General features: G+C 39.6%; 44 protein-coding genes and 2 tRNA genes. 25 read left to right on the top strand and 21 right to left on the bottom strand.

Annotation, left to right across the window (positions count from 1 at the left end):
- Positions 1-31: 31 nt before the first annotated feature.
- The 16 genes from NT175_08110 (at position 32) to NT175_08035 (ending at position 28,308) form a co-directional block, all read left to right on the top strand.
- Positions 32-5,125: a carboxypeptidase regulatory-like domain-containing protein gene (locus NT175_08110; protein MCX6234671.1), complete on the top strand. Its 5,094-nt coding sequence runs from the start codon at positions 32-34 to the stop codon at positions 5,123-5,125.
- Positions 5,126-5,169: 44 nt separating this feature from the next.
- A complete protein-coding gene (locus NT175_08105) occupies positions 5,170-9,480 on the top strand; it encodes a carboxypeptidase regulatory-like domain-containing protein (protein MCX6234670.1) in 4,311 nt (1,436 codons plus the stop codon).
- A gap of 242 nt (positions 9,481-9,722) precedes the next feature.
- A complete protein-coding gene (locus NT175_08100; GenBank protein ID MCX6234669.1) occupies positions 9,723-10,865 on the top strand; it encodes a hypothetical protein in 1,143 nt (380 codons plus the stop codon).
- A 47-nt stretch (positions 10,866-10,912) separates the two neighbouring features.
- A complete protein-coding gene (gene ricT, locus NT175_08095; protein MCX6234668.1) occupies positions 10,913-12,049 on the top strand; it encodes a regulatory iron-sulfur-containing complex subunit RicT in 1,137 nt (378 codons plus the stop codon).
- Between the two features lie 75 nt (positions 12,050-12,124).
- On the top strand, positions 12,125-12,562 hold the full coding sequence (locus NT175_08090; GenBank protein ID MCX6234667.1) for a gliding motility lipoprotein GldH: 438 nt from the start codon (positions 12,125-12,127) through the stop codon (positions 12,560-12,562).
- Positions 12,563-12,593: 31 nt separating this feature from the next.
- Complete coding sequence (locus NT175_08085) at positions 12,594-14,852, top strand: transglycosylase domain-containing protein (protein ID MCX6234666.1); 2,259 nt, start codon at positions 12,594-12,596, stop codon at positions 14,850-14,852.
- A gap of 18 nt (positions 14,853-14,870) precedes the next feature.
- Positions 14,871-15,626 (top strand): glycosyltransferase family 2 protein, encoded by a 756-nt coding sequence (locus NT175_08080; GenBank protein MCX6234665.1) that lies wholly within the window; start codon positions 14,871-14,873, stop codon positions 15,624-15,626.
- 2 nt (positions 15,627-15,628) lie between these two features.
- Positions 15,629-17,473, top strand: a complete 1,845-nt coding sequence (locus tag NT175_08075) for a hypothetical protein (GenBank protein MCX6234664.1) — start codon at positions 15,629-15,631, stop codon at positions 17,471-17,473.
- A 34-nt stretch (positions 17,474-17,507) separates the two neighbouring features.
- Positions 17,508-18,920, top strand: a complete 1,413-nt coding sequence (locus NT175_08070) for a hypothetical protein (GenBank protein ID MCX6234663.1) — start codon at positions 17,508-17,510, stop codon at positions 18,918-18,920.
- 213 nt (positions 18,921-19,133) lie between these two features.
- Positions 19,134-20,402, top strand: a complete 1,269-nt coding sequence (locus tag NT175_08065; GenBank protein ID MCX6234662.1) for an MBOAT family protein — start codon at positions 19,134-19,136, stop codon at positions 20,400-20,402.
- A gap of 7 nt (positions 20,403-20,409) precedes the next feature.
- Positions 20,410-21,726 (top strand): hypothetical protein, encoded by a 1,317-nt coding sequence (locus NT175_08060; GenBank protein MCX6234661.1) that lies wholly within the window; start codon positions 20,410-20,412, stop codon positions 21,724-21,726.
- Between the two features lie 787 nt (positions 21,727-22,513).
- Positions 22,514-23,293, top strand: coding sequence for a hypothetical protein (locus tag NT175_08055; protein MCX6234660.1), 780 nt, complete (start codon positions 22,514-22,516; stop codon positions 23,291-23,293).
- On the top strand, positions 23,290-24,273 hold the full coding sequence (locus NT175_08050; GenBank protein ID MCX6234659.1) for a glycosyltransferase family 2 protein: 984 nt from the start codon (positions 23,290-23,292) through the stop codon (positions 24,271-24,273). The genes NT175_08055 and NT175_08050 overlap by 4 nt, the downstream gene beginning before the upstream one ends.
- A 24-nt stretch (positions 24,274-24,297) precedes the next feature.
- Positions 24,298-25,248, top strand: coding sequence for a lysylphosphatidylglycerol synthase transmembrane domain-containing protein (locus NT175_08045; GenBank protein ID MCX6234658.1), 951 nt, complete (start codon positions 24,298-24,300; stop codon positions 25,246-25,248).
- Positions 25,249-26,853 (top strand): hypothetical protein, encoded by a 1,605-nt coding sequence (locus NT175_08040; protein ID MCX6234657.1) that lies wholly within the window; start codon positions 25,249-25,251, stop codon positions 26,851-26,853. It abuts the gene before it with no gap.
- Positions 26,854-27,087: 234 nt separating this feature from the next.
- Entirely contained in the window at positions 27,088-28,308 is a 1,221-nt protein-coding gene (locus NT175_08035; protein ID MCX6234656.1) for a Coenzyme F420 hydrogenase/dehydrogenase, beta subunit C-terminal domain, read from the top strand.
- 85 nt (positions 28,309-28,393) lie between these two features.
- Here NT175_08035 and NT175_08030 read toward each other — a convergent pair whose 3' ends face one another.
- Entirely contained in the window at positions 28,394-29,128 is a 735-nt protein-coding gene (locus NT175_08030; protein MCX6234655.1) for a class I SAM-dependent methyltransferase, read from the bottom strand.
- Positions 29,129-29,299: 171 nt separating this feature from the next.
- A complete protein-coding gene (locus tag NT175_08025; GenBank protein MCX6234654.1) occupies positions 29,300-30,034 on the bottom strand; it encodes a glycosyltransferase family 2 protein in 735 nt (244 codons plus the stop codon).
- Positions 30,035-30,080: 46 nt separating this feature from the next.
- On the opposite strand from NT175_08025, the gene NT175_08020 reads away from it, so the two are divergent.
- Complete coding sequence (locus tag NT175_08020) at positions 30,081-31,583, top strand: hypothetical protein (GenBank protein MCX6234653.1); 1,503 nt, start codon at positions 30,081-30,083, stop codon at positions 31,581-31,583.
- An 83-nt stretch (positions 31,584-31,666) separates the two neighbouring features.
- Here NT175_08020 and NT175_08015 read toward each other — a convergent pair whose 3' ends face one another.
- Positions 31,667-32,881, bottom strand: coding sequence for an aminopeptidase (locus NT175_08015; protein ID MCX6234652.1), 1,215 nt, complete (start codon positions 32,879-32,881; stop codon positions 31,667-31,669).
- Positions 32,882-33,032: 151 nt separating this feature from the next.
- Here NT175_08015 and aspS point away from each other — a divergent pair, with 151 nt between their 5' ends.
- Positions 33,033-34,778, top strand: coding sequence for an aspartate--tRNA ligase (aspS, locus tag NT175_08010; protein MCX6234651.1), 1,746 nt, complete (start codon positions 33,033-33,035; stop codon positions 34,776-34,778).
- Positions 34,779-34,807: 29 nt separating this feature from the next.
- Positions 34,808-36,091, top strand: coding sequence for a U32 family peptidase (locus NT175_08005; GenBank protein ID MCX6234650.1), 1,284 nt, complete (start codon positions 34,808-34,810; stop codon positions 36,089-36,091).
- Here NT175_08005 and NT175_08000 read toward each other — a convergent pair.
- Positions 36,036-36,743, bottom strand: a complete 708-nt coding sequence (locus NT175_08000) for a response regulator transcription factor (protein ID MCX6234649.1) — start codon at positions 36,741-36,743, stop codon at positions 36,036-36,038. The two genes, NT175_08005 and NT175_08000, sit on opposite strands and share 56 nt — an antisense overlap.
- On the bottom strand, positions 36,712-38,019 hold the full coding sequence (locus tag NT175_07995) for a HAMP domain-containing sensor histidine kinase (GenBank protein ID MCX6234648.1): 1,308 nt from the start codon (positions 38,017-38,019) through the stop codon (positions 36,712-36,714). The genes NT175_08000 and NT175_07995 overlap by 32 nt, the downstream gene beginning before the upstream one ends.
- A gap of 217 nt (positions 38,020-38,236) precedes the next feature.
- Here NT175_07995 and NT175_07990 point away from each other — a divergent pair, with 217 nt between their 5' ends.
- Entirely contained in the window at positions 38,237-38,602 is a 366-nt protein-coding gene (locus NT175_07990) for a DUF1573 domain-containing protein (protein ID MCX6234647.1), read from the top strand.
- A gap of 664 nt (positions 38,603-39,266) precedes the next feature.
- On the opposite strand, the gene NT175_07985 is transcribed toward NT175_07990, so the two are convergent.
- A tRNA-Ala gene (locus NT175_07985) sits at positions 39,267-39,340 on the bottom strand.
- 136 nt (positions 39,341-39,476) lie between these two features.
- Between NT175_07985 and thpR the strand changes: the two genes are divergently transcribed.
- Positions 39,477-40,034 (top strand): RNA 2',3'-cyclic phosphodiesterase, encoded by a 558-nt coding sequence (gene thpR, locus NT175_07980; protein MCX6234646.1) that lies wholly within the window; start codon positions 39,477-39,479, stop codon positions 40,032-40,034.
- 81 nt (positions 40,035-40,115) lie between these two features.
- Here the strand turns inward: thpR and NT175_07975 are convergent, their stop codons facing one another.
- The 4 genes from NT175_07975 to NT175_07960 form a co-directional block, all read right to left on the bottom strand.
- Positions 40,116-40,445, bottom strand: a complete 330-nt coding sequence (locus NT175_07975; protein ID MCX6234645.1) for a DUF6249 domain-containing protein — start codon at positions 40,443-40,445, stop codon at positions 40,116-40,118.
- A gap of 362 nt (positions 40,446-40,807) precedes the next feature.
- Positions 40,808-41,260 (bottom strand): hypothetical protein, encoded by a 453-nt coding sequence (locus NT175_07970; protein MCX6234644.1) that lies wholly within the window; start codon positions 41,258-41,260, stop codon positions 40,808-40,810.
- A gap of 8 nt (positions 41,261-41,268) precedes the next feature.
- Positions 41,269-41,835 (bottom strand): RNA polymerase sigma factor, encoded by a 567-nt coding sequence (locus NT175_07965; GenBank protein ID MCX6234643.1) that lies wholly within the window; start codon positions 41,833-41,835, stop codon positions 41,269-41,271.
- 158 nt (positions 41,836-41,993) lie between these two features.
- Complete coding sequence (locus tag NT175_07960; GenBank protein MCX6234642.1) at positions 41,994-42,521, bottom strand: hypothetical protein; 528 nt, start codon at positions 42,519-42,521, stop codon at positions 41,994-41,996.
- Between the two features lie 78 nt (positions 42,522-42,599).
- Here NT175_07960 and NT175_07955 point away from each other — a divergent pair, with 78 nt between their 5' ends.
- Positions 42,600-43,592, top strand: a complete 993-nt coding sequence (locus NT175_07955) for an acyl transferase (protein ID MCX6234641.1) — start codon at positions 42,600-42,602, stop codon at positions 43,590-43,592.
- A gap of 33 nt (positions 43,593-43,625) precedes the next feature.
- On the opposite strand, the gene NT175_07950 is transcribed toward NT175_07955, so the two are convergent.
- Both NT175_07950 and NT175_07945 read right to left on the bottom strand, forming a co-directional pair.
- Entirely contained in the window at positions 43,626-44,282 is a 657-nt protein-coding gene (locus NT175_07950; GenBank protein MCX6234640.1) for an SOS response-associated peptidase, read from the bottom strand.
- Positions 44,283-44,315: 33 nt separating this feature from the next.
- A complete protein-coding gene (locus NT175_07945) occupies positions 44,316-45,596 on the bottom strand; it encodes a Y-family DNA polymerase (protein MCX6234639.1) in 1,281 nt (426 codons plus the stop codon).
- A 168-nt stretch (positions 45,597-45,764) separates the two neighbouring features.
- Here NT175_07945 and elbB point away from each other — a divergent pair, with 168 nt between their 5' ends.
- Positions 45,765-46,412: an isoprenoid biosynthesis glyoxalase ElbB gene (gene elbB / locus NT175_07940; GenBank protein MCX6234638.1), complete on the top strand. Its 648-nt coding sequence runs from the start codon at positions 45,765-45,767 to the stop codon at positions 46,410-46,412.
- Positions 46,413-46,482: 70 nt separating this feature from the next.
- Here elbB and NT175_07935 read toward each other — a convergent pair whose 3' ends face one another.
- The 6 genes from NT175_07935 to NT175_07910 are packed head-to-tail and all read right to left on the bottom strand — an operon-like array spanning position 46,483 to position 53,191.
- Entirely contained in the window at positions 46,483-47,748 is a 1,266-nt protein-coding gene (locus NT175_07935; protein ID MCX6234637.1) for a hemolysin family protein, read from the bottom strand.
- Positions 47,749-47,792: 44 nt separating this feature from the next.
- Positions 47,793-48,383: an LPS export ABC transporter periplasmic protein LptC gene (gene lptC / locus NT175_07930; GenBank protein MCX6234636.1), complete on the bottom strand. Its 591-nt coding sequence runs from the start codon at positions 48,381-48,383 to the stop codon at positions 47,793-47,795.
- A gap of 11 nt (positions 48,384-48,394) precedes the next feature.
- Positions 48,395-49,747: a hypothetical protein gene (locus NT175_07925; GenBank protein MCX6234635.1), complete on the bottom strand. Its 1,353-nt coding sequence runs from the start codon at positions 49,745-49,747 to the stop codon at positions 48,395-48,397.
- 38 nt (positions 49,748-49,785) lie between these two features.
- On the bottom strand, positions 49,786-51,168 hold the full coding sequence (locus tag NT175_07920) for a tetratricopeptide repeat protein (protein MCX6234634.1): 1,383 nt from the start codon (positions 51,166-51,168) through the stop codon (positions 49,786-49,788).
- 18 nt (positions 51,169-51,186) lie between these two features.
- Positions 51,187-52,434 carry a hypothetical protein gene (locus NT175_07915; GenBank protein ID MCX6234633.1) on the bottom strand — a complete coding sequence of 416 codons (1,248 nt, stop codon included), beginning with the start codon at positions 52,432-52,434 and terminating at the stop codon, positions 51,187-51,189.
- Between the two features lie 28 nt (positions 52,435-52,462).
- Entirely contained in the window at positions 52,463-53,191 is a 729-nt protein-coding gene (locus NT175_07910; GenBank protein MCX6234632.1) for a type III pantothenate kinase, read from the bottom strand.
- 117 nt (positions 53,192-53,308) lie between these two features.
- Here NT175_07910 and NT175_07905 point away from each other — a divergent pair.
- Together NT175_07905 and NT175_07900 are read left to right on the top strand one after the other, a co-directional pair.
- Positions 53,309-53,381: transfer RNA gene (locus NT175_07905), tRNA-Phe, on the top strand.
- 145 nt (positions 53,382-53,526) lie between these two features.
- A complete protein-coding gene (locus NT175_07900) occupies positions 53,527-54,672 on the top strand; it encodes a site-specific integrase (protein ID MCX6234631.1) in 1,146 nt (381 codons plus the stop codon).
- 24 nt (positions 54,673-54,696) lie between these two features.
- Here NT175_07900 and NT175_07895 read toward each other — a convergent pair whose 3' ends face one another.
- The 3 genes from NT175_07895 to NT175_07885 all read right to left on the bottom strand — a co-directional run bounded on the left by NT175_07895 (position 54,697) and on the right by NT175_07885 (position 57,499).
- Positions 54,697-55,308, bottom strand: coding sequence for a hypothetical protein (locus NT175_07895; protein MCX6234630.1), 612 nt, complete (start codon positions 55,306-55,308; stop codon positions 54,697-54,699).
- 344 nt (positions 55,309-55,652) lie between these two features.
- Entirely contained in the window at positions 55,653-56,819 is a 1,167-nt protein-coding gene (locus NT175_07890) for a site-specific integrase (GenBank protein ID MCX6234629.1), read from the bottom strand.
- A gap of 62 nt (positions 56,820-56,881) precedes the next feature.
- Entirely contained in the window at positions 56,882-57,499 is a 618-nt protein-coding gene (locus NT175_07885; GenBank protein MCX6234628.1) for a hypothetical protein, read from the bottom strand.
- Between the last annotated feature and the right edge of the window lie 172 nt (positions 57,500-57,671).

The raw sequence follows: 57,671 nt of genomic DNA, 5'->3' as shown, positions 1-57,671 counted from the left end.
ATCAGTTTGATTTGTGAATTAATCTCCTCTTATGAAATCTCTCTACGCATCAGGTGTTTTAATCATCATTTTTTTTGTATCACTTTTCTCAGCGGGAAAAGTTAATCAAAGACGTCTTTTAATCAGTTATCCTGATACTCCTGCTTTATCTGACACATTATTTCCTCCTGCTTCTCTGAATGTTGATCCTTTAACTCTGATTTCCACCTGGCAAGCTCCGGTTGGTATGTTCATGAATAAAACCAGAAACTCAGGTGATCTGGAAACCAATGAATACGTCTTACTTGGATACAATGTTTATCTCGATGATTCACTCGCCGGTTTTACTACTGATACTCTTTTTCAGTATGATCCTGCATATATTGCCTGGGGGCAGGCATATATTTCTGCTGTGAGTGCTGTTTATGATTCGGGCATTTCGGATAAAATTTATTATTCCTGGGTTTCGGTTTATTTACCACCACCTGTCAATTTACAGATTCCTGCTATGGCAACTATTCCACAACTGAGATGGGACCCACCGGTGTATACTTATAATAAATATGGAGTAAATTATGGAACTATAATAGCCTATAATATTTATCGCTTTGGGAATATGATTGGGAGTACGTATAGTGATGTTTTTGAATATTATGACTATGACTGTGTTCCGGGATATAATTCCTATCATGTGACTGCTGTATATGGCCAGCCGACACCCGGTGAATCAATGAAAGAGGGTCCGGTAGTATGTGAAACGCCTTTAATAGTTAGTTTTTATGGTGTTGTCAGGCAGGGAGGGACGCTATTACCTCTTGCAGGAGTCTGGGTAGAAGCTGATAATTACACAACCTACACCAATGACTTGGGAGGATATCATATAGACTTACCTTCAGGAATCTATAATGTAAGCTATGAAAAACCGGGTTATTCAGGTCAAGGCTTTCCGCTCGTGATAACAGGTGAGGTTGTTATTAATATTACACTTTATGAATTTTTATTACCACCGCAAAATCTTATTTGTAATTCCATGATTGGTACAATAAGATGGCTCCCGCCTCTGTTGCTTGATACATCGGTTTATTTTAATTGTATTGAAGGTGGAGAAATCCCATTAGGTTGGTTGCAGGATTATTTGCAGGGATCAACGGGATGGGAAGTCTATGGCGGAAGTCCTTCAGGCATCCCTGATGCGGCCTATTCAGGTCAGTATAATCTTTCCTTTTTTGGTGAGCCCGGTACAACAAAGTTAATCACATCCGGAATTCATCTTGGCAATGCCATGCTTCCGAGGCTTCATTTCTGGTATACAAAACTATCCGGCAGTGCTTCAAGCGAACTCATTATGTACTATAAGCGGTCTCCCAATGGTCCATGGCATCACTTGGAAACGATCACCGATAGTGTACACGAATGGACTGAATGTGTTATCGACCTGCCGGATCCAACAGATAATTATTACATAGGATTTACTGGTAAAATAACTCAATATGGCAATCCGGGAATATGTATTGATGATGTGGGAATAACATCCGGTTATGTTCCCGATAATGACAATAATGAAAGATCATTCGAATGCTATAATGTATATCTTGATAGTGTATGGATTGCTTCTACAACAGAAACATATTATTATTATCATGACTTACTCGGTATCGGGCAAACCCATATTGTCGGTGTTGATGCACAATATTCAACAGGTCACTCAAGTGTAATACAGGATTCAATAACATATTATACCTGTGATTACTTTAATCCACCTGGGTGTTTTGAGGGATTTGTATATCAAGGCTCAGCATTACTTACTTGGGGATGTCCTACTGAAGTAGATCGTTGGGATTTTCTTGGTTATAAAATTTGGCGTAATGGCGAAGTGATTAATAAAGAGCTTATAACTGAATCGCCATATTATGATCATCCCTGGCCATGCGGCACATTTTATTATAATATGACGGCTGTATATATTGGGGGTGAATCATGTTTTATAGATCCGTCTGTAAAGTTGACTTTTGATAATAATTTTAGTCCCCCTTGGGATTTAACTGCCTGCATAGGAAATGATGATTCTATTATTTTAACTTGGCATTCGCCACCACCTCCTGTGTGGATTCACTGGGATGATGGTGTAAATTGCACTGCCATAGGATTAACTTCAGGGGGTACCTTTTCTGTGGCTTCCAGGTGGGATGAAGAAGATCTCCAACCCTATTCCGGACAATCATTAATTAAGATAGCCTTTTTCCCAAGTTCAAATGTAACAGAATACATCCTGAAAGTGTGGAAAGGTGATAATGCAGCTAATTTAGTAATAGAATATCCATTAAGTGGTCTGAATATGGACGCATGGAATATTATTGATTTACCAAATTTTGTTTTAATAGATGCCTCTGAAGAATTGTGGTTCGGATATACATGCTCAGGTCAGCCACCCGGCGAGCGTCCTGCTGGTTGTGATAGCGGACCTGCTATTATTGGCAAAGGAGATCTGGTTTCTACAGATGGTAGTAATTGGGCTCCATTATCTTCTTATGGACTGAATTATAATTGGAACCTGCAGGGTGGCGTGGTTTGGTTGTCAAATCAGGTACCATTGACTCAAATACCAAAGAAACAAATTCAAAATAATAGCTGCAATGAGTTGAAGGCAGTAAGATTGGCTCCTTCACCAAATGCAAAATTTATATATCCAAGGGCGGATTCACTTCTGGGTTACAACCTGTATAAGAATGGTGTGGAATACCAATTTATTTCCCCTGCAGATAACAGTTACATGGACATCTTGCCGCCACCAGGAAAAACAGAATATCATCTTTCAGCGATTTATGATGCGGGAGAATCCTGTGAAGCAGGTCCGGCAATAATTACCGTCGCACCAGCGAGAATAGAGGGAATCATATTTGATTTGAAAACCAATGATCCGGTCGAAGGCGCTATAATAAGTATTTATCCATCAGGATTTTCCTCTGTTTCGGCATACGATGGCAGCTATTCCATTATCAATTTACCGGCAGGATGGCATCAGATCATAACGCAAGCAGATGGATATAAAACCGATACCATTTCTAATGTCAGAATTAATTATGGGCAAACATTAATTCTGGATATCGGTATGTCGGATGAAACAGTTTATATAATGCCTTTCTCCGAAGCCTGGGATTCAGCATCATTTGTACCACAGGATTGGACATTTGAACCATCATTGGGCAACTGGTGCATCCATGACGATGAGGGGAATAATGCTCCTGCTGCTGAATTCAATGGATTTCCCCACTACACCAACTATTCTTTCTGTCTCACCAGTCCGTTAATCAATGTCACCGATCCCGTTCATGGTTTTGAAATGGCTTTTGATCTAAAAAAGGCCATTAACAATCCTACAGATAATGAGTTTCTTAAAGTAGAAATCTGGAACGATACAAGCTGGATAGAATTAGCTGAATTTTCCAATGATATGAATACCGGCTGGTCAACATTTACCTATTTTATTTCAAAGAAGGACGTAGGAAGTCTTATAAAATTCAGATTCATTGCCACAGGCTCAAATTCCAGCGACCTTGATTACTGGGGCATTGATAACATCAGTATCGATTTTCCGGAGATAGCAAGAATTAATGGAACCGTGACTGAATTGGCAACCGGGAATCCAATTCAGGGCGTAGAAGTTAAAGCTGACGACTATGAACCTGCTTATACTGACACAAATGGTCATTATTCCCTCATTCTCGAAAAGGGATTTTATGAGATATCTTTTACCAGGGATGCGTACAACACCCATAACGAAAGTAATGTTTTTGTCACGGATACAACTGAATTAGATATAGAGATGACCCAACCTGTTCTTCGCCTTGACCCTTTGTCAATATATGTTGAAACATATCCATTTTGGGGTACTGAAATCAGGTATATCAACATTTCCAATGATGGAAATGGGCTTCTTGGGTGGCAGGCTTCTATTGATTTTCTTAATGAAAATGACAACAAACAGAGTATTTGTGAAGTATGGGACATAGCCTTTAGATACAACATCACCGATGCTTCCGGAGGGAATTCATCACAAGCGGGTGTGGAATTTGATGGGACATATTTTTATACGACACTGTCCAATGGAGCCAGTATAAATAAATACAACAGGGATGGAACATATATTGGCACCTATCCCATTGTCGGGGCTTCGACAATCCGTGATCTGGCATGGGACGGACAGTACCTGTATGGCGGTTCAGCCACGCCTCTCATTTATATCATCGATCCGGTCAATATGCACGTTGTCAATTCCATTGATGCCCCTGAAAACGTGCGGGGAATTGCTTATGACAATTCGCAGGATGCGTTCTGGATAAGTGACTTGTCCAGTGACTTTTATCTTGTCGGCCGCAACGGTAATACATTGGCCGAAATATCTAATCCTGGTTTAGAAGCGGTATATGGTCTGGCTTACGATGATTTTTCGGGAGTACCTTACCTGTGGGCTTTTAGCCAGGATTTTGGAGGAGCCGATTTAATTCAGATAGATGTATTTACGGGGCAAATGACTGGTATCGCACACGATGTACTCGATGATATACCTGGATGGGGAGCGGGTATGGCCGGAGGTGCATTCATAACAAGAGACTATTTACCGGGCAGGATCATTATTGGTGGGTTGGTTCAGGGTGTTGATGATTGGATTCTTGGATATGAGTTATATGCCTGGGGTGCTGATGACTGGGCTATTCTGGGCTGTAATTCTGGCACTCTTCAACCAGGACAGTCACAAGATGTGCCGGTTTATTTTGTGGACCCAGGGAATTTAAACTGGATGTATTTATATGAAGCCAATGTTAACGTGACTTCTGATCCAAATGTTGGGGATGAGACTGTGGAGCTGAGTATAATTATCGTGGAGGATATTAAAGAAATTATAAATGCAACCGTGCTAAAAATTTATCCTAATCCTGCCCAGGATAATATTACAATTGAATCGGATGTAGATATCAACGAATTGAAAATAACCAACTATACCGGACAAGTCATTTACGAATCAGACTTAGCGTTACCTTTTCATTTACAAATCAATACAACAAAGTTCAATAATGGAATTTATCTAATTACCTGTAGGACGACTAATAGTGAGTACCTTATTAAAAAATTTGTAATTATGAGATGACCTTAAGTATCTGAATACAAATACACGTATAAATAAAAAATGTCATGAAAATAATTGCCAGAACCAGCCTCCTTTCCGTGGGTATTCTATTTTTCATCCTCTTTTTCTCTGTCCTGAAAATTCAATCCGAATCAGGGAACAGATTCATTTTTAATCAGAGAGGTGAAGGAACCATCACAGGTTATGTCCTCGAAAGTGGTCCCATGCCTATGCCCATATCCGGGGCAACAATAACAGCCTCAAATGATCTGAATACATATTCAACGACTTCAAATCAGGTCGGTTTGTACAGCCTTGAAAATGTCGCCGAGGGAATGTATACAATTACCTGCAATGCAGAGGGCTATGCTCCGCAAGTTGTTGATAATATTGTTGTCAACGATGGTGAAGTTGTTGAAATAGATTTTGCCCTCATTCAGTATATTAATCCTCCGACAGGTGTGACAGCCGGGTATTTTGATTTTACACATACATCGGCTGCAATTCAATGGAACGAACCCGAGGGCGTCGATATAGACCATTATGAAATATACCGTCTCCATGAAGGGGAAGAAACCGAGCCCGGAATGTGGACACTGTTAGATGACAATGTTGTGGATACCTGTTTTTTGGACTTATTCTGGCCCGAACTTGATTCCGGTCTTTATGAATATGCTGTAATTGGTTATAGTGGCTATAATTTTTCAGAACCGGCATTTTCAAATACTATTGTCAGAGGTTTTCAGGTTGTGGCAAATTTCAGGATCGACGGACAGGGTGAAGCCGGAGCGCTCATTACTTTAATTAATGAGGATATCAATCCGGATTATTATTACCAGGACATAACTCCTTTTGATGGCAAAGTGACATTTTATGATGTTTATCAGGGTATCTATACGCTGACAATTCTATATAATTATTATCCCTTTTATGAATTGCGGCATATATCTATAATACAAGATATTACCTGTAATATTTCATTCTGTTGTGACCTTTCCCCGAAGAATCTCCATGTGGATACTGCAACGATGGAAGCCTGCTGGCTTGATCCGGAACCAAAATATCAGACCCTCTTCAAGGAAAATTTCGAGCATGGATATATTCCAACCACCTGGCAGGAGGTTTTCATCGAAGATACCGTGTCCTGGGAAATAGGTACAGGAAGTCCATCGGGGATTCCCTCATATGCTCATTCAGGGGACTATAATATCTCTTTCAGCGGTGATTCTGCCCAGACCTTGATCATGACGCCGCCTATTAACCTTGCCAATGCTCTTCTCCCCAAGCTTATTTTTTGGTATTGCCAGTCACAGGACACCAATGAATGGAATCATCTAAAAGGCTATTACAGGAATTCCCCGGGTGGTCCCTGGCATAATTTATTTGATTCGTATGATAACAATTACCCATTTTGGGTGAGAAAGGTAATAAGTCTGCCGGAGGTTACGGAATATTACCGTATTGCTTTTGTCGCTGAATCAAATAATCCGTCAGGAGGAGGTATTTGTCTGGATGATATCGAGGTAACTTCGGCACTGGAACCGGACGGACCTTATGAAAATGAAGATTTTACCGGATATCATCTTTATTTGGATGAAACCCAACTGGGAACTTATGATACAGCAGGCTGTCATTCTTTAGGTGATGTGTCTTATGGTTTTCATGTTGCAGGAGTATGGGCAACATATTTTGGAGTTGAATCCTATTATGCTGAATGCGGTTTCTATTATTATCCGTGTGACTCTCTGGCTCAACCGCAGAATTTTCATGGATTGGTGAATGGTATGGTGGTAACCTTATCCTGGGAGCCACCTGAAACGATGAAACCCCCAAATCAGGAGTATTCAAACGACTATTCACGTTTTGAACTGTGGGGATATTATATCTGGAAGAATGATAGGAAATGGGCATTTATTCCTGCTTCAGTTAATGAATACACAGACACAATATTTTTTCCGGAAAATTGCTATGCTTGGGAGGGTGAAAGCTATTTAATTCTTCGGTACAATGTTACGGCAGTGTATCATGAAGGTGAATCATGCTTAATTGATCCTTCATTTGAGGCGATTTGTCCCATGCCTGATCCGCCTGAAGGACTGACAGCTGAGATTCTTGAAGGTGATCATGTGTTATTGACCTGGAATCCTCCGGGGAACGATACTGGTGAGTGGATCCATTGGGATGATGGCGAGAATTATGATAGCTTTGGATTAACATCAGGAGGAGACTTCGAAGTGGCATCCAGATGGGAAGTGGTGGATCTGGTGCCATATGATGGTATGTACCTTACGAAGATCGCTTTCTATCCTCGGGGAGCCACACCGGAATATGCCCTGAAGGTATGGACAGGCGATACTGCCGGCATACTGGTATTGGATCAGGAACTGAGCGCTGTGGTACTTGATCAGTGGAATACAGTAACATTGACAACACCGGTACAGATAGATGCCACACAGGAGCTGTGGTTTGGTTATGCTATCACAGGCCAACCTGCAGGAGAATACCCGGCAGGATACGATGCAGGACCGGCTATCCAAGGCAAAGGGGATATGATCTCAGTTGATAATGGTGAGTGGACAACACTTACGGCACTTGGCCTCGATTATAACTGGAATATCTGGGGCTATGTTACTCCGGAGGCCGACAGGTATGATTTATTGGGTTATAATATCTATCTCTTCGATGAGGTCATGGCTTTTACTGAGGATACTTTCTATATAACGCCCCCTTTGTTTCCGGATACCTATGAGTACTATGTTACTGCTGTTTACGATGGAGGTGAGTCCTGCAAAGATGGTCCGGCAGTTGTTCAAGACTGCTGTACAAGTGGTATACAGGGATTAGTATATGATGCCAGAACTGAAAAACCTTTAAGTGGAGTAACTGTTGAGTTAGGATATGGTGAGGAAATGATAACGCGTGTTGATGGGCAGTATGGTTTTTATCATATAGGCATCGGTACCAAGACCGTTACGGCAGAGGCTGAAGGTTATAAGCCTTTTATTCAATCTACGTGGTTACCAAGTTATACAATTATGGATCTGGACATCCGCATGGTAGATACTTCACTTTTTACATTTCCCTTTGTGGAATCTTGGGATGGAGGGGCTTTTGAAACACAGCAATGGACATTTTTTCCTGAACAGGTGGGTTGGCAGATCAATACTATGGAAGGACATCCTGCACCCTCAGCACAGTTTGAATCTTCCGAACCAATGAATGATTACTGCTATTCACTTGTCAGTCCTTTTATTGATGTTTTGGGAATTGAAAGTAACGTAATCCTTGAATTTGACTTGAATATGTATTCGTCTAACCTTACGGGAACGGAAATGCTGACAGTGGATGTTTGGGAAGGAGATGAATGGATTGAAATTGATGAGTTTTCAAATGCCACTTTACTTGAGTGGGAGCACCAACATTATGATGTTACGGATTATGCCCAGGGTAAGATAACCAGGATTCAATTCACTGCTCATGGCACAAGCATACAAAATATTGATTATTGGCAAGTTGATAATATCATCATGAGGGAAGCTGTCATGAGAATTCTGTCGGGGCAGGTTTTAGACCAATATAGCAGCCCGGTTTATGCTACTATAGATGTTGGCGATTTGGTAACATATACCGATGAAAATGGTTACTTCTCTGTACATTTGGAAGAAGGCTCATATGTTCTTTCTATTAATGCAGAGGGGTGCCTGCCGTTCACTCAAGAAGTTCATCTTGAGAATCAAACTTACCTGGAAATCGTATTACCCTGTAATCTGATGCTTGTTGACCCGATGTCAATTTATGTTGAATCATTTGAGGGTTATGAAACACGTTATATCATCATTGAAAACTCTGGTCCGGAAACAATGACCTGGATGGTTGAAATTGATTACCTTAATAAAAATCAGGATATTACTATAAATTTTGACAAGCAATCAATGGAATGGCTTTCACTTGGGGATTCATCTGATATCATTGTGCCAGGTGAAATTGAAGAAATCGCGGTCAACTTTAACGGTGAAGACCTAGAAGAGGGTATAGTCTATGAAGCCAACATAATTTTTACATCTGTACCCGATTATGGCACTAAAGTGGTCAATGTCGGTTTCATGCTGTTAACAGGAATCGGAGAAGTGGACCATAATGATCTGATCAGGATTTATCCGAATCCGTCAAAAGATTATATCATCATTGAATCGGAACAGGATATCAACCTACTGACAATTACCAATTACATTGGAAAGACACTTTTTGAAACAGAAACGGAAGGTACACGTTATTTTCAGATAAACACATCAGGATTCAGTAATGGCATTTATCTGATCAGGTGCAGGATGAGCAATGGTAATTCAGTGATAAGGAAACTAGTCATTAACCGGTGAAAAATCTTGGTTTAAGGATTCGTTTCGCTAACCTTTTCGTATTTCCTTTTTCAGATTAAAAAAGCGCATAACTTTGTGGTGCTAGGTGATTACCTCCGTGTTTCTCAGTGGTTAATCTAACTAATTATAACACAAAGATTCACAAAGAAGACACAGAGGAACACAGAGGCATAAATGCAAGGTCAAAACACTTTTAAGACAATCCTATATACAGAAGGTATCGTTGAATATAATATACCCTGATGCGGTTTAGTGATATCATCGGCCAGAAAACTCTTAAGCAGCGTCTTATCCAAACGGTCAGAGACAGCCGCATCAGCCATGCTCAGCTTTTTCTCGGACCGGAAGGCAGTGGTAAGCTGGCTTTAGCTATCGCTTATGCCCAGTATATTAATTGTGAAAAAAGGGAAAATGGCGATTCTTGCGGCCATTGCCCTTCATGTATTAAATACAATAAGCTTATCCATCCTGATCTGCATTTCATTTTCCCGGTGGCAGCGACAAAAGAAGTTCCCAAAGATCCGGTAAGCAATAATTTCCTCAGAGACTGGCGTGAACTCCTGATCGAAAATAACGGTTATATATCCTTGGGCGACTGGTATGAAAAAATTGAGATAGAGAACAGGCAGGGCATCATCAATGCTGATGACTGCAATGAGATACTCCGCACCCTGAGCTACAAATCCTATGAATCGGAATACAAAGTGATGATCATTTGGATGGTTGAAAAGCTCTATCATGCTGCAGCACCGAAAATCCTGAAGATCCTTGAAGAGCCGCCTGATAAAACCCTGTTTCTCCTTGTCTCGGAAAATCAAGACCAAATTATCAATACAATTCTATCCCGGACTCATCTTGTCAAGATTCCGAAACTGACAGATGCAGAGCTTTATGACGTTTTGAAAATGAGGTTTAGAAACAGGAAAGAGGAGGAAGTTATCGATATTGTGAGTCTTGTTGACGGGAATTTTCATCAGGCCATCAGGTTGCTCGGCGAGCCTGAAAACGCAATAAGTCATTTCAATAACTTCAGTACCTGGATGAGGATGTGCTACCAGCGCAAGATTGCCGATATCGAAAAATTTGTTGAGGAGATAGCCGGCATAGGCCGCGAAAAGCAGAAAGAGTTTATGGTTTATACCTTAAAATTTGTAAGGGAATGCCTGGTGATGCAATTCGGGAAATCGGAAATGACAAGGCTGAATCCTTTAGAGCAGAAATTTGCTTTAAACTTTGCGCCTTATATCAATGCTGCCAATGCCGATTTATTTTATGATGAGCTGAATAAAGCTATATTTCATATTGAACGGAATGCCAATCCTTCCATCCTGTTTATGGACCTGTCGCTGAAGATTAGCCAGTTACTTAAAATGAAGGCATCCTGATCATAAGGAAATTTTTTATAATTTTGTTTCCTTAACGGATCATATAAATGGAAGAGAATCCACAGGAAGTCAGGAAGAATAATTTTTTATCGAGAGGTTGCTCCGCAGAGCCACAGCTTTACCAGAAAAATGATACCATTTATAGCCATGGTTGCAGTAAACTGGACACTTATGACTGGTTGAAAGACCTTGTATTCCCGGGTGGTTATAAGCTTTTCGATTGCATTGAAGTCAGGTTCAAGAACAGCCGGAAAGATTATTTCCGTGTGCCGGAAGGCATTGATCTTCATACAGGTGATATTGTTGCTGTTGAAGCTGCACCGGGGCATGATCTGGGTATCGTTACGCTCACCGGCGAGGTTGTTCGTATTCAGATGAAGAAAAGGAAGATAAATCCCGCTTCAGAAGATATCAAGAAGGTATACAGGAAAGCCCGTACATCGGATATTGAAAAATGGATAACAGCTGTTGAGAATGAGGACATAACGATGTTCAAGGCAAGAAAAATGGCTGGCCAGCTTAACTTAAAAATGAAAGTAAACGATGTGGAATACCAGGGTGATGGTACAAAAGCTATTTTTTATTATACAGCCGAGGAACGTGTTGATTTCAGGGAATTGATCAAGGTACTTGCTGAAGAATTCAAAGTGCGCATTGAGATGCGCCAGATAGGTGTAAGGCAGGAGTCAAGCAGGCTGGGAGGTATCGGCACATGCGGCAGAGAATTGTGTTGCTCCACGTGGCTTACCAGCTTCCGTTCTGTCACCACCACTGCTGCCAGGGTCCAGCAGCTTTCTCCCAATCCACAAAAACTTACCGGCCAATGCAGCAAGCTTAAATGCTGTCTCAACTACGAATTTGAAACTTATCTCGACGCCCTTAAAGAATTCCCTAACAACGAAATCATTCTTAAAACCCAAAAAGGTGAAGCTATACACCAGAAAACCGACATTTTCCGTAAAGTGATGTGGTATTCCTATGTGAATGATCAGGCTAATGTACTGGCTATCCCGGTTGATAAAGTCCGCGAGATCATCGAGCGTAATGCAAAGGGTAATTTCCCGGAAAAATTGGAAAACTTTTCCGATTTAAAAGAACAGAAAGCTGTTGACTTCGAGAATGTTGTCGGCCAGGATGACCTGCGGCGATTCGATGATTTAGACCGTGAAGAGAGACGAAAATGACCATCTCCACTTATCACCTGATAACCCACATTCATGATCGTGCATCCTCAAATAAAATATCGTCACCTCTTACCTTTGATCATCCTTATATTACTGACCTCGTGCGATCCAAAAAGAGTATATGAGAATTACCTGCCAACTGATAAAAATCTTTGGAACAGATATGATATAAAGAAATTTGACGTTCAGATAAAGGATACGACGATCTTCTATGATTTTTATATAAACATACGCAACACAACCGATTATCCGTATAGCAATATGTTCATCTTTTTCAATACACAGTTTCCCGATGGTCAGCTTTTTCGCGACACGCTGGAATGCCAGCTGGCTGATTTACAGGGTAGGTGGCTTGGAAAAGGAATAGGAAAGATTAAGGATAACCGTATTCGCTTTAAGAGCATGGTTCGGTTTCCCAGAAGTGGTACATATTTGTTCTCTGTCGAGCAGGCAATGAGAGTCGTAGACCTGCAGGGCATTACAGATATCGGGCTCCGGATTGAAAAACACTGACATAGCGATACTGGATAACACAAAGGATATTATGGATAAAAAAAACCATAATAACGTTAAAAAATATGTGAAGTACTTCTGGTTCTTCTATGGAGGTGTGTTACTGTTTATCATTCTCCTTTTTGCAATCATTTCGCTGGGATGGCTGGGTTTTATGCCCTCCTTCGAGGAATTGGAGAATCCAAGGAGTAATCTGGCATCGGAAATCATCTCTGCTGACCAGCAGGTCCTCGGAACATATTATATAGAGAACCGCTCCAACGTGACCTATACAGAGTTGTCACCAAGCCTTGTTCAGGCACTCATTGCCACGGAGGATATCAGGTTTACCAGGCACTCCGGTGTAGATGTCAAGGCGGTATTCAGAGTGATGTTTGGTGTCCTGACAGGCAAACAGAAAGGAGGGGGTAGCACCATCACTCAACAGCTGGCAAAGAATCTTTTTCCCCGTAAGCCCGACCGCACCCTGATTGAGACCATTTTTGTCAAGCTGAAGGAGTGGGTCACTGCAGTGAAACTGGAACGCAATTATACAAAGGAAGAGATTATTGCCATGTATTTCAATACTGTTCCTTTTGGGAGCCAGGCCTATGGAATAAAGTCGGCAGCTAAAACATTTTTTAATAAAGAATCCGGAGAGCTGACCATTGATGAATCCGCATTGCTTATCGGTATTTTAAAGGCGCCATCCTGGTACAGCCCTATCACCCATCCCGACCGCGCACTGAAAAGAAGGGAGACAGTGTTACATCAGATGGCAAAATATAATTTCATCACTAGTGAGCAGTATGAAACGTTGATGGCTTCGCCATTGGATATGTCGAAATATACAATTCAGGATCATACTGCAGGACTAGCCAAACATTTTCGGGAATACCTCAGGGGCAAACTGGCTAAATGGTGCGAAGAACATTACAAAACGGATGGCACACCGTACAATTTATATAAAGACGGTCTGAGGATATATACAACTATTAATTCGAAGATGCAGATTTACGCTGAGGAAGCTGTGAATGAGCATCTTGGCAAGGATCTGCAGCCTGCATTCTATGATCACTGGAAACGTCACTATAATGCTCCCTTTGTGTTTGAACTTGGTGAGGCCACAAAAGAGATCAACAGCCTTATGATGCAAGCTGTCAAACGCAGCGATAGGTATCGAACCCTGAAAGAGGCCGGCATGGCTGAAGACTCTATAATGCTATCATTCAGGACACCGGTAAAAATGAATGTTTTCTCGTGGAAAGGGGACTTTGATACCGTGATGGCTCCAATGGATTCTATACGGTATTATAAGTTCTTTTTACGGGCAGGCATGATGTCGATAGAACCGAACACCGGTTTTGTCAGGGCTTATGTATGTGCTCCGGATTACCTGTATTTCAAATTCGATAATGTCATTTATGGCAAACGTCAGGTTGGATCGACCTTTAAACCGATCCTTTACAGTCTGGCTATGCAGGAAGGCGAATATTCGCCATGTACCGAGGTTCCGAATATTCAGTATAGTATCACATTGGAAAACGGTGATATTTGGTCCCCAGAAAATACCTCTGAATACAAAATGGGACAGATGATAACATTAAAGGAAGCGCTGGCCCACTCCAACAATTGGATATCTGCCTACCTGATGAAGCGCTATACACCACAGGCTGTCATCGTGATGGCACAGAAGATGGGTATTACCAGCGAAATTCCTCCGGTATATTCTATTGCTCTCGGCTCAGCCGATCTGTCATTGTATGAAATGACAGGTGCCTTTAACGTTTTTGCCAGTAAGGGAATATATAAAGAACCCATTTTTATAACGCGTATTGAGGATAAGCATGGGAATGTGATCGAAACTTTTATTCCCAAACAGCAGGAGGCCATGAGTGAAGAAACGGCATATCTCATGCTGGCTTTGATGAAAGGGGTGGTTGAGACAGGCACTGGCATCCGGCTACGGTTGAAATATAGGTTTATTAATCCAATAGCAGGTAAAACAGGAACCACTCAGAATTACTCTGATGGATGGTTCATGGGTATTACACCCGACCTGGTCACTGGTATATGGGTGGGTTGTGAAGATCGTGCAGCCCATTTCCGCTCAATGGCTCTCGGCCAGGGTGCCAATATGGCATTACCTATCTGGGCCATATATATGAAAAAAATCTATGCAGATCCCTTGTTGAATATTTCCCGGGGTGATTTTGAAAGGCCATTAAAGCCACTTTCGGTAGATATAGATTGTACAAAGCAAAAAACCAGAAATACAGTAAAAAATCGCTTTGATGAGGAAGACTTTTAATCTGAAACTGGATCAGGAATGATATACGGTAAAAAAGTGGTTATTGTCCTGCCAGCATACAATGCCGAGCAGACACTTAAGCAAACCTACCATGAGATACCCTTTGACATCGTGGATGAGGTGATTCTGGTTGATGATAAGAGTACTGATGAAACAGTTCGTCTGGCGCATGAAATTGGAATTCATCATATCATTGTCCATGAAATAAATAAAGGATACGGCAGTAATCAGAAGACCTGTTACAACAAGGCCCTGGAAATTGGTGCCGACATTATTATCATGCTGCATCCCGATTACCAGTACACGCCATTGCTGATCCCTTCGATGGCTTACATTATCGCTACAGGTCTTTATCCCGTTGTTCTTGGCTCACGTATTCTGGGCAAAGGAGCCTTAAAAGGAGGAATGCCATGGATTAAGTACGTTTCCAACCGTTTTCTCACATTAGTTCAGAATTTATTACTTAATCAAAAACTTTCGGAGTATCATACAGGCTTTAGGGCTTTTTCGCGGGAAGTCCTTGAAAATATCAATTACGAAGCTAATTCTGATAATTTTGTATTTGATAACCAGCTGCTGGCACAGATATTCTATGCCGGATATGAAATAGCTGAAATTACATGTCCTACAAAATATTTTAAAGAAGCATCATCCATCAACCTGAGAAACGCTACAATTTACGCCTTCGGTGTTTTAATGGTGTCGCTCAGCTATTTTCTGAACAAGATAGGACTATTAAATACAAAGCGGTTCAAGAGTACATCCAATAGCTGATTATGAAAAATCGTCTTTCACTCACTGTCACCATCTTCCTTGGGATCATTATCATCCTGTTTAATTTTTTATACCTGCCTTCAAATATTTTGTCGTGGGATGTTTTCGGCTACTACTTATGGTTACCTGAATTGTTCCTGTATGGTGATTTAGGTTTAAAAGATATTTCCGTTGTTCAGCACATAATTGATATATATCATAGTACAGCCACATTTTATCAAGCTGTTCAGTTGCCATCCGGTGAATGGGTTATGCGCTATTCTATGGGGATGGCCCTCATCTATTCTCCGGCATTTTTTGCCGGACATATTATAGCACTGCTTTTTGGTTTCACTCCTGATGGTTTCTCTGCACCTTATCAGTATGCGATACTTATATGGGGCATTATCTTTACTCTGACCGGTCTATTCGTTCTCAGAAAGGTTCTGTTGAATTATTTTAATGACCGTATCACGACTTTTGTCTTGATCATTCTGATTATTGGCACCAATTTCTTTTATCATAATGCGTTTTATGGTGCCAATGCCATGAACCATAATTACCTGTTCACTTTATATGCTTCACTTATATGGTCAACATTGAAATGGCATGAGACCCCAAGATTCAGATATGCTGTTTCTATAGGTATTATTATTGGTATTATTATTCTCAGTAGACCTCCGGAAATTGCGTGTGTCCTGATACCATTATTATGGGGAATAATCGACAAACAATCCATCAGGGAAAAACTAAACCTGATAAGTCAAAATAAAAGACAAGTAATAATCGCAGTATTAATTGCAGGATTGATTTTATTCATGCAGCTTATTTATTATAAGGTTTTCACTGGTAAATTCCTGTTTTACAGTTATAGTGGCAATGCTGGTGAGGGATTCGAGTTCCTGAACCCCCCGACGTTGACATTTTTATTCGGTTTCACAAAAGGATGGCTTATCTATACACCTATTATGATTTTTGCCATTTCTGGTTTTTATTTCTTCTACAAAAAAAATAAGTATGCCTTTTATGCTTCGTTCATTTATTTCATTGTAAACCTGTATATTGTATCAAGTTGGTCGACTTGTTGGGGTGAGAGCCTCGGCCAGAAAAATGTCATTCAGTCCTATGCCATTCTCGCACTGCCAATGGGCTATTTTCTTTCTGCTCTCACTGTTTCAAAGAAATTAGTACGGATTAGTGTTGGCATTGTCTTTTCATTTCTGATCTTTCTTAATCTTTTTCAGACCTGGCAAATCCTTTATGGTGTTCTTGATCCATCGAGGATGACCAGATCTTACTATTTCAGGATTTTCGGCAAAACAAAGGTCAGCCAGGAAGATAAAAAGCTTCTGTTAGTCGAACGATCATATACAGGTACTGAAATTTTTACCAATCAACAGGATTACAACGGGAGGATTTTGCGCAATCTTGATTTTGAGATGGATGGGTCAGACTTTGCCACAAAGCATTATATCACATCTTTCGCACATTCAGGACATTCATCTTTAAAAATGGATAGTACTGTTGAATTCTCACCTAACATTGCCGCAAAATTCAAGGATCTGACCAGTAAGGACCATGCCTGGATACGAGCAAGTGCATACATTTATCCAGTCTCAGAGCTAAAGGGCAAACCCTTGTTTCTTGTTATGACTTTCTCACATAAAGGCGCAAACTATCAATACAAGACTTTGAATATTTCCGATCTGGATCTGAAGATGAATGAATGGAACCGAGTTACAATGGATTATATGACTCCATTTCCCCGGACTAAAAGAGATGACCTGAATGTATATTTATGGAATCCCGGAAAAGCAGAAGTATTTGTAGATGATTTTATGGTAGAAGTGTTTGAGAGAAACTATTAATTCGATACCCCATCATTATTAAAGCAATGGCTCTATGAAAGTTAATAAACCTGTTTTTCTGAATCGTTTGCCCAGAATCACAAATTGGATTATTATTATTATCGTCATTTTCTATATTGGAATTACACAAGATTGGAATAAACCAAAGAGAGTAATTGAAAGTGATGTTCTGGCCTATTATTTATATCTGCCAGCTGTCATAATTCACAACGATGTCACTCTTGATTGGGCATACAAGGATATTGACTTTTATAGGGACAAGCTATGGGTTCTTATTACGCCTGAAAATAAGAAACTCATTCAATTTACATATGGACTATCGCTTCTCTATTCTCCTTTTTTTACCATTGCTCATGTATCGGCACCCTTGTTTGGGTATGATGCCAATGGTTATTCGATTCCTTATAAAATAGCTTTATTAGTCAGTTGCGTCTTTTATCTGGCAATAGGATTGTATTGCTTAAGAAAGATTTTATCAAGACATTTCTCGCCATTAGTCACTTCAATAACACTGTTTGCCGTTGTTATTGGTACCAATCTTTTATACTATTCGACATATGAAGCCCCCATGTCACATGCTTATAATTTCTCTTTTATCATTATCTATTTGTATTTATTAATAAAATGGTTAGAGAAATCCTCGGCTCTTAACAGTGTGCTTCTCGGCCTTGTGATAGGATTAATCACCCTGATACGTCCTACAAACGGATTGATTATCATTCTATTTTTCTTATGGGGAATAACTTCTTGGAGTTCATTCCTTAACCGACTCATTTACTTAATGAAGTCTTATTGGAAGATTCTTATCATGATGGTTGCTTTTTTCGTCATGTGGATTCCACAATTCCTCTATTGGCATAAGATCACAGGTTCATTTTTCTATTTCTCATATGGTGACAGGGCATGGTTCTTTTTCAATGATCCCCAAATCATCAATGTGTTGTTCAGCTATCGGAAAGGGTGGCTGTTATATACACCTATTATGATATTTTCATTAACAGGCATACCTTTTTTAATTAAATATTGGAAAGAAGCCTTTCTTCCTGTTCTGGTTTTTATAGTTATAAATATTTATATAATTTCTTCCTGGTGTTTCTGGTGGTATGGTGGTAGTTTTGGTTTGAGAGCTTTCGTAGATTCTTACGGTCTGCTGGCATTACCTTTTGCCGCATTCATACAATGGGTCTTTGACCGGAGAATTGTTGTTAGAATTTCATTTCTTTTTCTGATTACGTTAATGATCGCACATAATCTTTTCCAAATAGCCCAGTATAGGAATGGTGCTATCCATTATGTTTCAATGACCAAGAAGGCTTATTGGGAGTCATTTGGGAAACTAAAACCAACGCCAATGTTCTACAAGTATCTTGAATTTCCTGATTATAAAGGCGTTGAAGAGAAAATTCATGAAGCAAAAATGAAACGGGAGAGGGAAAAGGGGATTTGATAAAATTTACTAAATTTGCCATTTTCATTTATCCGCATGTTTGGAATGATATAGTTTGATATGGTTTTCAGTAGTAGCCTTTTTCTTTTATATTTCCTTCCCTTCTATTTACTGATATACTTCATCGTTGACCCAAAGTATAAGAATGTATTTACTCTTTTAGCGAGTATTTTCTTTTTTGCGTGGGGTGCTCCCAAGTTCATATTTATAGTATTGGCTTCCATACTGATTGAGTTTTACTTAGTCAATTACATGTCGGCTGCTGAAGGCAGGAGAAGAAAATTCTTTCTGACGCTTTCACTCATTCTTAATTTAGGTCTTCTGGTTTATTTTAAATATGCGAACTTCTTTATCGAAAATCTTGATGCTATCCTGAATAGTTTTGGATTAAAATCTGTACTCTGGACTAAAATCGCTCTTCCGATTGGTATTTCGTTTTTTACGTTTCAGAAGATCACCTATACTGTTGATGTTTACCGGAAAATTCATGCCCCACTTAAAAAAGTATGGGATTATGCTTTTTATATTCTCATGTTTCCGCATCTTATAGCTGGGCCTATTGTGAGGTTTAATTTAATTGCCGACCAGATCGAAGATCGCGGATATAATGAAACAATAGACAACCGATTAACCGGCCTTTTCCGTTTTACCATTGGTTTAGCAAAAAAAGTACTAATAGCCAATGTTCTCGGAGAGCAGGTCGATAGGATTTTTGCCCTCAGTGGAGGAGATTTGACTTCCTCGACGGCATGGATTGGGATTGTGGCTTATGCATTTCAGATTTATTATGATTTCTCCGGTTATTCAGATATGACCATCGGACTGGCAAGAATGATTGGATTTGACTTCCCTGAGAATTTCAACAATCCATATATTTCCCAAAGTATAACCGAATTCTGGAGACGGTGGCATATGACACTGGGTAGGTTCATGAAAGATTATCTTTATATCCCGCTTGGAGGAAACAAAGTGTCGACTGCAAGGTTATACTTCAACCTATGGGTTGTTTTTCTCTTATCGGGTTTGTGGCACGGAGCAGCCTGGAACTTCGTTCTCTGGGGAGCCTATCAGGGGGTATTCCTTGTTGCTGACCGTTTATTCCTGGTCAGGTTTTATAATAGGATTGGTAAAATACCAAGCATGACTATAACTTTTTTCATAATCCTGATTGGATGGGTTTTTTTCCGCGCTAACACCTTGGATCATGCATGGATGTATCTTAAAACCATGTTCAACTTTAATTTCAGTAACACAGGGATGTCCTTTGATGCCCGTTTCTGGACAATGATGGTTTTTGCGGTAATCTTCGCCTTCTGGGCTGCATTCAGTAAAATTGAAAAATGGCAAGAAATAATCTTTGGTAAAATTCAGAAGAACAGTACTATAATCACGATGGTTGTCGCTTCTTTCATTTTATTTATTATCAGTTTAAGTGCCATCACCTCTACTGGATTTAATCCGTTCATTTATTTCAGATTTTAGGGATTTAATGACCAGAGTAAAATATATCGGGTATTTCATTATTGTGATTTTACTGTTCTTTCCAGTTATCCAGAAGACATTCCAATTATTCAGGATTAATCCTTTAAACGGTTATTATCAGCCAATTAAGGAACCTATATTTACTTTTAAGGATTTCTTTGCAGGTGTTTTCCAGGATCCCTTCAATAAATATCTGGAAGAAAACATCGGTTTCCATCCAATATTGGTCAGATTGAACAACCAGATTTCCTTTACTTTATTCGGAATGGCCAATGCCAGCGAGGTGGTTGTTGGCAAGAAGAACTATTTATATGAAAAAAATTATATTAAGGCTTATCTTGGTCTGGACTTCAAAGGCAAAGAGTATTGGGACGACAAAACATATAAAATAAAATTCATTCAGGATGAACTAAAAAAAGTAGGTGTTGATCTGATAGTTATTTTTGCACCCGGAAAAGCAACTTTTTTCCCTGAGTACATTCCACGTCATTATCATCCTGAAGCAAAATCAATATCCAACCGTGAATACCTTGTTAAGACCTTCCAGAATCAGCACATTAATTTCATTGATTTTGATGAATATTTTGTCGCAATGAAGGATACTGTGACTTATCCGCTGTATCCCCAATGTGGTATCCATTGGAGTTCTTATGGAGTTGCTATTGCTATGGATTCAATCATCCGATATATTGAGAACCTGAAACAGAAAAACATGGTTGACTTTGGCTGGAATGTTGTCGAAGTAAGTGATAGCCTTCGTGTGCCAGATTATGATCTTGCTGAAGGAATGAATTTATTATTTAATATTCCTTACTACCCAATGGCATATCCAAAACTCTATTTCAGGGAAGATTCTTTAACTTATAAGCCCAATGTTATCACTATTGCCGACAGCTATTACTGGAATCTCCATGGTTCTGGCATCACTCAAAGGATATATAATTCTGATAAGTTTTGGTACTATTTCAATATCGCCTATGGTACCGGTTATCCGGGAGGGAAAGATATCAAACAGATCAATGTTTTAGATGAAATTGAACGTTGTGATGTGGTGGTCATCTTATCAACCGATGCTAATCTTTATAAATTTGCTTTCGGATTTGAGGAAGATGTGTATAATCTGATAAAGCAAAAGCAGGAACTGGCAGTGAATCAAGAATTGGATGAGGATAGGATTCGCACTATTGAGTTGGATATCCGAAATGACAGTACCTGGTTTAACGAGATAAAACAGAAAGCCATTAAGAAGGGTATTACGGTCGAAGAAATGTTAAAGTTAGATGCCAAATGGGTTTATATGAAAGAGAATCATAATAAGAAATAAAAGACTATCTTGGCTCCAGATTCTAGTGGCTTTAATCATATTATCTTATCTTTATATCCAGATAAAAGATGGATAATCCTCAGATTCATCACCCTATAAGCAGGAAATTAGAGATACCAAATAATATAAAAGTATGATTCATAAATCAAACCCGTTGGTCTCAGCAAATACGTTTAAAAGCATTCTTTATTTTTTGCTGTCAACCCTGGTAATCTGTGGTCCGGCTTTCTATAATGGGTATCCCTTAGTGACTTCTGATTCCGGAACATATATGCTTTCATCCTTTACACTAATACCTCCTAATACACGACCTATCGGTTATGGTTTGTTTATCAGGATTTTTTCATGGCAGTTTACTATGTGGACGGTTATATATGCTCAGTCTCTAATTATGAATCTTCTCATCTTTAAAGTAATTAGTCTGTTAATACCCAATAGGAGAATATATTTCATGCATTTTTCAATCATCATAATTTTAGTATTAATATCAGGTTTTGGATGGTATTGTTCTCAACTTATGCCGGACATTTTTACCGCAGGAGTTTTTATGGTTTTTTTCATAGTTCTATCTGAAAAGAAGTTGACCCTATTTGACGCAATAATCTATTTGACTGTATTATTCTTTTTTCTGATTTCTCACTTTAGTAATATCCTTATTTCCTTTTTGCTGATACTCACATTTTCAGTTATCATTTTATTCAAATCAAAGCTATTTATAAGCAGGAGAAAAGCAGTCAGGAGGTTGGCATTATTGACAACCGGATTGATGTGTTCAGTTTTATTTCTAATGTCTAATCATTATTATCATGGGAAAGGATTCCGATTAAGTCTGACATCCAATGTTTTCTTATCAGCACGGCTCGCAGAGGATGGCATTTTAAAAAAGTACCTGGTTGAAAATTGCGGAAAGGTTAGCAGTATTAATAGTATCCTGTGTGATAGCATTGAATTATTACCAACCTCTTTTAACGACTTCCTCTGGGCAAAGAAATCCTATCTTGGAGGTATTGGTTATCCTATGCCCCAATGGGAGAAAGCGGATAGTATATTTGCACCAGTGGTGCGTGATATTCTCACAACACCAAGATATCTTAAGTTATACATTTGGGAAGATATTAAAGGTACATGCCGTCAGCTTTTCAGCCTTGGACTTGGCTGTGGAGTGGACTCTTACCGGGAAAATTCTGCACCATATTACCCGATAAAACATCATTTAAAGAATGAAATCGATGAGTTTATGAACACGCGTCAGAGCTGGGGAATGTTAAAATTCAATACCAGTGATCTGATAAATTACTTTACTCTTGGATTCTCCGTCATCATTATCTTCTGGGCCTGTTATAATAGGAAGATCTCGGACAGGATGATACTTTTAATTATCATTTGTGGACTGGGGTATCTGTATAACGCGGCAGTTACATCAAGTCTTGCTGATGTTTCAAACCGTTTTCAGCCAAGGGTTGCCTGGCTAGTTGATTTAATTGCAATGATCATTATATATCTCAGACTTTTACGGATTAAAGACCAGTTATCATCAAAACCTCACGATCAGTCAGAAAATCTATGAAACTAATCATACAAATACCCTGTTATAACGAAGCTAAAACTCTGGCAATTACCTTAAATGCGTTACCCAAAATAGTTGAGGGATTCGATTGCACTGAAATTTTAATTATCGACGATGGGAGTACTGATGATACTGTTAAAGTAGCTGAGGAATTTGGTGTAGATCATATCATTTCTTTCAAAAAAAATCAGGGTCTTGCCAAAGTATTTATGGCCGGTACCGAGGCTTGTATGAAGTTAGGAGCTGATGTGATCGTCAACACGGATGCCGATAATCAATACAATGCCGATGACATTCCTGCACTGACACGTCCCATCCTTGACGGGAAAGCTGATATGGTGATCGGTGTGCGCCCCATCCAGCAGATCAAACATTTTTCGTGGATCAAGAAACAGATGCAGCGGTTGGGTTCTTGGGTGGTGAGAAAGGCAAGTGCCACCGACATACCTGATGCGCCTAGCGGATTCCGTGCTTTTTCGCGTAATGCAGCTATGCAGATTAATGTATTCAACGACTATACATACACACTCGAGACGATTATCCAGGCGGGGAGAAAAAATATGGCCATCACATGGGTCCCTGTCAGCGTGAATGAAGACTTGAGACCATCGCGCCTGGTAAAAAGCATTCCGGCATACATCAAGATATCTATCCTCACTATACTCAGGATATTCATCACATATCAACCGCTGAAGTTTTTTGTCTTTTTCGGATCCATCACCTTTACTGCCGGATTTATCCTGGGCCTGAGATGGCTGATATTTTTTATCATTGGTACCGAACGGACCCGGTTGCCCAGTCTCATACTGACCGCGATCCTGATCCTGACCGGCGTATTTTTCTTTTTTCTGGGTTTTGTAGCCGATCTTATTGCAGTTAACCGGAAAATTTTAGAGGAGAACCAGTATCGCTTACGGAAACTTGAATTGGAAGCTGAAGTTCAGAAAAAGGAACCTGTGAAATCTGGAAATAAGAAATAATATCTCCTGTGGGATAGTCCATATATGAAGGATCAATTAAAAAAGTATATCAAACTTTTTCTTTCGATTTTGCTAAGCGGTGTAATCCTGTGGCTGATTTACCGGAAAATGGATTTTGTACAGCTGGCTGCCACATTCAGGCAAATAAGGCTCCTTCCAGCCCTTGTGTTCCTTTTGTCATTCATTCCCCAGTTCTTCTTGGCCACCGTGCGTTGGAAAGTCATGGTACGACGCATCGGAGGCGTAACACAAACTTTTTACAAATCCTTTCAACAGGTAGTCGGAAGTTACAGCGCCAACCTTGTGATCCCAGGGAAGATGGGAGAGTTTGTCCGTATACCCTGGATGCGGAAGCTTCCACTCAATACGCCTGTGTTGATTCTGGTAATGCTCGAAAAATCACTTGATTTGCTAGCTGTCATCATGAACCTCTTTATATTCCTTGTTGTTTATATTATGTTAACAGACAACAACTTATCTATCCTGAACCTCATTACTCTAATCCTTGGACTGTTCATAATGACAGTTGTCCTGCTCTATTATTTCAGAAAAGGGATATCTTCATGGATTGAAAAGAGGTTTAAAGGCTATCTGAATAAAAAAAGCGGTGACTTTTTTTATTTCAGATGGAAGCAGGTCATCGGGCATTTTGATCAGCATATCCAGTGGTATCTGTTGATATCCATCCTGTTATGGCTGGTACAGGGATTTGAATTTTTTATTATTTTCTGGATGTTCGGTATCAGGATATCGCTGGTAAACGTGTATACTGGTTGTTTCCTGGCCCTGCTTGCGGGAGCTCTTCCGGTTTCCATTGCCGGGCTGGGCCCCCGCGATGCAGTAATCATCACATTTTTTAAAGGGGCAGCATCTTATGCCACATTGGCTGGAGTCGGACTTATGTCGCTATTCAGGATTATCATTGCTGCACTGGTTGGATTGCCTTTCTTTTTTATACAAACAAAGGAGTCGTAAATGACGAATTTCAATATACATCAATTCCGAAGCTACCTGCTTACCCGGTTACAGGGAATTCTCACTCAGCTCGACAGGGATGAGGATTCATGCACTTTCGGATGCTTTGACAGGAATTTCTGGCATTACAAGATAAGGGACTTTTCGTCGATGATCCTGCAACAAGGCATGCTGATCCCACACACTCTTTATCACCTTGATTTTCCCGGCAATCCATTGTATCTGCATCCGTATGCCCTGAAATGGGTGGATGGCGCACTTATTTTCTGGGCATCGCAGCAACTTCGCAGCGGGGCATTCAATGAATATTATCCTTATGAATCGGGCTATCCCCCAACGGCATTCAGTTTATATGCTGTCGGACTCGTCGCCCGGGAAAGGCAGTACAATATTGAAAATGAGCAGGTAAAGAAGGCCATACAGAAAGCAGCTAATTGGCTGATGTCGCACCGCGAGGTTCAAGCCTTTAACCAAGAAGCTGCCGGATTGGCAGGTTTGTTTCTTTGCAGAGGAATTCCGGGCATACAGATCGATCTGGCTAAGCTTAGAAACCGATTGGATGAATTTCTTAATGGTCAGTCACCTGAAGGTTGGTTCCCGGAATACGGGGGTACGGATGCCGGTTATTTATCCGTTACTATAGACTGTCTCTGGGATATCTATGAAATAACCGGTGATAAGAAGATATCGCTGGCGTTGGAAAAAGCAGCCGATTACATTTCAAAGCTGATATCCGTGTCAGGGCATACACCGGTGATGATCAACGCGCGAAATACGGATTATATTGTTCCTTACGGACTTATCAGGATGGCTGAGAAAAGCCCACTGACGGCAAAAATTGTCCGGACTCTTTTTAGCCAGACATCTGATCCGGGACATTTCCTTCACCGGACTGATGACCGGTATACGTGTCACTATGTGTATCAATCGTGTTACCGCAGCCTTCCTTATCTGGAAAAAATGACCGAGCAAAGCATACAGTTACCCGCTGATAAGCTTTTCAACCAATACCTGGAACAGGCCGGTATCTGGATCCGGCATTATGCCGGGGTGAAAAGTATGTATGTGTATGCAAAGAAGGGGGGAATTGTCAATGTCTTTGACAGGAAAGGGATCAGGGAGGTTAATTTTGGATGGCGGGCAAGACTGGGAAAAGGTAAGGTGGGGGTGACCCACTGGCTGGATGCCGGATATCAGGTTGAGAGATCAGCGGAGGATAAGATCATCATCAGGGGACGGTTGTCAAAACATGGTTGGATGAAATCGTCGCCTTTAAGGCATGTGATCCTGAGGGTGGTCAGTTACCTGTTTGGACACCGGTTGATGACCTGGCTGAGAAAAGCGATGATCTTTTCAAGTCCGTCAATCGATGTAGAATTTGTCCGCACCGTTGAATTGAAAAACGATCAAGTTGTTATTGAGGACACGTTTACGGGTGGTGGTTTGAAGGGATTGGAGCTTTACCGTGCGCCGCATTATTCGTTGCGGCATGTGGCGAGTGCCGGGAATTTCGTCCCTGAGGAGATGATTGTGCTAAGTGAAGATAGAATCAGATTAAAACCTGGAGTGAATGAAATAAAAATTAAATCAGAAATTGAGTTTTAAAAATTTTGTAAACCACTAATATTTTTTCTCTGTGGCCCTCCGTGCCTTCTCTGTGCATCTCTGTGTCGCCTTTTAATAAATGCAAGTATCACAGAGGTCACAGAGGAGAGGCACAGTGATATACGGAGATATAATTTGATTCGGATGATGACGGATTTGCAGAAAATCCAGCATGTGATTGATCACGGCCTCTGTACCCGCTGCGGTAGCTGCATAGGGCTAAGCCAGGGCCAGATGCGGTTCACCGATCGCATAGGAACGATATTGCCCCAGATTGAGCAGAAACTGAGCGATACCCTTGCCCGGGATCTCTGGACGGCCTGCTCCGGTGAGGAGGTGAACTTTCCGGCGCTGAATCAATTTGTTTTCGGCGGAAAGGGCATCCACCATCCCTATTTCGGTACCTATCGCAACCTACTCATCGCGTTCTCTTCCGATCCCACTATCCGCAGGCGGGGAGGCAGTGCCGGCGTGATCTCTACAGCCCTGATCTGGTTGCTGGAAAGGAACATGATCCAAGGTGCAGTGGTTTTGGGTATGTCGGCCAAAGAGCCCTGGCTGCCCAGGCCATTCATAGCCACCACTCGCGAAGAGGTACTGTCGGCTGCCCAGAGCAAGTACCTGGTAACGCCGGTAAACGAGCTTTTGCCAGAGATGGAACAGTTCAATGGCACGTTGACGTATGTAGGCCTTCCATGCCAGGTGCATTCGATCCGCAAATTGCAGATGGCCGGGCATCCTTCAGTTAAAAAAATCGGCTGTATCATCGCTCCCTATTGCGGACTAAACCTGCATTTTTCGTCCATAAGGAGTTTTCTCCGCTCACATGGCGAGAAAGACTACAGGGAGATCGCCGACCTGCAGTTCAGGCATGGCGAATGGCCGGGGAATATGCGCGTGGAGATGAAAAGTGGCAGGGTATACCAGCTTCCCAAATTCCACGCAAACTACCTGATCCCTTTTCACATGATGGACCGCTGCAGGGTGTGCATCGATGTTGCCAATGAGTTCGCGGATATATCCGTCGGGGATGCCTGGGCGCCGGTATATGAAGAGAGAGGCAAGGGCTTCTCGATCGTCATGGCCCGTTCGAAAGCCGGAAAAGCCATCCTGGATCAAATGATCGATGAAGGCGTGGTGGAGGTACTACCTTTAACGGAGCAGGAGGCGGTGAAGATGCACTCGCACATGTATGATAACAAGAAAAGGGGTGCCTTTATCCGGATGAAACGCCGGAAATTCCGGCCTGATTACAATCTGTCATTTCCATCTAATATCAATTTCAAGCGACGTGTGTTCGAATTTACGATGAGTGTCATCTTGGTGATCCTGCGGACCCGTTTGGTGACCTGGGTGGTGGATATGCTGCCTTCCGGTTTTGTCGGAAAGACATTCAATTCATTTAAAGTGTTCTGGAAGAGAATCACATTCTCTGTTAAGAGGGAGGATCTTTAAAATGCTCTTCTGTGATTTTCTGTGCCTCTCTATGTCACTTTTTTTATAAATACAAGTATCACAGAGAGACATAGAGGGCACAAAGTTAAATAGCTTTTTCCCCAATAATCATTTGATTTACAAATAGAAAATTGAATAATCGAAGAGTTTCAATGATCTTGTCTAGTTTAAGTGATATATGCGGAGGGGGATAAATATGTAAATAAGGTAAAAATGAAACCGGGGCAAACATGAAACGTCGGTATTCAAGGATTTCAAAACCACCCATCTGCAAGGTATTAACTAATTCCTTCTTATACATATCAGATTCATGATGGTCTTCTTTTAACAGCCCTATTTTATTTGAGAGATTATCCCAGGAGGGGACCGGGCAGGTAGCCACAAATATCCCGCCCGGTTTTAAAACTTCATACGCTTCTTGAATGGCCTTGACAGGATTATTTAAATGTTCAAGAAGCGCAAGTGCAGATACTATATCGTAGAAGTTTCTGGGTAATTCAGCAGGAAGACAAGTTACATCTCCCTGAATGATTTTTATATTAAAAGGGATGTAAGATGCAGATTCAATAAGTTCTTTGGAGAATTCAATTCCGATAAAATCACTTTCGGGCATTAGCCTGTCCATCTCCTGCAAGGTAAGACCTTCGGCTGATCCCATATCAAGGACATGTAAGCCCTTTGATTTTTTCAAATATCTACTTGCTGAATTAACGACCACCCTGGCACGGGTTTTATAACGAAAGATCAATTCAGGTTTATTTTTTCTTTCAAGTGCATAATTGCCTGACAGAATTCCTTTAGGTTGTGAGGGATCTTCCATGTCTGATGTAAAATTTTAAGATTAAAAAAAGTTTAACTATGAGTCGCAAATAACTAAAACCCAATATTACCTCTGTGTTTCACTGTGCTTTCTCTGTGGCTCTCTGTGTCACTTTTAAATAAATACAAGTATCACAGAGAACACAGAGGAGGCACAGTGGGCACAGAGAGTTTATTTGAGGTATCTTCGGCTGAAGATGTTGTATTTCAGGATGCAATATATCGCCCGGAAACCGTCTTTGGCGCCGATCTTCTTCCCCTCCTCATACGTCCTGCCATAGTAAGAAATACCAACTTCATATATCCTGATACCAGAGAATCTGGCAATCTTAGCAGTCACCTCCGGTTCAAATCCAAAACGGTTCTCTTTGAATAGAATCTTCTTAATGATTTCCGCCCTGAATAGCTTGTAACAGGTTTCCATATCGGTCAGATTCAGATTAGTGAACATGTTTGAGATAAAGGTGAGAAGCCTGTTGCCGATGGTATGCCAGAAAAACAGAATGCGGTGGGGATTACCACCTATGAATCGCGATCCGTAAACCACATCGGCGTATCCTTCAAGCATCGGTTTCAGAAGGATGTTATATTCTTCAGGATCATATTCCAGGTCGGCATCCTGAATGATTATATAATCACCTGTAGCCTCCTGAATTCCCCTGTGCAATGCAGCCCCTTTACCCATGTTCACAGGCTGGTTGAATAATTTAATCGTGTGATCTTTATGCAGATCAATATAAGCTTCAACAACAGTTGCCGTATCATCCCCGGAATAATCATTCACAACAATAAGCTCTTTCGACAGATCACCGCTCAGTGTCACCCGGCACACTTTATCCATTATCAAATGAATAGTTTTAGCTTCATTATATGCCGGAATGATGACAGAAAGTTTTTTGTGATTCATAGAATGATTAAATTTATTTTTGTGTAGTATTGCAGAAAGGATCCATATGAAATTATTGGTCAAATCGATATGGAATACAGTTAACAAATTTATTAAAAAATATTCCAGGTACTGGAAATACCTTTTGCTTCTCATCTTTCTGATATGGGTGGCTTTCCTATATTCCCGGAAGATCAATTTTATGGTTTCAGATGCAGGAAGGCACATCAAAAATGGCGAAATCTTTTTCAAAGAGCATAAAATCCTTTCCACAAATTATTATTCATATACCAACACCAATTTCCTATTTCCCACCCATCACTGGGGTGTGGGAGTTATATATTATGTCATTTGGAAGATGTCAGGCTTCGAAGTACTATCAGCTTTTAACACTCTGTTAATAGTTTTAGCTTTATTTTTCTTCTACAAATCAGCCGAAAGATTAGTCGGTTTCAAATTAGCTTTTTTATTCTCTCTACTTGTCGTTCCCTTGCTAATGTCCAGGGTGGAGGTGAGGCCGGAGAATTTCAGCTACCTATTCTCTGGCATAGCTTTCTTTATGTTGATCAGGTTTGATCTCAAAGAGATCGGTTTTAAATGGCTTTTGATTACACTTGTCATCATTCAGATCCTCTGGGTGAATATACATATCTTCTTCGTTTTCAATTTTGTCTTTGTTGGTGCGTTCTGGCTTCATAACCTTATCAATCATAAATCGATTAAAAACCATTCCATCCTTCTGGGTGCTTTGGTCCTGTCGAGTATGGTAAGCCCGTTCCATGTCAAGGCTCTCTTAGAACCCTTGACAATCTTTCACAATTTTGATATGCAGATCACCGAAAATTTTCCGGTTCCCTTTTTGGAGGAAGGTCATTTATTTCAGAATGTCTACTTTTTCTATTTCAAGCTCATTTTCTTAATAGCAGCGGTGAACTTGGTTTTGGTGCTTATCAAGAAAAATCTTAGATCACTGTGCGTTTATTTACTATTGTTTTTATTCATCAGTATATTGGCCTGGAGAATGAACCGCTTTGAATGTATATTTGGTTTGATGATGATCCCAATCATGGCCCTGAATCACAAAATCATTGTTGAAAATTACAATATTCGGCTTCAGACCATCTTATATTGCATGATATCTTACGTGATCATCAACTTTTTTATAATTCATTCTTTTTCAATGCTCAAGATATCAGGATTAGGCATCGAAAATGAAAAAATGAACAATGCCGCTTATTTTTTCAGGAAAAATAAACTTTCAGGTCCAATACTGAATAATATGAATATCGGCAGCTATCTGATCTTTCATCTTTTTCCTCAGGAAAAGGTTTTCTATGATGCACGCCCGGAAGCATACCCCTCAACATTCATCAGGGACAATTACCGCCAAATCATGCAGAAACCTGAAAAATGGAATGAGGGCCTGGAAAAATATAAGTTTAATGTCATTTTTTTCTATAAAGTGATAATGACTGATTATGAAAAGTCTTTTCTGGAGCAACGCCTGAAGGATTCGGGGTGGAAGGTGGTATACAACGATGATTATTCTATCATACTGATGAGAGTATAATTATTGTGTAAAAGAATTCTACGTACTAAAATTGAGCGCAGGTATAACCAACGCTCAACGTTAAACAAATTGCAGAAACAGAGCTATTTTATTCCCAGTTTGGTTTTTATCTCCTTCGGAATCCCATCCTTATTCACCATGATATCAAGGGTGTTCATGAGCACATAAGGCTTGGAAGCATACATATACCCTTTATATTTGGCATCGGTTCCCCAGGAGTTTTTAACAATATAGTACAGGTTACCATTCTGGTCTTTGGCTATTCCGGTAATATGCATCCCATGATCGTCAGTCATGTTGTAATTGTCAAAGGCCTGTTGGTGTATAACCTGGGTGATCGTTTTTTCAAATCCGGGTTTATCAAATTTGTAAAGCGAGGCATCTTTTTCCGAATCAGTCATCTTCTCCCATTTTTCTTTTTCTTCAATGGTCATTTTATCAGGCCGGGCTTCAGGGACTATGGCTACACCATTCTTCCAGGAGAATCCTTTTTCGCTCATATCAGCCCCCCAGGCGACAGTATAACCGTTTTCAAGAGAATAATCAATCACTTTTTCCAGGTCATCCAATGGGATGTTATATATTTCATCACCCATCCAGTTATCGGGAACCTCAAGAACAAATTTTTCATAGAAGGGATGATGTGAAAAGGATGCCAGTTCAATATAATCATCCAGATTCAATCCCAGTGATCCAGCAAAACTTATGGGTGTATATTCCTTGCCCTTGTAATCAAATTTTTCGGGAAGTCTACCAAGATAGGCATCAACGACAGCTTCAAATCCGTCATGCCATACAGGCGACAATTTATTATTCGGATTCTGAACAATCGCATCCACATAAGCTTTCAAAACAGCATCCATTTCATTATGAACAGGGTTCTTTTCTCCGATAGTCATCCCACTATAGATCTCTTCCGGAACAATGCCATATTTTTTAATCTCTTCAGTCACATCATGGGATGCTCCACCTGGACCAAATTCCATTTTGCCATGCACCCTGACATATTTTTCAGCCTTTTCAGGATAAGTATGCCGGACGATGAACATTTCGGAGAGATCATATTCGCCATGTCCCGTTCTCAATAATTCAGACTCCAGGAAAGAAATTGTTGCATAGCTCCAGCATGTACTCGATTTATACTGGTTTTCGACGGGGGTTGCAGGAAGCTGTTTTATAATGGTGAACTGGTAACCTTCATCGGTTTTTTTAGCTTCATCCTGTGCATAGCTGATATTGGGGGCTAAAAGTCCTGCCCCCAAAATGAAAACCATTAATGTTGTGATGTAATACTTCATTTTTTTGTTGTTAATGTTAAACAAAACCTATCAATTCCAGACAAAAGTATAAAATAATACAGTTATCCATAGTTCTTTCGCCTGACTCATTTTTCCCGCTCCATTCTCTTTTTTTTAACTTTGCAGCCTTGATTAATGTAAATAACCTTTTATGTACCGAACCCATACTTGCGGAGAGCTCACGCTTGCCCATAAGGGCTTAACCGTCACCCTTTCAGGCTGGATGCAACGTTCCAGAGATCTTGGTGGTATGACCTTCGTTGATTTACGCGACCGCTATGGCATCACCCAACTGGTCTTTAACATGGAAACCAACAGCGTACTTTGCCTGGAAGCACGTAAATTAGGCAGGGAATATGTCATCAAAGCAAGCGGCAAAGTCACCGAACGTAGCAACAAGAATCTTAAAATGCCAACAGGTGAGGTTGAAATTATTGTAGAGGAGTTAATAATTTTGAACCCTGCTAAGACCCCACCCTTCACTATCGAAGACCATACTGATGGTGGTGAAGAGTTGCGCATGAAATACCGCTATCTTGATTTACGTCGTACTCCTAACCGTAAAAACCTGGAACTACGACATACCATGGCGATGGAAACACGCCGGTATCTCAGCGATAAAGGATTTATTGAAATTGAGACCCCATTTCTGATTAAATCTACACCTGAAGGCGCTCGTGACTTTGTGGTGCCATCACGTGTTAATGCCGGGCAGTTTTATGCTTTGCCGCAGTCTCCTCAAACTTTCAAGCAGATCCTCATGGTTGCAGGCTATGATCGCTATTTCCAGCTTGTAAGATGCTTTCGTGATGAAGACCTGCGTGCTGACCGCCAGCCTGAATTTACTCAGATCGACTGTGAAATGGCCTTCGTCGAACAAAATGATGTCCTCAGTACATTTGAAGGCTTATCCAAGCATCTATTCAGAACTATAAAAAATTGTGACATGGGCGATTTCCCAAGGATGTCGTACCAGGATGCTATGGCGCATTTTGGTTCCGACAAACCAGATATCCGCTTCGACATGAGGTTCGTCGAGCTGAATGACCTGGTAAAGGGAAAAGGTTTCAGGGTCTTTGATGAGGGCGAGCTGATTGTTGGCATATGTGCTGAAAGGTGCGGGGAATATACGCGTAAACAGCTTGATGAACTCACGGAATTCGTCACTCGTCCCCAAATAGGTGCCAAGAGACTGCTTTCTGTTAAATATAGTTCGGATGGGACTTTTAAATCATCTCTTGAAAAATTTTTCACGCAGGATGAATTTAAAATTTGGGCTGAGCGCTTTCATGCCAAGCCTAATGACCTGATGCTGATCATGGCCGGGGAAAGCAAGAGTACACGCAAAGCTCTTAATGAGCTTCGTCTTGAGATGGGCAACCGTTTGGGATTACGGACACCTGGGGTATTCAAGCCCCTGTGGGTGGTGGATTTTCCTCTGCTTGAATGGGACAACGATACCAGTCGGTGGTATGCTATGCATCACCCTTTCACATCACCAAAACCTGAGGATATTCCTTTATTGAGTTCTGATCCTGGCGCTGTAAGGGCCAATGCCTATGACATGGTCATAAACGGTGTGGAAATAGGAGGTGGATCTATCCGTATCCATAATAAGAATTTACAGAAGATGATGTTTAAGGTTTTAGGTTTTACGGATGACCAGGCTCAGGAGCAATTCGGTTTTCTGATGAACGCTTTTGAATATGGAGCTCCACCACATGGTGGCATTGCTTTTGGTTTTGACCGGTGGGTTGCCATATTTGCCGGGATTGACTCTATACGTGACTGTATGGCTTTCCCTAAAAATAATGCCGGCAGGGATGTCATGATTGATTCACCATCGGCAATCAGTGAGGAACAGTTGAAAGAACTGCATATAAAGCTGGATATGTGACGCATCCCCGGAGGTGAAACAATCGACATATGACATCCCATACAATTGAAATCATGTCCCCTGTTGGCTCCTACGAGTCACTCATGGCTGCGATACAAAGCGGAGCCAATTCTGTATATTTTGGCATCGGTAATCTCAACATGAGGGCGCGATCCTCACAAAACTTTACACTCCGTGACCTAGCTAAAATATCTTCCGTGTGTCAGCAACGCAATGTCCGGTCATATATCACACTTAATGCAGTCATTTACGACAAGGAGTTGGCACGTATGAGGGCGATTATTGATGCAGCAAAACGTAATGGGATTACCGCAATTATTGCTTCCGACCTGGCAGTAATGGAATATGCCAGGCAGGCTTCAATGGAAGTCCATATGTCTACTCAAACCAATATTACCAATATTGAGGCGGTAAGATTCTATGCAAGGTATGCTGATGTCATCGTCACTGCACGGGAACTCAGCCTTGTCCAGGTAGCTTCAATCATTCGCAGGATCAAAAAGGATCGGATCACAGGGCCATCAGGCAGGCTGTTACAGGTTGAAATATTTGCCCATGGTGCCTTGTGCATGGCCATTTCAGGCAAGTGCTATTTGAGCCTCGACAATTACAATGCCTCAGCCAACCGTGGATCCTGCTACCAGCTATGCCGCAGACCTTACCGCGTCTTCGATACCGACGGTGAAGTAGAAATGGTTGTTGACAATAAATTCATTATGTCGCCCAGAGATCTTAAGACAATTGGTTTTTTGGATAAAATCATAAAAGCTGGTGTAACAGTTTTGAAAATCGAGGGACGTGGACGCTCACCTGAGTATGTAAAAACCGTCACACAGTGTTATCGTGAAGCGATAGATGCCTGTTTTAGCGGGAGATATACTCCTTCGAATATTGAAAGATGGAACCAACGCCTTGCAACCGTTTATAACCGTGGTTTCTGGGATGGCTATTACCTTGGCCGGAAAGTTGGTGAATGGCACAACCAGGAGGGATCCATTGCCACAAAACGCAAAACCTTTCTGGGTAAAGTGGTGAATTATTATGTTAAAATCGGTGTCGCTGAAGTGAAAATTGAAAACAAGTCCCTGCATATCGGCGATGAGATACTAATCATCGGGCCGACAACAGGTGTTGTTGAGGATAATATTACCGAAATACGTATAGGAAATAACCAGTTAACCAGCGAAGCCAGAAAGGGAGATACATGCTCCTTCCCGATCGGAAATCCTGTCCGTCGTTCAGACAAGGTATATCTGGTTAATCGGCATCAGCAGCAACAGTCAGTGCAAAGCCAGTACCGTGTATATTTTTAATCTTAATTCGTCTGTCCTTTCTGAGGATCTTTCGCAGTCGGGATATAAAAACATCGAGACTACGGCTGAGGTAATAACTGTCGTTCCCCCAAACCGATATTAATATATCCTCCCTCTTTAACACCCTATTCCGGTTTTCATTTAAGAATTTAAGAAGATCAGCTTCTTTCTGTGTTAACCGGATTTGTTCCCCCTTTAAATTCAACAGCTGATTTTTATAATCGAAAATGAAAGATCCTATTCTCAAAGGTGAAAAACATTCAGAATGCTCTTCTTTGACGCGGTTTCTCCTAAGGAAGATTTCGATTTTCAGTACCAATTCCTCAATATTAAAAGGTTTTGTCATATAATCGTCCCCGCCTATTGTCAATCCCTTGATACGGTCTTCTTTCATTGTTTTAGCCGTCAGAAAAATGATCGGTATATGATGGTCCATATCTCTGATTTTTGTAGCAACTGTAAATCCATCGATTTTAGGGAGCATAATGTCGATTATGCAGATATCAAAATGGTTCCTGATAAAGAGATCTATTGCCTGCTCCCCATCTTCGCAGCAGGTTATATTATATCCCATTAGCTCTAGATTATCTTTGGTGACAAAACTCAGATAACGATCATCTTCAACGTACAGAATATGTGCTTTTTTTTGCATTTCCAGAATGTTTATTTTCAATCAGGATGGTAAAAATGCTACCTATTCCAATCTGGCTTATAACGTGAATTTTCCATTTATGCGAATCAATAATATTTTTTACATAATTCAATCCCAGGCCGAAGCCTTTTACAGTATGAACATCTCCGGTCGGGATCCTGAAGAACCTCTCAAAGATCTTGTTAAGGTATTGTTTTTCAATACCCCTGCCATTATCCATGACTGAAATAAAATGGGCATTCTTTTTATTACCGGCTACGACATGAATGACAGGATCTGTGTCACAATATTTTACTGCATTATCCAACAAATTATAAATAACATTGGAAAGATGAAGTTTGTCACCATGAAAATAAATCGAATTTACCGGAAGTTCACAGTTAATGGTCATATTTATTTGTGCCTGATTCATTTTAAAGTTACTGACCACATGTGTAATCAAATCATGAATTTCAATTTGTTCCAGTTTTAATTTAATGGAACTTTTATCACTACCTGCTTCCTGAAGTACTTTTTGGATATGATGCTCAAGCCGGGCATTTTGTTCACTGATGATTGTGGCGTAATTGTGAAGACGTTGCGGGTCATTGACAATGAGCGGATCAGAAAGAACTCCGGAGGCTATGGCGATGGTGGAAATGGGAGTTTTGAATTCATGTGTCATATTATTAATGAAGTCTTTTTGTACATCGGATAGTTTCCGTTGTTTCAGAATTATAAATAGTGAATATGCAAAAAATGATAGAGCAGTTAGTATAATAAGGGATGAAATGAACCAAATGTTCATATTCTCGATAATATATGTGGTTTTTGTTGGGAAGTTCACCCCAAAATAATAAACCAGCATATCATCTTTCTTAAAGGTCCTGAGATTGCTTGGGGATGTATGATCTGAAACAGGACTGATGTAATTTCCATAGACCATTTCTTTGCTTTCACAGTCGTAAATAGCATATTCATAATCCAATGTGATGTTGCTGTGATCAAATCCGGTTTTTAGAAAATGTTCAAGAATTATGGGATCTATCACATTTTCAACATTCACAATGAAGTAATTAGAAGAAACCTGTTCGACGGGATTACTGAAAGGCAGCTGTGATTTGTTAAATTCTGCCAGTTTCTCAGCTACATCATATAGGGCTATTTTTACACGCTGATTGAATTGTTTCTCACTTGTAAGATAGGTCTGATAGACCCAGAATACCTGGAAAACAATCATGCACACAATGGAGAATGTTCCTAATAATACGACGATTCGTATAGCCCGGTTTTTCATAAGATTAAAATTACATAATTGTTCTATGATTTTACCGGCATTTACATCTCATTAACAAAAATTTACATTTCATTTACATTTATTGAACTATTTTTTATCCTATTATCAGTGTGGCCGGGATAAATTTGTACGTCTGTTTTATTTGACTGATTTATACTTAAAAAAACACCTTATGAAAACAACACGATTTTGCCTATTGTTATCAATGAGTCTTTTTATGTTGACTCATAATTTTGCTCAGAACACAAGTGATTTGCAAGGTGCGACTAATGCATCGAAGATAATCTGGAAATTTGTTGAGTATGATTTTGGCGAGATCAAACAGGGGAGCCCTGTATTAGCTACGTTCGAGTTTAAAAATTCTTCCAATGAGCCTGTACTCATATCAAATGTCAGGTCCTCATGTGGCTGTACGGTGGCCGATTATTCTAAAAAGCCAATACTTCCTGGCGAATCTTCGACCATTTCAATCACTTACAATGCACAAAAAGGCGGAGCTTTTAATAAAACAATCACGGTTTTTTTAAACGAAACCGATCAGCATAAGTTGACCATCAAGGGGATTGTCATGATAAAGGAATAAAAAAATAAAAGAAATTTTATATTTTAAATATTTGATATTCAATCTAATATCACCATTTTTTAATATTTTCAGAACATTTTTTGTAACTTTTCAAAAAAAATCGTTTAAAGGTGTATTACCTTTTGTAATAAATCTGATTAAACTCCAGATTGGGTGAACAACAAAATCTTTAATTCTCTTCTGTTTCGTAATTTTAAGATTTTGGGTTACATAGAGAGCGTGAGGGGTCACGCTCTCTTCTTTTTTAGGAAAAGCTAAAATTATACTGTTTTTGATGAAGCATGAAAAGTGACAGACCAAGATAAAAAAAATTTGAAAACATATATTACCTTTTTGGATTTTTAGGATTAAACCCCGGATTTGGTGAACAACAAAATCTTATTCTCTTCTGTTTCGTAATTTTAAGATTTTGGGTTACAAAAAGAGCGTGTGCGGGTGCACGCTCTTTTCTTTTCATATACTCCATGTCTTTAAATATAGTATATTCAGGATCTGGCCTAACCCGGCACCCGGGCAAGTACGGGGAAGATTGTGAAGGAGTGAATTTTGTGAATATCCAATAACCAAATCCCACTTCAATATTCAATTTACCATGAGAATGACAATGATAAACGAAAAAGATATTCTCCAAAGAGGAATATCGGGATGGATTCAGTATATGATGTGGAGCATACCGGAATCGAACCGGTGACCTCTTGACTGCCAGTCAAACGCTCTAGCCATCTGAGCTAATGCCCCGGCGTGGGTGTGGGTGTCAGTGTGAGTGTGAATATCTCAATTTTGAAATAGGTGTGCAAAGATAGACAAATTACCCTGATTTCCAATTTCTATTTTCTATTTTCTTCTTATCTTGCAGCTTGTAGCTTGAAGCCTCATGAAACGCATTTTTACCGCCATCGATATCCAGCCCTCACCAAACTTTCTGAATATTTTTTATGACCTCAAATCAAAGCTCAGGGATGATAAAATCAAATGGGTAGAAATTGAAAACATACATATCACATTAAAGTTTTTCGGAGAAACACACGAAGAAAAGATCCAGACAATTAGCTTGGCTTTAAAAGATGCAGCCTCCAAATCGCAGCCGTTTGATCTCACCCTCAGCCATGTCGGTGTTTTTGGAGGCTTCTACAAGCCAAGAGTGGTATGGATTGGCATTGAAAGGTCGGAAGAGTTGCTGATTCTTGCCAACAATATCATGACAAATCTTCAAAATATCGGATACTCAGGTGAAGAAGAATTTACACCACACCTGACAATCGGCAGGATTAAGTATATCACTGATAAAAGATATTTTTCGCAGGTGATTGAAAAACAAAAGGATGTTTTCATTCAGAAATCTTCTGTTGAAAACATCCATCTATACGAGAGCATTCTCCGTTCGGAAGGACCGATTTATTCGGCAATTAAATCGTTTCCGCTGTTTAAATAAAGTCGGCAGTTGGCAGTAACCAGTAAATTATTAGTTGACCTGATGCATCCTGCTGACTGTCGACTGCCTACTGCCGACTAATTACTTTTCCCCGCCTGTTGTCTTATTTTTACCAAGAAAATGGCTGACAACAAGGGCCACACCTCCAAAGAGAAATATCATCGAAAAATATGCTGCCTCTTCGCTCATTGCGCCGCTTTCGGCGAGCCAGTTTGCAAGAATCAAACCAATGCCGATTGCAACAAGGAACAAACCCCATTTAAGATTCGTCTGAGAACGGGATTCAGTCTTGAAGGTGTCGGGAGTAATTCCTTTATCCATCATATACATACGCTCTTTGCGGCGGCTGACAATATATACAATGCCGAAAATCATTGCAAAGACACTGATGGGAACCATGAATTCTGTCATGTTAATTATTTTTTAAGTTCAACATTAATTTTAGTATCCATTCATTTGACGCAGGTGATATATGCAGGTTACAAATTAGACATCTGATTCGTCATAAAATTATTTTTATTAATGAGACTCAAATTTTACAAACAAAGTGCAGTAAAATTTGTAAGTCGAATTAATCCCGACTGCGAAGCGAGTCGGGATCGGTTAAATACTCCGCAGCTTGCTGCGGAATTTGAGTCCAGAGCAAGCCCTGGACATTAATTCCACCCCAAGGGACGGGGAATCTGACCAGGATCCCGATTTCACCTCGTTCATCGGGATCAATGAGACTCAATTTTTTCTTCACTGCGCTCGAAAAAATTGAGTCTCATTGATTAAAATCCTATCAGCAGAAAAGTTCTATTTGGTACTAACTTGCGTAAGAGTCTGTCAATAAGTACTAATGATATGACACCAATAATGATAATCAGGGGAATTTTTGATGTACCAAAGAATGAGAAGAAGGAAAGGATGCCTTCGAAGGTGGATTTAAAATAACCCAGCAGCTGCTGGTATTGCCTGGCATCCATTTTTTCCGGGCTAAAGTCAAGACTGGCTATTGACCAGTGCGAAAAGAAAAGGAGCCAGATCAACCCTGCAAAGCCGAAAGCGACGAATAACCACGTTTTCATTGTGATCAGCCGTGAAGTACCGATTGTATCATATACTGCTTCGGCCTGAATCTTTTCCATTATCTTTCCGGTAAAGTCTGAAGGTGCTTTTTCTATTCCTGTCTTTTTAAAAAGGTCTTTCAGAAAATCATCATTATGTTTTGTGAAATCGTTCATTTGGGCTTTTAGTTAAGAATTCTTTTAAAGGATTCGTTAAGCTCAGCATAAAGTCTTTTTCGTATCCTGTGCAACCTGACCTTGACATTGACGTTTGTCAGCCCGGTGATTTGGGATATCTCCTCAACCGGGCAGTCCTCAATATAAAATAACGTAATAATCGTATAATCTATTACTGGCAGCTTTTCAAGGGCATTATTGAGCAGTATGCGTTGTTCATCATCGCTTAGTGCCCTAATGTCTTCATGGATCTCATCGGTTGTAAAATTCTCCACGATATCATCATCAAGGGTAATGGTTTCAGTTTTTCTTTTTCTCATCCTGCTGATGGCTGTGTTGTATACGATACGGAATAGCCATGTTGAAAACCTGGATTCTTGCCTGAAGCTCCTGAGAGAATGGAAGGCCTTCACAAAAGCATCCTGGGCGATCTCTTCGGCATCTTCACGGTTGCGTGTAATTTTAAGGGCCATGCTGTAAGCCATATCTTTATGCTTTTCAACCAGATGGGCATAGGCTGCGGTATCCCCTGCGAGAACATGTTTAATGATTATGCGGTCATCCGGGAGTTCCATGTAGCAGTTAGACGATTAAGTTACACTTTGGTTACAGGATGGGAAGTTATCGATTACATATGTTAGTTTTAAGTCGCCAGTCAGCAGTCACCAGTCAGCGAAAAATTATAATATTTGGTGAATCCCTATGACAAACTGCCGACTGCCGACTTTATCAATTATTGCTTTTTAATAACAATCTCCGGTGTTGTGACTGTATTACTTTCATGTAATGCCCTATCCTTAATAAAGACTTCAAACCGGATGGTATCATATGGAGAGTCGTAATTATTTATAAATATTGTATCCTGGATAATCCCCTTAATGGCTTTATTGCGACCCGGAGGCGTCAGCACAGGTATGCGGGCATTCATATCCAGTGTGTCAATCATTTGTGTATATTCATTAAAATAGGTAATAAAAACCTCTTTAAAAACACCGTTTTGTTTTTCATAATACTTCATGAAGAAGTTATAATCATATGGGGGTAGGGTATCTCCCTGGGATAGTCCAATATCGCCATCGCCATCGGTATAGGAAATTTCCAGGACGCCGCGGTTATCGATGCCGGAACCATCAATGATTTTAACAAAACTACTAAAAGCAATCTGCGGTTCAACAGGAAATTCTTCCTTTTTCATGCAGCCCGAAAAAGTGAAGACGAAAGAGAGCAGGAGAAATAGATGTAACTTTGAAAATGTTTTCATTGATCGCGTGATTTGATCTCCGAAGATTGCAAAGGTACTTAATATTGCATCGCGAACAAACAATAACTCTGCCATACAATGTCTTTACCGGATGAATTGAAAGGCCGAATATTCAACTCTTTTTCTTCTGAAGAGATTAACGCATTGATCATTGAAATATTTCGTTTTCAGTATACAAATAATCTGATTTACAGGCGTTATGTTGATACCTTGCGTATACCCATTGATAAAGTCCGGACTCCGGAACAGGTTCCCTTCCTGCCTGTAGAATTTTTCAAGAGCCACCGTATTGTCAGCGGAGATCAGGATCATCAGGTTATTTTCACCAGCAGCGGTACCACAGGGTCTCAGATATCCCGACACCATATTTGTGATATTACTATATACAATACAAGTCTTTTAAGGGGTTTTGAATATTTCTATGGTCCGGCCAGAGATTATACTTTACTGGCTCTGCTTCCTTCATATCTCGAACGTGAAGGATCGTCGCTGGTATATATGGTGAATATTCTTATCCAAAAAACAGGGCACGCTTTAAGTGGATTTTATTTATATGATACAGAGAAGCTTATTGACAATCTGGTAAAGTTGATGAAGCAGCATCAGAAGGTCATTCTTTTGGGAGCATCGTATGCTTTGCTTGATCTTATTGAAAAGCGGAATTTTGAATTTTCTGATGTGATTATCATGGAGACCGGTGGTATGAAGGGCCGACAAAAGGAGCTTGTCAGGGCAGAACTTCACCGCCGGTTATGTAAGGGCTTTGGTGTTGAGGTCATTCATTCAGAATATGGCATGACAGAGTTATTATCGCAATCATATTCCACGGGTCACGGATTCTTTCGTTGTCCTTCATGGATGAGGGTATGTATTCGAGACATAAATGATCCGCTGACATTAATTGGCGATGAACAAACAGGAGGTATTAACATCATTGACCTGGCTAACCTCTATTCCTGTTCATTCGTAGCCACACAGGACCTTGGGATCACGCACATCGACGGATCATTTGAAGTGCTGGGACGTTTTGATTTCAGCGATATCAGAGGTTGTAACCTGATGATTGTCTGACAGATGTCAATTTTCGGAAGATAAAAATTTAATTTATACTCCGATAATAACCTCAGGCGAATCGTTCAAGGGAGAGTTTACTAGTTTGGAAACCTGATATGCTTCCATCAGCCTGGAAGGGTAAGGTTTCAGGAGTTGCTGCAAGGCATAGTTATCTTGACGATACAACCATTCTTTTTCATGTTCTGGTAGAAGAATGACCGGCATACGCTCATGAATAGGCTTCATGATTACATTGGCTGCAGTTGTGATAATCGCAAAGGAATTGATAATGCGCCCTTCTGTATCTTTCCATGAATCCCAAATACCTGCCATTGCAAAAAGCCCATGATCTTTCGTGACGATCCGGTAGGGTGTTTTACCGGAGGATTCCTTTTTCCATTCATAGAATCCATCGCCGGGCACGAGACATCTCTTATGCCGGAATGGATTTTTGAACGAAGTCTTTTCCAGAATTGTCTCTGCTTTGGCATTAATCATCCGGTTGCCGATCGACATATCCTGAGCCCAGAACGGAATCAATCCCCAGCGATAAAAACTCAGTTTGCCCGGATCAGCATTTGAAATGACTGCGAGATTCTGTGACGGAGCACAATTGTACCGGGGTTTGTATGTCCCCTCTTCGATCTCCAGATCAAATCGTTCTTCGATAATTATTTCATTAGGTGAAAACGAAAACCTTCCACACATATATCTTTAATTTTCAAGATGTTTTAATATTTTTTACTCGACTTTATCCAGGTCAATAGTAAGCAGTTCCTCCCAATTTGTCGTAAAACCCTGAGATAACCTTTCCTGTCTCATTTTCCATAGTCTTTGTGTACCCTGAACGGCATATTTGACTTTCCCTTTTCCCATACTGGTATTAATGCTATCAATGATCATCGTCAGTTTTTTTTGTTTCAATCTATCGACATCATCCCATAACGAGCATTGAAACGTTTGTTCAGGAATAATATCCGTGACGATAACTCCGGACTTTTTATATTGGTATCCTTTTCGGAATATTTTCCTCAGGGCCCTAATTGTATGATGGATAAGCTCAGCTGTATTATTTGTAGCGATGGGCAGATGAACAGTCATCCCATTGACATATTGGGGTCCTTTTGCAAACCGATTGGTCATCACAAAGACAGTCAGGGCCTGTGCCAATGACTTTTGTTTACGTAACTTAACAGCAGCTGAAACGATGAATGTTGAAGTAGCCTGTTCGATTTCATCATAATCATCGGTGGGTTTTCCGAATGACCGGGATATACAGATGCCTTTTTTCCCGGAAGGATTGTTGTCAACAGGAAAGCAGGGTATTCCTCTGAGTTCAGTGACCGTTCTTTCACCAACGACACCCATGTATTTTCTGATCCATTTTTCCGGTGAATTTTTCAAGTCCAGGGCTGTAATAATATGATGATGAGTTAAAAATTCGGCATATTGAGGCCCGACTCCCCATATGTCCTTAACAGGGATCATTTGAAGTAAAACATCCGGGTCATGAACTGAAGTCATGTCCAGCAGACCATTCCAGTTTGGATGTTCCTTTGCCAGATGGTTCGCTGCCTTTGCAAGGGTTTTTGTCGGAGCAATACCAATGGTCACAGGAATACCTATCCATTGAAGAACAGTCCTGGCAATCTTGGCGCCATATTCCTGGAGATTAATCCCAATCATATTTGTCAGATCCAGAAAGGCTTCGTCAATTGAATAAATTTCAATTGCAGGGGAGAATTGCGACAAGATGGTCATTACCCGTTGTGAGATATCTCCATATAGAGCATAGTTAGTTGAGAAGACCTGAATATTGTTCTTTTCAAGCACATCTTTTATCTCAAAAGCTGGTACCCCCATTTTAACCCCCAATTTTTTTGCTTCGTCTGACCGGGCTATAATGCAGCCGTCATTATTCGACAGGACAACTAATGGTTTGCCCTCCAGGTGTGGATTGAAAATGCGTTCGCAGGAGGCATAAAAGTTATTGCAGTCGACGAGGGCAAAGGTTTTGGGCATTAGTGCTATATTAAATCAATATCCGGTCGCAGATTGCATGATAGTCAGAAAGCAGGCATGTGGTAACATATTGCTAAATGTCAATCATAATGGATGCCTTTGACCAGCAACCTTATCAAAGTTAATAAAATAATCAGTAAATTAGCATCGAAACCAAATAGTGAATTCATGAAAACATTTGCAGTTGTATTAGCAGGTTGCGGTGTAATGGATGGCGCTGAAATCCATGAAGCCGTCATGACAATTTATGCTATTAAAAAGCAGAATGCCGATTATCAGATTTTTGCTCCTGATATTCAGCAGTACCATGTTATCAATCATATTTCAGGTCAGGTAATGAATGAAACAAGAAATGTACTGGTCGAAGCTGCAAGGATAGCAAGAGGCAAAATCAAGCCGCTGAAGGATTTTAATCCTCATTCTTATGATGCCATCGTCTTCCCCGGAGGTTTTGGTGTAGCCAAGAACTTATGTACATTCGCCGTTGAGGGTGAAAGATGTTCTGTTAATCCGGAGGTTGAGAAAGCCATAAGGGAAATGGTTAAACTGGGAAAACCTGTCGGATTAATGTGCATTTCACCGGTGATTGCTGCAAGATTGTTTGGTGATGTTGAACTGACGATTGGCAGGGATCAGGGATCAGCTTCAGCCATCGTCAAAATGGGAGGGAAACATGTCATCACAACTCATGGAGAGGTAGTGATGGATAAGAAGCGTAAAATCTTTACTACCCCTTGTTATATGCTGGATGCTAATATAGTTCAGATAGCCGAAGGAGCAGAGAATATTATTAAAGCAATAATTAGAGAAATTTAAATTGAGCAAAATCCCACGACTGAAGTCGTGAGTTACAAGTCCCACGACTGAAGTCGTGGGTGATTTAAGGTTATCCTTTTCTTATTAGCCTTACTTTATTAATCCTGGAGGCTGTTGACTGAATGATGTAAAATACGTAAGGGCCAATGGTCATCTGCTCTTTTGGCTGAGGGATGCTGCCATAATGATGAAGAATGAATCCTGCAAGGGTTTCATATTCGTCTGACGCGGGCAGATTCAGATTATATTTTTCATTCAGGTAATCCAGTTCAAGTCTTCCTGAAAAGACATATTCGTTTTCGTTAATTTGTTTATCCAGTAGATCCCCGGAATCATATTCGTCTTCTATTTCACCTAAAATTTCTTCTATAATGTCTTCGATGGTGACCATACCCGATGTGCCGCCGAATTCATCTACAACGACGGCTATGCTTTTATGTTGTTGTATAAATGTCGTAAGTGCCTTTTTAGCCAACATTGTTTCAGGTACAATCATAACCGGATTGGTAATGGATTTGATTTCAGATGGATTTTTGAAAAGATCAAATGCATAGACATAGCCGATAATGTTATCGATAGAACTGTTATAGACCAGGATACGTGAATAGCCTGTTTCAATGAATTTCAGTTTTAGCCTTGTTAAAGTGTCACTATCTTCAATGGCTTCTATTTCGGTTCGGGGCACCATGCATTCACGCAACTTGATATTGCGAAAATCAATCACATTTCTGAACATCTGTATTTCCCGTGGAAGTTCAAGGTCTTTATTAAAGTATGCAAAGTATTCTGCCAGGAAATGATCCAGGTCAACAGGGGTGAAATCATATGTCTGTTTTGACAACTTGACATGGAATATTTTTTTAAGAATGAACTCGGATAATCCAATGAAAAAGAAAATAACCGGATAAAAAAGATAATAGAACAGATATACTGGTACTGCGAGGTAGTTGATAATCGTGTTGGGATTAATACGGAATAAGGCTTTCGGAAGGAATTCAGCGACAATAAGGATAATCAGCGTTGCCATGATGACCTGGATAATGAGGTTAAGGATCTCACCTTGCAGTTTAGAAGGCAGGATGTGCGCGATAAACGGATCGAGGATTGCAGCCATGGCTATGCCATATATAACCAGGGCGATGTTGTTGCCTAACAGCATGGCTCCAATAAAACGGGAGGGTGTCTTATTGAAATCCGACATGATTTGTGCAGAGAGCAATCCCTTGCTTTTATCCAGTTCTACTTTCAATTTGTTAGCTGTGATAAAGGCAATTTCCATTCCCGAGAAGAAGGCGGAAAATAATAGTGTTATGATGACCGTTAACCAGGGGTGCATTCGAAATATCTGTATTATAGTAATACAAAGATTACATACTTCCGTTAGTATTTATCCTGATCAAAGCGTATTTCACCCTTAGCCTTCTTGAGCGTATAGCTATTGAACTGCTCATCGGCCTCCAGCCCATTTTCTCCAAAAATGGTTTTATCCGGAGAAGTGATTTTGACAAATACATCGGAGTAAATGAGTTTTTTTTTCTGATCCCATACCAGATGCTCTGTATTCAGCTTTTCATTCTTTTGATAATTGATGACCTCAACATTATTTTTAGCCTCCATTATTTTTCGTCTTTCAAAGCTTACGCCATAGTCAGCTGTCAGTTGTGATTTGATTTGCATCGCACTGTCATAAAAGATGATTTTGAAGCCTTTCGGGAATTCCATATAAGGATCATTTCCCTCATAACGATTGAGTTGTTGACTTGTAAGTATAAAAGTTATCCTTCCTGAATCGCTTTGAATAACTTGGATTTCCTTAACCGATTCAACGGGCAAAGTGTCTATTCTGGAAAAAAGCCCAACGGTTTTTATATCATTCTCACACGCCTGATAAAAAGGAATAGAGAGTAATACTAAAAGGTTACAGGCAATGTGAGATCGTATAAAATTCCAGGTTCTGATAAAGATTGACATGTTTACGCTGGTCATTTGCTTGCCCTGACGGTAGTGGATTCATTGATCCAGCATCCAACAGAATAGGGATCACCCTCTTTCAGATCATAAAAGAAAATAGTTTCGGTAGAGGGGAAAAAGCTGGAATATGTTGAAATCCGCTCGTTGGCATTGTCTGTAACAGTATTATCGACGTTTTTAGCCTTAATATATTTATCGACAGCTGCCCAGTATGCCACTTTTTTGGTCAGATCATTGTCACCGCATTGGATAGCACTTCGTGCATACAGGTCACCGATGAGGATATAGAAACTCCCGTTATCCGGTTTTATTTCGAGCCCTTTATAGGCAAATGACCGGGCTTTGGGAAAGTCATTGAGGTTTAAATAGATATTAGCAAGGAGCAAGTAAGTGTTCGATTTTTTATTAACATCCTTAAGACTGTCGACTGATGCGAATAAATAAGTGGAAGCTTCCTGGAATTTTTCTTTTCTCAGGTTCATAACACCCATCAGGTATCCAGACTCAGGAGTGGGTTCAAGGTCATATAATTTTTTTGTGGCTTCAAAGAACAGGTCAGAATTCGTACAATTCTTTTTATCAAGGATCCTGGTGATTTTTTTCAGGAGATCAACATTGTCGGGAGTTAGCTTAAATTTTTTTTCATAAATGGACAATAAGTCATCACAAGTGGCAAAGGGTTCAAAAGTGCTCTCAATATTAGCTTTTACATTTTCCCATTCGGTCAATTGTTCGGGATTATCTTTGTTTTTTTCAATATTGTAGTCAATGATCTCACTGATTTTATCATACGTGTCAATGATGACTGAAGAATCAACAGCTCCCTTAACAGCAGAGTTGATGGTAGTATTGAAATAATAGACAAGGACAGGTCCGGTTGTTTCTAATCCTTCGAGTTCGATGGATTTATTAAGAATCTGAAAAGCATCAAAGAATCGATCGGGACTGAGAGTGTAAAGATCGACACCCTTACGGCCAAGAACAAGGCCCTCCCTGCTGGTATTGGAACTGCCGAAATATTTAATACGCTGGTCATAAACCATCATCAGAGTGTCAATATATTGTTGTCTGATACTTTGATTTTTTTCCTTATCAATTATATATTTTAATATAGTCACACCATCCACATAGATATTCTGGCTGGATTCAGGGCAATTAAAAAAAACCCAGTGCCATGGAGTATAAATTGGCACCTCCTGAATGACTCTCTCTTCAAAATTATGATCTTTCCAAATCTTATAATTAATTCTGTATAACGAGAGATTTTCAATGCAGGCTAAACTATCCTGTCCATATTTCTGACCGTACATGGAGGGAAGAGCCAGTATAATGGTCATTAATGTGATGAGCAATGGTCTTTTCATTTTTTAAACATTGTGACAATTATGTATTTCCGACATATTTATTTTGCCGCTCTTACAGTTGTTGTTTCATTTATCCAGCATTCTACCAAATACGTGTCTCCTTCTTTCAGGTCATGAAAAAAATTAGCTTCTGCACTGGGAAATGCTTTCATATATGAGGAAATCCTTTCATCAGCTACATCAGATATTTTAGGATCCACGTTTTTGGCTTTAATATATTTATCAACGGCAGTCCAATAGATTGTTTTCTGAGTGAATTCATCCTCACTGCAATCCTTTGCGCTTGTTGCATACAGATCGCCTATCAGAATGTAAGGATTTCCATCCTTCGGACGCAATTCTACGGATTTAAATGCAAATGACCGTGCTTTGGGGTAATCATTCAGGTTGCGGTACGTATCGGCCAATAACAGGTAACAATCTGCTCTGCTGTTAGTATCTGACATATTGGTGGCGCTGAGCAGGAATTTAGTTGCGTCATTATACTCTTGTTTTTTTATCAGCATGCGACCGATAAAATATGCCGATTCAGGTGTTGGTTCCAGTTTGTATAAATTATTCGTAGCATCGAAATATAACTGTGAATCTGTACAATTCTTTTTATATAACATGCTGGTAATTTTTTTAAGAACCTCAGGGTCTTCTCCCTTTTGGTTGAATTTCTTAGTGTATATGTTAACCAGATCGTTACAGGTGGCAAAAGGTTCAAACATTTGGTCAATATTTGTTTTTACTACTTCGAGTTCAGTAAGTTGTTCAGGATTAGTCTGGTTTTTTAAAATTGTATCAATAATAGTTATTACCTGGTCGTAAGTATCCAATACTATTTCTTTTGGAATTTTGCCATCATTAGCCATTTGCGTTGTTACCATGAAATAATATACCAGCACCGCAGCGGCTGATCCGGCGCCTTGCAGGTCAACAGAACGTTTAAGAATTTTATAGGTTTCTTCGTAGGCAGATGGTTTAAGCTGATAAAGATCTATGCCCTTACGGCCCAGGATTTCACCTTCCTGTGGTTTTTTTTCCTTATAATGTAATGGGAAATATTTGATGCGCTGATCATAGATCATCATCAGTGTATCAATAAATTTTTCTTTTAGTGTATTATCTGTGATGGATTGCGCAAGAAAGTTAAACATTTTAGCACCATCCACATATGTGTTTTCTGTTCCCAGGGGGCAGTATACAAACACCCACCGCCAGTGGATGAGTGCATCATTTAATGCCAGTTTATAATTACTTGACCTCCATTGTTTATAAAATTCCCGATATAAAGAAATCTCCATAACACATTTGGCACTGTCCTGCCCGTATTTTGGTCCCAGGGCACTCTGATTGTTGATCTGAGCATATACTACCTGCGAATAAAAGGACGTGGTGACGATACTTGCTATTAATAACAAGAAGATCCTTTTCATTCTGTTTTCAATTTAGATTTAATAGAATTTAGATTTAATGAACCATCTTTCATAGAGTGCAATCCCAATCGTAAACCTAAAATAATTTTCCCTGATTAGTCCATTATTTTTTGTTCCGCCCTGTCCTACCTCAAGTCCAAGGTTTACAGTCGACATTGTACCTTTAAGTGGCAGACCAACACCAAAAGTCACGCCAAATTCACTAATGGTATTACTTCTGAGTTTCAGGTATGTTTTATCAAACCGGAAACCGAATCTGTAGGCTATTCTTTCCCAATACTTTGAAACACCTTCAGAAAAAGGTTTATATTGTCCGCCGAATGAAATGCGCATACTGTTATCAAGTGAATCGGAATGGCCATAAGAAGAATACTTTTTCCAGTTTTGCCAGAAAAATTCAGCGCCAACCAGCCATTGTGTGCCATTTTGGATCACAGATCCAACACCGATGCTGTATGGGACATTCAGGGTTCCTTTTTCGCCTGGCTTATAAACGATAGTATCCTTAATGTATTCAACCTGATCATTACCAGGGAAAAATGTCACAGCCAGGATATCTCTATTGGCATTAAGCTTTGTGGCAGCATTATAAACGACTCCAGTGGTAATAGACAGGTCCTTTTTTAGTTTGAGATGATATTGAAAACCAAAATTGAAAAGAAAGTCATTCACCCTGGTATTATTACTTACCCGGAAGCTCTCCATATAAACGGAGTCAGGAAAGTGAATCACCTTATCATAATCGAGTTTACCGAAAAGATAAGAAGCATTGATACCGGCAGAGAAGTTTCTGAATAATCTGAAAGAATGTCCCCAGTAAACCCGGTTCAGGCCCCCATAACCTTCATAATTATAAGAAATATTACCGATATTATTGAGGTATTTCACCTCCGATACTGCATATCCGAGATAACTATATGGTGTTAGGCCGATACTGTTTTTCCACCATTTGGTGATTGGAAATCCCATTAAAATATATCCCAGTGAAACGTTTTTTAACCTGGCAGTTTGTGTTTCCGTTGATGATTTGACAAAGTCACCAAAAAGGCCGCCTTCAAAAAGGAAGGAGGTTGTATCGATGCCGTTGTATGAAGCAGGATTGGCATAGTTAATATATAATGGATTACTTAGTGCAAAGCTTATGCCCCCCATCGACATGTTGAAGGCCGTCCGGTTATTATATATTTCACCAAGGCCAAAATGAGAATAAGGGGAATTAATATCTACCTGTGCATAAAGAGGCCTGCAAATGACCTGCAGGAACATAAAAAGTAAGAGAAGTCTGTGAAATATATTATTCTTCAAAATTGCTATCCAAAATTATGTTTAAACCTGACAATACAAGATTCGGAAATACAAAGATGTTATATTTTAATCTTTTATCAAAATATTTTGCATCACCACCAGTCAAAATGATCCGGATATCAGAATACTTTTCTCTATATTTTTGCAGTATTCCGTTCACTTCAGCCAGCACTCCATTTAAAACACCCGACAATATTGACTCTGATGTGCTTTGTCCAATGAGCTTTTCAAAGTCCTCTATGGTTACTAACGGAAGTTTTCCGGTGAAAGTATGAAGTGCCTTGAATCTCATTGTGATACCTGGTGATATACCGCCACCAATGAAAGCATTCGTATTGTCGATAAAATCGTAAGTTATGCAGGTACCGGCATCAATGATGAGTACATGCTGGTCACGGAACATATCATTAGCAGCAACGGCGGCAGCAAGCCGGTCTTTACCGAGGGTCAGAGGGCTTAGATAGTTATTTTTAATAGGAAGAGGAGTATTCTCATCAAGTTCAATAAAATGAAACCGGCTCTGTAAATACTCCTTGAGAGAAGGAGAATAATCCCTGACAGCTGAAATGATAGCGGAGGTGACGTCAGGAGTATCTTTCATGAAATTCTGGAGGGTATGTGCATCAAGATTTTCGCGTTCCCTGATATCTAGCAGCTGGTTTTTGTCAAATACAGCTATTTTAACACGTGTGTTACCGTAATCAATGACAAGCTTCATGAGATAAAATGCTTCAGAAAAGTGTGCAAAGATACATTGTATCAGGGAAACTTAAATGTTTTTTTTGAATTATTTTAATTTTGAAAAATCTTCTTTATCTTTGGCCTCCCAAATTATGGTACCATAGCTCAGATGGTAGAGCAACGGACTGAAAATCCGTGTGTCCCTGGTTCAATTCCAGGTGGTACCACAGGAAGCGTTAAACCTTTAAAGTGAAAAATTTCAAATATTTCATTTTTAACGATTTAATGGCTTTTAAAAGTAACATCTGAGCACCTGATTTCAATGTCTTTTGGCAATTCGCTTACTTAATTGCTTACTTAATTATTGCCAAAATGACTACTATTACTATTAAAATCGTTCTTAAGCCTGATTACATTCGGAAAGACGGCACTAAGAATGTACGTCTCAGATTATGGTTAAATCGCAGGGCTCATTATTTCACACTAAACATATTTGTTAAACCTGATGACTTCAAAAATGGCAGGGTACGAAAATCCGATCCTGATCATTTTCGTAAGAATATGCTGTTGGATAAAGCAGAAAATAAGGCTAATAATATCCTGTTTGACTTACAAGTGAAGGATATCCCTATCACAGCATCAAATTTTGAACAGCATTTTATTAATGATTCCTTTGGCAGTAAGTCATTTTTTGAATTTGCAGAATCTGAATTAAAGTCATTAAAGGATATCCTGGCTCCCGCCACAATGAAAAGTTATCAATCTCAGATCAATAAGCTGAAAGATTATCGATCTGAATTGTTATTTAATGATCTTAATCATTCATTTATCCAGGCTTATTATGGATATTTGATCAGTGACCAGCTTAATAATGAAAACACGGCTAATAAGTCCCTACGTGTTCTGAGAGTCATTTTAAACAAAGCTATTAATCAGGGCATGGTTAAAGAGAATGTTTTCAATAAATTCAGGTTAGGTAAAACTACCAGCAACCGGCAGGCATTAACAAGGCATGAATTACTGAATTTAGAGGAGCTTTATGAATCTGGTAAATTACCACGGAGTAAATCAAATGTGCTTAAGTACTTTTTATTTGCCTGCTTTACCGGATTAAGATACCAGGATTTAAGGGATTTGAGATTCAATCAGATTAGTGAAAACATTCTTACAGTTGTAATGCATAAGACCAAAGATCAAGTGAGGATCCCTTTGATCAGTCAGTCCTTAAAGCTTATAGATCATAGTCCCTCCTTCACTAATCAAAAAGTTTTTAAGGTATTAACTGGCCAGGCAACTAATAGGTATCTAAAGGATATAATATCAGGAGCAAAGATATCTAAAGAGATAAGCTTCCATTGTGCCAGGCATTCATTTGCCACAATTGGAATTGACTTAGGGATCCCTATTGACGTTATCGGTAAGATTCTTGGCCATAAAAATTTGAAAACGACTCAGATTTACACGAAATATTCTGATCAGGTTAAAGTAAGGGAAATGGATAAATGGGAGAAACTATGAATTATATCCAGGTGGTATCTTTAATCATTCCGACTTTTTCGGAGAGAATGTATCGATATCCTCAATTTTTAAATCTAAACTCTCAAAGATTTTGTCTCTAAAGTAAAGAGCTGCGATAAGCAAAATTATTGAAACCTCTTGACCGGTTAAAAAAGCAGCTTGTTCGATTTTATTTTTAATTTCTTCTTTGTTTCGTAAATTACTGAACTCTTCAATAAGGAGACTTTCAGCGACATAAGCATTTGGAGGACTTGCAAGTTTTACCTTTTGGGTAATTTCTTCAATATAAGGCGCTACGATTTCTCCAATTTTGGAATCCTTGAAAACTTTTAATCCCATTTCATTAAGTTTTCTTGGAGATTGAGAAGTACTGAACCTGCTCATAAGAATAGCAAAAACTGAATCTTTTATTGGCATTAAAGGCTGAATACTTTCACGAATTTCCTTAATATCAGTGTGAATTCCATCAATAGTATTATCAATTCGTCCAATATCCTCTTTAATGTCAATAGTTTTTTGGCCAATACCTCCTATCTTCTCGAAAAGTTTATAGCCACCCCCGAGTATAACTATAACAAGCGCACAAATCGCCACGATAGTGGGAGTATCTATTTGTAAGATAATTAAGTTGTCCATAATAACTACCTCTTTAGTACTTTTAACGTATAAAGGGGCACAAAGTTATGAAGAATAAGGAATAGTTTTACGCACACAAAACTTATATGAAGTAAAAATAGTACTTAAAAATATCTTATGCAACAAAATTCTGAAATATTTTCAGTTTGTAAACAAGTGCACTTAATACATAATTCTTCCGCCTCAAAATAAGGCCCTACAATGCACGATCTTTTTTATTTGATGGTATTATTCTCCCTGATCAGGTCAAAATCCTGACAAGCTGACAGGAATTATATGAATAAAGCTTATGATATTACTTCATTTTTTTAATAGCCGCTTCGACTGCTTTTGTTTTCTATTATTCAAATGTTAAAAAATTTATCAAATACCTTCATCTGATCCCTCTTTCTCCCTTCAGATATATGTGCATAAACCATGGTTTGCGTTATGGATGAATGCCCAAGTAATTTTTGAAGGGTGGTAAGATCATTTGTTTTCTCCAGGAAGAGCGTAGCGAAAGTATGCCTGGCCATGTGGAAATGGAGATCCTTTTTGATACCAATTAATTTAGCTGCTGTCTTAAGGTGTATATTTGTTTTCTGATCATAGAAAGTGGAGAATATTTTACCGGATATCTTATGAGGTCCTTCATCGGATATTAGTTTCAAGGCCGACTTTGAAAGTGGGATAGTAATAGCTTCATTATTGACATTTTTCAGCTTATGGGGAACAATAACAATTGTATTATTTAATATTTGCTGATATTCGAGACGTTTAACATCACTGATACGAAGGCCGGTAAAACAGGAAAAAAGGAAATAACGCAATACCTTTCTGAGGTGGAGTGGGGCTTCCTTACGCTTGTATAAAGCTATTAATAGTTCGAGTTCTTTTTCGGTGAGAAATGATATCCTGCTGCTTCCATGCCTTATACGGAATGATTTAAAGGGATTCTCCCTGATAAGCTGGCGCTTTTCTGCCCGGGTAAGATAGGAATTGAATTGTTTTAATTTATTGCTGATCGTATTCAATCCATTCTTCTCAGTTACTTTTAAAAATTTTTCATATTGCTCAATAAAGTATCTATCTATTTCAGCGAATATAAGTTTTGGTTTAAATTTTTTCAATGAATGCAATAGTACGAAGTGATGTTTTATGGTTCCAGGAGATAATAGTCCCTCCCTTTCTCTTATTTCTGATTCCAGCCAGGGGTAGAAGTCGGCATATTTTGAAGGATTGTCATATTCAGTTTTGAATATAGCACGAGTGAGCTCTATCTTCTGTAAACGGTATTTCACCAGGATATTATTGGCCAGAGACCGGCATTGTTCGATTATCAAGTTATAATCATAAGCCCTGGGATGCTTAGCTTTGACCATCTCTTTTTCTTTATCCCATTCATCTGGAGCAACAGAAATATGAGTCGGCACCAATATTCTTTTCTTCATAAGAAAAAATTGAAGGTTGATAGGGGCGGTGCCATCTGTTTTAGTATAATCTTCTCTGATAATGATTCTTATCTTTGGCATTAATCCTGTGAGTTTTTGTGAAATGAGATAGATAAAAACTATACAAATATAAACCAGAGATATCAAATATCATCAGAATTATCAACATCAAGCGTCTCAGCCGTCTCTTTTAATAATTGATTTTTTTGAATAGAATCGAGGTTGAGACCATTAATTAAATCTTTGGAGTCTTCCCATAATTTTTTCAGATTAATTTTTTTGAGACCAAGTTGTTCTGGAGATATATTGGGATTAATAAGATTATCCTTAATACGTAGGTCTTCCGGCCTTATAGCATTCTCATCCCGCTTAGTGCGTAAGGTATGCGCTCTTTCCATACATCGCCTGGTTTCAGTATAGTTACGGGCATCAAGCGCCTTATTTGCCAAATCCTCAAATCGATCTGCATAGTAGCTATCCCACTCTTCGTTTTTAACACCGCTATTCACATTGAAAAATATAACGGCGTCGTTAATCCTACGGCGTGCTGTAGTGAAGCTTAGCTTATCTTCTTTGAATTCACCCATAAGCTGGAGGGCTACTGAGCGTAAACTGCTCTTGATCTGCAATAATTCAAAGGACCGGTCCAGGTGTATGATGTACCGCTGGACATCAGTAGGGATAATTTTTGAGGTTTTAGTTTCCCGGAATTCCTGAATAACTTCTATGGGAATAGTATCCAGATCTTTAATCGTTGCCATTGTATTATAGTTTTTAATTAATGTTTATTTTTCATTAGTGATGCGTTAATATTTCTTTGAAATTAAATAAGTTAAGTTGTTCTTTGACATTTTGTTTGATTTGTGTTTTGGTAAGTAGCTCATTTATTGGAGTTTTGGCAAAAATAGAAATACCTAAAATCTGCATCATTTC

It is taken from the genome of Bacteroidota bacterium (assembly GCA_026391695.1).
In the GTDB taxonomy this organism is placed as follows: Bacteria; Bacteroidota; Bacteroidia; order Bacteroidales; family JAGONC01; genus JAPLDP01.
The sequence above is the reverse complement of the archived record's forward strand: the minus strand, read 5'-3'. Positions and strand labels throughout refer to the sequence as shown.

Coding starts and splice junctions, on each gene's coding strand:
- NT175_08110 (MCX6234671.1), top strand. CDS start 32: ATGAAATCTCTCTACGCATCAGGTGTTTTAATCATCATTTTTTTTGTA.
- NT175_08105 (MCX6234670.1), top strand. CDS start 5,170: ATGAAAATAATTGCCAGAACCAGCCTCCTTTCCGTGGGTATTCTATTT.
- NT175_08100 (MCX6234669.1), top strand. CDS start 9,723: ATGCGGTTTAGTGATATCATCGGCCAGAAAACTCTTAAGCAGCGTCTT.
- ricT (MCX6234668.1), top strand. CDS start 10,913: ATGGAAGAGAATCCACAGGAAGTCAGGAAGAATAATTTTTTATCGAGA.
- NT175_08085 (MCX6234666.1), top strand. CDS start 12,594: ATGGATAAAAAAAACCATAATAACGTTAAAAAATATGTGAAGTACTTC.
- NT175_08080 (MCX6234665.1), top strand. CDS start 14,871: ATGATATACGGTAAAAAAGTGGTTATTGTCCTGCCAGCATACAATGCC.
- NT175_08075 (MCX6234664.1), top strand. CDS start 15,629: ATGAAAAATCGTCTTTCACTCACTGTCACCATCTTCCTTGGGATCATT.
- NT175_08070 (MCX6234663.1), top strand. CDS start 17,508: ATGAAAGTTAATAAACCTGTTTTTCTGAATCGTTTGCCCAGAATCACA.
- NT175_08060 (MCX6234661.1), top strand. CDS start 20,410: ATGACCAGAGTAAAATATATCGGGTATTTCATTATTGTGATTTTACTG.
- NT175_08055 (MCX6234660.1), top strand. CDS start 22,514: ATGTCTAATCATTATTATCATGGGAAAGGATTCCGATTAAGTCTGACA.
- NT175_08050 (MCX6234659.1), top strand. CDS start 23,290: ATGAAACTAATCATACAAATACCCTGTTATAACGAAGCTAAAACTCTG.
- NT175_08045 (MCX6234658.1), top strand. CDS start 24,298: ATGAAGGATCAATTAAAAAAGTATATCAAACTTTTTCTTTCGATTTTG.
- NT175_08040 (MCX6234657.1), top strand. CDS start 25,249: ATGACGAATTTCAATATACATCAATTCCGAAGCTACCTGCTTACCCGG.
- NT175_08035 (MCX6234656.1), top strand. CDS start 27,088: ATGCGGTTCACCGATCGCATAGGAACGATATTGCCCCAGATTGAGCAG.
- NT175_08030 (MCX6234655.1), bottom strand. CDS start 29,128: ATGGAAGATCCCTCACAACCTAAAGGAATTCTGTCAGGCAATTATGCA.
- NT175_08025 (MCX6234654.1), bottom strand. CDS start 30,034: ATGAATCACAAAAAACTTTCTGTCATCATTCCGGCATATAATGAAGCT.
- NT175_08020 (MCX6234653.1), top strand. CDS start 30,081: ATGAAATTATTGGTCAAATCGATATGGAATACAGTTAACAAATTTATT.
- NT175_08015 (MCX6234652.1), bottom strand. CDS start 32,881: ATGAAGTATTACATCACAACATTAATGGTTTTCATTTTGGGGGCAGGA.
- aspS (MCX6234651.1), top strand. CDS start 33,033: ATGTACCGAACCCATACTTGCGGAGAGCTCACGCTTGCCCATAAGGGC.
- NT175_08005 (MCX6234650.1), top strand. CDS start 34,808: ATGACATCCCATACAATTGAAATCATGTCCCCTGTTGGCTCCTACGAG.
- NT175_08000 (MCX6234649.1), bottom strand. CDS start 36,743: ATGCAAAAAAAAGCACATATTCTGTACGTTGAAGATGATCGTTATCTG.
- NT175_07995 (MCX6234648.1), bottom strand. CDS start 38,019: ATGAAAAACCGGGCTATACGAATCGTCGTATTATTAGGAACATTCTCC.
- NT175_07990 (MCX6234647.1), top strand. CDS start 38,237: ATGTTGACTCATAATTTTGCTCAGAACACAAGTGATTTGCAAGGTGCG.
- thpR (MCX6234646.1), top strand. CDS start 39,477: ATGAAACGCATTTTTACCGCCATCGATATCCAGCCCTCACCAAACTTT.
- NT175_07975 (MCX6234645.1), bottom strand. CDS start 40,445: ATGACAGAATTCATGGTTCCCATCAGTGTCTTTGCAATGATTTTCGGC.
- NT175_07970 (MCX6234644.1), bottom strand. CDS start 41,260: ATGAACGATTTCACAAAACATAATGATGATTTTCTGAAAGACCTTTTT.
- NT175_07965 (MCX6234643.1), bottom strand. CDS start 41,835: ATGGAACTCCCGGATGACCGCATAATCATTAAACATGTTCTCGCAGGG.
- NT175_07960 (MCX6234642.1), bottom strand. CDS start 42,521: ATGAAAACATTTTCAAAGTTACATCTATTTCTCCTGCTCTCTTTCGTC.
- NT175_07955 (MCX6234641.1), top strand. CDS start 42,600: ATGTCTTTACCGGATGAATTGAAAGGCCGAATATTCAACTCTTTTTCT.
- NT175_07950 (MCX6234640.1), bottom strand. CDS start 44,282: ATGTGTGGAAGGTTTTCGTTTTCACCTAATGAAATAATTATCGAAGAA.
- NT175_07945 (MCX6234639.1), bottom strand. CDS start 45,596: ATGCCCAAAACCTTTGCCCTCGTCGACTGCAATAACTTTTATGCCTCC.
- elbB (MCX6234638.1), top strand. CDS start 45,765: ATGAAAACATTTGCAGTTGTATTAGCAGGTTGCGGTGTAATGGATGGC.
- NT175_07935 (MCX6234637.1), bottom strand. CDS start 47,748: ATGCACCCCTGGTTAACGGTCATCATAACACTATTATTTTCCGCCTTC.
- lptC (MCX6234636.1), bottom strand. CDS start 48,383: ATGTCAATCTTTATCAGAACCTGGAATTTTATACGATCTCACATTGCC.
- NT175_07925 (MCX6234635.1), bottom strand. CDS start 49,747: ATGAAAAGACCATTGCTCATCACATTAATGACCATTATACTGGCTCTT.
- NT175_07920 (MCX6234634.1), bottom strand. CDS start 51,168: ATGAAAAGGATCTTCTTGTTATTAATAGCAAGTATCGTCACCACGTCC.
- NT175_07915 (MCX6234633.1), bottom strand. CDS start 52,434: ATGTTCCTGCAGGTCATTTGCAGGCCTCTTTATGCACAGGTAGATATT.
- NT175_07910 (MCX6234632.1), bottom strand. CDS start 53,191: ATGAAGCTTGTCATTGATTACGGTAACACACGTGTTAAAATAGCTGTA.
- NT175_07900 (MCX6234631.1), top strand. CDS start 53,527: ATGACTACTATTACTATTAAAATCGTTCTTAAGCCTGATTACATTCGG.
- NT175_07895 (MCX6234630.1), bottom strand. CDS start 55,308: ATGGACAACTTAATTATCTTACAAATAGATACTCCCACTATCGTGGCG.
- NT175_07890 (MCX6234629.1), bottom strand. CDS start 56,819: ATGCCAAAGATAAGAATCATTATCAGAGAAGATTATACTAAAACAGAT.
- NT175_07885 (MCX6234628.1), bottom strand. CDS start 57,499: ATGGCAACGATTAAAGATCTGGATACTATTCCCATAGAAGTTATTCAG.